Here is a 57,671-nt window from a genome sequence, read left to right on the forward strand (position 1 = left end):
ATCCTAAAAAAATATTCAATTACAAAACGCCTAGAGAATTATTTTTATGTGGCTAATTTATTCTTGCAATTTAGTAACCAAAATTTAAAAAATTTCAGTTCTTTATATCTACATTAAATCAAATAAACTAACTTGATTAGTTTGTTGTAATTTATTTAATACTCCATGTTCTTTTAATGATTCTAATGCATTTTTATTTATCTTTGTTCTCTCTTGAAAATCTTCAATAGAAATAAAAGGTAACTTTCTAACTTCTTCATAAATAGAGTTAGAGTTTACATCACTTACAAAGTCTAAAGCTCTAAATGGTGGTAAAATTTTTCCTTTACCATCGATTAAAAATTTTGAATAATGTGATTTTTCTAAGTCAACTTTACTTGCAACTATTCCGCGAAGATACATTTCTTCGGCAACTTCAAGAATATCATAAACGTCCTGCTCCTTTTTAGATGCAGACTTCCCAAGTTCAGAAATTTCTTTCATCTTTGCTTGTATAGCAGAAAGTCCTTTGTAAATTAAATTACCCGGATAATTTTCTATCTTAGTTGTAAAGTATGTTGCATAAAAAGCCTCAGGATAATGAACTTTAAAATATGCAATTCTATAACTCATCATTACATAAGCAACAGCATGTGCTTTAGGGAAAAGATACTTTATTTTTTTACAAGATTCGATATACCACTCAGGTATTCCATTTTCTCTCATATAACTTTCAGTTTCTTCGTCAAGATTTTTTCCCTTTCTTACTGTTTCCATTATCTTAAATGAACGTTTATTTTCAAGTCCTTTAAAAATCAAAAATGTCATTATATCATCTCTTGTACATATTGTTTCATTTAAAGGTATTCCTTGTTTTATAAGCTCTTGTGCGTTTCCAAGCCATACATCCGTTCCATGTGATAAACCGGAAATTCTTATAAGCTCTGTCAAAGTTTTCGGTCTTGTATCAAGTAACATCTGTCTTACAAAATTTGTACCATATTCAGGTATCCCAAGTGTTCCTACTCCGTCCTTATATTTATCATCAATAAATTTCAAACTTTCTGTAGAATAGAAAATATTTAAAGTTTCTTTATCGTCCATTGGAATATTTAAAGGGTCAACTCCCGTTAAATCTCCTAAATGTTTTATGATTGTTGGAACATCGTGTCCAAGTAAGTCAAGTTTTAAAATTCTACCACTTATAGATTTATAACTGAAGTGAGTTGTCTTTGTTTCAGAAGTTGGATCATCGGCCGGATATTGTATTGGAGTAAAATCATAGATTTCCTTATTATGTGGAACAATCATTACCCCACCGGGGTGTTGTCCACTCGTTCTTTTAACCCCTACTAATTTTCTTACATATCTTTTCATATTTCCTGAAGTCAAAGATAATTCTTTTTCTTCTACAAATTTTTTAACATATCCAAAAGCAGTTTTATCAGAAATTGTACCAATAGTTCCTGCTCTATAAACTTTATCTGAACCGAATAATTCTTCTGTATATTTATGGCAAGTCGGTTGATATTCTCCGGCAAAGTTTAAGTCTATATCAGGTTCTTTATCTCCGTCGAAACCTAAGAAAACTTCAAAAGGAATATCATGTCCTTCTTTAATCATATTTGTTTTACAATGTGGACATTCTTTATCCGGCATATCAACTCCGGATTGTCCACTATATTCATCATGAAATTCTGAATGTTTACAATTAGGACAAATATAATGTGGTATAAGAGGATTTACTTCTGTTATACCGGACATAGTAGCTGCAAAAGAAGAACCAACAGAACCTCTTGACCCTACCAAATATCCATCATCATTTGAACGCCAAACAAGTTTTTGCGCAATGATATATAAAACGGCATAGCCATTCTTTATGATAGAGCCTAGCTCTCTTTCAAGTCTATCCTCAACAATTTTAGGTAAATTTTCTCCATAAATTGATTTAGCTTTGTCATAACAAATTTTTCTAAGTTCTTCATCAGCTCCTTCAATGAATGGAGGGAATGTTCCATTTGGTATTGGTAAAATATCCTCTAACATATCTTTAAAAAGATTTGTATTTTTTACTACAACTTCATAAGCTGTTTCTTTACCGAGATAGGAAAATTCTTCAAGCATTTCATTCGTAGTTCTAAAATAAAAAGCTCCTTCTCTTTCAAGATTTCTATTTCCTTGACCATATAAAATTACATTTCTAAAAAGATAATCCTCTTTATCTAAATATTTTACATTTCCTGTTGCAACAACTAATTTATCTAATTTTTTACCGAGTTCAAAAATCTTTTTATTTATTTCTTTTAAATCATTTAGTTCTAAAACTTTTCCTCTGTTGTATAAATGTTTTAGATTTGATATTGGCTGAATTTCAAAAAAATCATAAAATTTTGCAATTTCTAAAATTTCTTCTTCACTTTTTCCTTCAATAAAAGCATTAAAAAGTTCTCCATTCCAATTTCCTGAACCAATTAAAAGACCATCTCTATATTCTTTTAATCTTGATTTTGGAAAACCTGCAACCTTTCTAAAATATTTCATCAAACCTTCAGAAACCATTTTATAAAAACCACTTAAAGCTTTCATCTCTTTTACATAAATTATTGAATTATATGAAATATTTTTTGCAACAGGCCATTTGGTTTCAATATTATTTATATTTTCATCAAAAACTTTTCCTTGTTTTTCAATTATTTTTATAAGCTCTAAAAGAATACCTGCACAAGCCTCAGCATCGAAACTTGCCCTATGGTGATTCAATAATTTTACTCCAAGCTCTTTACATAATGTATTAAGTTTATGATTCTTTAATTGTGGTAAAACAGCTCTTGCAAAGCCCATTGTATCAATAAAAGTCGGGTCAAAATCAAGAGAAAGTCTTTTACAATTAGTTTTTATAAATGAAATATCAAACTCTGCGTTATGTGCGACAAAAACAGCATCTTTAGAAAATTCTAAAAACTTAGGCATAATTTCATTTATTAAAGGTTTGTCTGCTACCATTTCATTTGTAATGCCAGTAATATCTGTAATTTCTTGAGATATTTCTTGCTGTGGATTTACAAGTTCATTAAAAACTTCAACAATTTTCCCGTTCTCAACACGAACTGCCCCGATTTCTGTAATATTATTTTTCAGATGTGAAAGTCCTGTTGTTTCAATGTCAAAAACTACAAACGTATCAAAACTTATTCCATCTTTATAATTATATAAAATTCTAGGATTATCTTCTAATAAGTTTAATTCAAGACCATAAAGAGCCTTTATATCATCTTTTCCAAATAAATCCATCATTTGCGGATAGGCTTGAACAACTCCTATATCTGTAACACCAATAGCAGTATGTCCCATTTGTGATAATCTTGATTTTAAAACTTGTAAATCAACACAACCGTCAAGACCACTCATCTGTGAATTTAAATGAAGTTCAACCCTTTTTTCAGGAGCCTCATCTACATAAACCTTATTAGGAGCAATTTCCATACTATTAATCATCATAGAAATTCCTCTAGCATATTGGTCGTATTCAACTCTACCAGTAGCAAGTACACAAATTCCCTTTTCAATAGACTTAGAATTTATTTTATCATTAAACATAGAAAATATTTTATCATCTAAAAATAATTTACAATTCATAGCAGAAGTATCATCTTCAATATCAAATAAAGCTAATTTTTTACCACTTTTAAGCTCTCTAATCTCTAAATCATATACTCTACCTTGAATTTTACAAAAACCACTATTTTGGTCTAAATCTATAATTTGTAAAATTGGGTCTTTATCAGAAATTTTTCTACCAATTTTAAATTCTTTGTTTTCTTCAATAAATTCTTTATTAGCTTTTGCCTTTTCAACTTTTACTTCATTTTCTTTTTGAATTTCTTTTAACTTATTTTCCAATTTATCTTCAAATTTTACCACAGATTTTTCTTCATGAATATCCAAAGAATTAAGCATAAAAATTTCTACATTTTCAGTAAATTTTTTTGAAATAAAGTCTTTTAAGTCATTTACAAAAGAATTAGAAACAAGTTTAAATCTATAAATTGAATTTGAAATAAAAATTTCAATATAATCTTCTAAAAAATTTATTCTATCATTATTAGTAAGAGAAAAACCATGATTTTTTAATAATCTTTGAGTTTCATTTACGAACTCATCGTAATTTATATAGTAAAAATATTCATAAGGATATTCAGCATTAGAAAAAGTCTGAACTGAAAATTCAACTTCTTTACCATTGAATAATTCATGAAGTTCTTCATCTAAAACCATAAGTTCTTCTATACCAATATCATCAGAGTTTGTAAGTAATTTAAAACTTATTTTTTCATCACCAAAAACAAACTCATCAATTATAAAATCTTCTGATAAGCTGTAATTTTTTCGACGTGAAAAATAAAAACTTTTTAAACTCCTATACATATTATTCCTCCGTATAATTATTTATTTCATTAATAAGCTCAGATAATAAATCTTTTTCTTCAACTTTTTTAATAATCTGACCTTTTTTGAAAATAAGTCCTTTACCATTTCCTCCTGCTATTCCTAAATCAGCCTCCCTAGCCTCTCCAGGTCCATTTACAGGACAACCCATTATGGCAATTTTCAAATTTTTCTTTACATGTTTTAATTCTTTTTCTGCCTGTTCAACAATATTTATTAAATCTATTTTAGTTCTTGAACAAGTAGGACAAGAAATTAAATCTATTCCATCTCTTAAAAGTCCAAGTGAACGCAAAATTTCTTTACCTACTTTAACTTCTTCAACAGGATTTCCAGTTAAAGACACTCTAATTGTATCTCCTATCCCTTTTGCTAAAATTATTCCAAGACCAACAGAGGATTTTATACTGCCTCTAAAACTTGGCCCTGCCTCAGTAATTCCTAAATGTAATGGATAATCACATAAACTACTTAGTAATTCATAAGACTCTACACAAATAGGTACATTACTTGATTTTATAGAAATTTTTATTTGGTCAAAATTTAATGACTCTAAAAATTCAACTTGGTCCAATGCACTATAAACGATAGATTCTTTATTAACTCCACCAAATTTATCTATAAATTTTTGATTTACAGAGCCGGAATTAACTCCAACTCTTATTGGAATGTTGTGATATTTACAACACTCAACTACTTCTTTGACTTTTTTTCTTCCTCCGATATTTCCCGGATTAATTCTTAAACAGTCAGCACCGTTTTCAGCAGCCATTATTGCAAGTTTATAATCATATTGAATATCTGCAATAAATGGTATTGTAGTCAAAGACTTTATCTTTTTAATAGCTAAAGCATCATCTAAATCATTAACAGCAGAACGGCTAATATTACAGCCCTCTTTTGTAAATTCATTAATTTGTCTAGCTGTAGCAAATACATCTTTAGTGATTGTATTTGTCATTGATTGTATAGAAATAGGAGAACCGCCTCCAATAGGCACGTTCCCCACAAAAATTTTCTTTGTTATTTTTCTTTCCATTAATTTGCTCCAAATAAAACTCCAAGTCTTAATACATCCTTAAAAGAAACGAATAATATAAGACCCATTAAAAATATAAAACCTATTGTATGAACAAGACCTTCTTTTGATCTTGAAATAGGTCTGCCTAAAATTAGCTCTATAAATAAGAAAACTAATCTACCACCATCTAAAGCAGGTATAGGTAATAAGTTTATAAATCCTAAGTTTACACTTAAAAATGCTGTAATGTATAGTAATGAATACCAACCATTACTTGCAGCGCTACTTATTGCTCCTACAACTCCAATAGGACCTGAAAGCTGTCCAACTCCTACTTTTCCTGTAAATAATTGTCTTAAAATATCAAACATAGAATTTATAAAATAAAAGAATGTATTAAAACTTTCTTTTACAGAAACTAATAAATTTCTTTCAAGTTTTGAACTAACTCCTAAAACTTTTTCATTTTTATTCTCAAACTTTAAAGAAATTTCTTTTTCTTCATTATTTCTAAGCACTTTAACCGTAGTTTCTTCTTTATCTAATTTTGATAAGCTTGTTTGAATATCTTTCCAAGAATTTATTTTATTTTCACCGATACTTAAAATCTTATCTCCTGCTTGTATTCCATATTTTTGTGCTACAGAATTATTCATAATACTTTCTATTGTAGTTGTTTGATGCCCTCTAATAGCAAACAAAGTAAAAAGTATTACAAAAGCTAAAATAAAATTAAATAAAGGTCCTGCAAAAATAGTTAAAATTCTCCCTCCAAGAGTCGCTCCGTTGAAATGCCCTCTTTCTGAAAAATCTAATTCTGTATCTTCTTCTCCTTCATCTTCACCCTCCATAGCACAAAAACCACCAAGTGGTAAAGCTCTAAGAGAATATAGAGTATCACCTTTTTGTTTTCCAAAAATTTTAGGACCCATTCCGACTGCAAACTCATTAACCTTTATCTTTGCTCTTTTAGCAAAAATGAAATGCCCAAATTCATGAACAACAACTACGACCATAAACACCAACAGTGCTACTATTATCTTTATAATCATTAAATATTACCTCCAAATATATAAAACACAATGTAAACTAAAGGAGTTACAAAAATAATACTGTCGAATCTATCTAAAAATCCACCATGTCCTTTAATAATATTGCTAAAATCTTTTATACCCATTTCTCGCTTTATTTTTGATGCAAATAAATCTCCGATTTGTGCAACTATTGAAAGAATTATTCCTGATAGAGTTACAAAAACAATATTATTTTTTAACACAAAGTAATTAAATAAATTTAACAATATTAGTGAACCGAAAATTCCACCTAAAGCACCTTCAATAGTTTTTTTAGGACTTATACTTGGACATAATTTGTGTTTGCCAAAAATCATTCCAAATAAATATGCGAATGTATCAGTTCCCCAAGAAATTAAAAATACTATCCATAAAAGATTAGTATAACCTAATTTCAAAAAAACTCCCATAGGTACTGAAATATAGATAAAAGAAAATAATAATCTACCTAAGCTCTCAATACTCATTTTATTAAAGAATAAGTAATATATGGAAATAATAAGAAAATATGATGCAAAAAAAGTTAAAACTAAATTTTCATTTGAAATACTTATAGAATACAACATTCCCATAGAAAATATTAAGCTAAAACCAATCATAAACACATCGTTTAACTTAAAAGTCCTAAATAATTCAATTAAGCAAAAAATAGTAATAGCCATAGAGTATCCAACTAATGCATACCCTTTAAGATAAATACAAATAAAAGATATTATTAACATCAAAGCACCACTTATAGTTCTATTAATAAAACTATTCATTAAATTCCCCCAAATCTTCTATTCCTATTTTGAAAATCATATATAGCATCATACAAATCTTCAGCATAAAACTCCGGCCATAAAATATCTGTAAAATAAAATTCAGAATAAGCCAGTTGATAAATCAAAAAATTACTTATTCTTTTTTCATTTCCAGTTCTTATAATTAAGTCAACATCAGAATTTTCTTTAGTATATAAATAATTTTTAAAAGTTTCTTCATTTAAATCATCAACAGAAAATTTACCATCGGAAATATCTTCGTATAATTTCTTTATAGAAGAAATTATTTCGGCTCTTCCACCATAATTAAGAGCAATATTTAACACCATTCCTGTATTATCCTTTGATTTTTCTATGCTATCATCTAACAATTTGACAATAGAGCTTGGTAATTTACTGTAATCTCCAACTACTCTAAAAATTATATTATTTTCTAAAATTCTTTTTAACTGAGAGTTTATATAGATAACTAAAATATTCATAAGACCCTTTACTTCTTCTTCAGGTCTTTTCCAATTTTCAGTTGAAAAAGCATATAAAGTTAAAGTCTTTATCCCTATCTTACAACATTCTTCAACTATATCTACAACTCTATTCATTCCTTCTTTATGTCCGGCAATTCTGGGCAAAAATCTGTTTTTTGCCCAACGTCCGTTCCCATCCATAATTATACCAATATGTCTTGGTATATTTTCAAAATCTATATCTTTCATTAAATTTCCATTAATTCTTTTTCTTTTGATTTTGTAATATCATCTACTTCTTTAGTAAACTTATCTGTAACTTTTTGAACTTGTTCTTCAGCTTGTCTTAATTCGTCTTCACTGATTTCTTTATCTTTTTCCATTTTCTTTAATTTATCAATTCCATCACGTCTTAAATTTCTAATAGCAATTTTTGCATTTTCACTATATCCCTTAACAACCTTAACTAATTCTTTTCTTCTATCTTCAGTTAATGCAGGGAAAGGTAATCTTATAACTTTTCCGTCATTAGAAGGAGTAATTCCTAAATTTGATGCTAAAATAACTTTTTCTATCGGAGTTATTAAAGATGCGTCCCAAGGCTGAATTACTAATAATCTAGCCTCCGGAACTGAAAGTGATGCAACTTGTTTAATTGGTGTTTCTGTTCCATAATAATCAACAGTAAATTGGTCTAAAATAGCAGGATTAGCTCTTCCAGCTCTAACAGTTGTCAATTCTGTTTCATAAGCCTCTATTGATTTTGACATTTTTCTTTCTAATTCATTAATTACTTCTTTATACATATTTATTTCCCCCTTACAATTGTTCCTACTTTTTCTCCCTTTGCAACCCTAACCAAGTTTTCAGGGTCATCAATTCCAAATACAACAAGTGGAATATTATTATCCATACAAAGAGAAGTTGCAGTAGCATCCATTATACCTAAACCTCTATTTAAAATTTCTATATATGTTAGTTCATCAAATTTCTTTGCATTATCAAATTTATTTGGGTCACAATCATAAACACCATCTGTTCCTGTTTTACCAAGTAAAATAACATCTGCATTCATTTCAGCAGCTCTTAAAGCTGCAGTTGTATCTGTTGAAAAATATGGCATACCTGTACCAGCACCAAAAATAACTATTCTGCCTTTTTCAAGATGTCTTTCTGCCTTTCTTTTTATAAAAGGCTCAGCAACTTCGTGAACATTAATTGCTGTTTGAACTCTTGTCGGTATTCCTAAATTCTCCAATGTAGCTTGTAATCTTAAAGAATTTATTATTGTTGCAAGCATACCCATGTGGTCTGAAGTTGAACGTTCTATATTTTCACTTGAACGACCTCTCCAAAAATTACCACCACCAACCACAATACAAATTTGAATTCCTAAATCATATACATCTTTTACTGATTTACAAATTTTTTCGATTGTTTCATCATGAAGTCCATGTCCTACTCCACCGGACAAAGCCTCTCCACTAAGTTTAATAACTACTCTTTTAAAATCTAAATCCATAAAGTTTATCTCCTTTAAATTCTTACTTTAAGTTTACCATTTTTTCAAAATTTTTTCAATATTTAAAGCAAGTTTTTAAATGCAACAAAAAAGATTGAAATATTATTCCAATCTTTTTATAAAATATTTTAATCTCTATCTATTTCCATTTCACGTTCTATTTCAGCTTTAATTTTTGAAGGTAATTCATTCTTACTATCTTCTATGTCTTTAACTATTTCTTTATAATTTTTAGCTAATTGTTTTGCTTCTTTGTATTCAGTTAAATACTCATTGTTATCGTATTCTATTCCATATTTATTTACAATATCAACATATTCTATTCCTAAAAGAGTATCTAAAATTGTAAATTCATCTTTCAGTTCAAATCTATCATTAGGATAAAACTCACTATCTGCATTTATATATTTTTTACCATTTTTAACTTCTATCTTTGGATTAAAAGCTTCAAAAAAAGCCTCATCTTTACTTGGTTTTTTAAAAACCTTTCCATTTTTATCAACTATAACTCCGGAATATTTGTTCCAACAATAATCCGGATACTTTATATTAACTTTATCCATGGGAAATACAATACTTCCATTATCGTTTGCTGAAAACACTTTATTTTTTAATTTTTCAACTCCAACATTAGAAGAACTTTTACAAGATGAAAAAATAAACAAAGTACACAAACAAAAACTTAAAATTTTAAAAAATTTTTTCATTATTATCTAACCTCCATAAATTTTTTTCTAAAAGGTCTAGTGGCATTTCTATAGAGTTTTCCTGAATACAAAGCATACTTTCTCCCATTTATTTCTTTTGTTCTTACATAATATAAATAACCACCATAAGGAGTTCTATTCCTGTATTCAGTTTTCCAAAACTTCTTTTCTTCAAGTTTTAAATGATCACTATATTTAATAATAGTACTAGAAGATATAGCATCTACACTGGACGATTCTAACATTTCACCATTAAAATTCGCCTCAATTTCCAATGCGTTAGTATTAGCAGAAAACATACTACCCACTAATAATGAAAACGTTATTAATAAAATTTTAAATTTTTTAGTCATAATGACCACCTCCACATATAATTTTCTTTATTATATCACCTAGTAAAAATGAAATCAATAATAAATATTATAAAAAAGTGTTAAAAAAAAGACAAATAAAACATTTGCCTAATTCATAATAATATTGTTATTTAAGTTTTCGATAAATTCATTTACATTTTCTCTTAAAATTTGATTTTCTTCCTTTTCAAATTCAAAGTCATCTTTTAAAATTTCATCAACATACTTTATAGCGGATTTTAAAAGTTCATAATCTTTTTGAATATCAATCATTTTAAATCTTGCTTCACCCGATTGCCTATAACCGAGAATATCTCCATAACCTCTAAGCAAAAAATCCTGCTCGGAAATATAAAATCCGTCTGTTGATGAACACATAATTTCCATTCGTTTTTTCAAATTTTCACTTCTCTTATTACTAACTAAGATACAAAAACTTTCATAACTTCCACGTCCGATTCTTCCTCTAAGTTGGTGTAATTGACTAAGTCCAAATCTTTCTGCATTATAAATTACCATTATATTTGCATTTGGAACATTTATACCAACCTCAATTACAGTTGTGGCTACCAAAACTTTTATCTTTCCAATTTCAAAATTTTTCATAATCTCATCTTTATCCACAGGTTTCATTTTTCCATGAATAAACTCAATTTCTATATTTTGAAAGTATTTTTGTTTCAGCCTTTCATACAAATTTATAACCGACTGCAATTCCATTGTATCACTTTCATCAACAAGCGGACAAACTATATATGCTTGACGACCTTCTTCGATATGTTTTTTTATAAAATTAATATATCTTTGTTCATAGCTTTCATTTACAAAGTAAGTGTTAATCTTTCCACGTCCACTTGGTAATTCATCTATTGTCGAAATATCCAAATCACAAAACATAACAAGTCCAACAGTTCTTGGAATAGGCGTTGCACTCATTACTAAAATATCAGGGTTTTGAGATTTTTTAGAAAGTAAAAGTCTTTGTTTAACTCCAAATCTATGTTGCTCATCTGTAATTACAAGTCCTAAATTATTGTAAATAACTTTTTCTTGAAATACTGCATGAGTTCCTATTACAATATCAACTTCCCCACTTTCAACTTTTTCATAAATTTTCTTTTTTTCACTTTCTTTCAAACTTCCGACAAGTAATTCAACTTTTATATTATATTTTTCAAAAAGTTCCTTAGCATTTTCAAAATGTTGCCTTGCTAAAATTTCAGTTGGAGCCATTAAAACCGATTGAAATCCGTTTTTTACAACATTAAACATAGCAATGAATGATACTATTGTCTTCCCACAACCAACATCTCCTTGAATTAATCTATTCATCTGTTTATCACTTGACATATCTCTAAAAATATCATCTAAAACTTTATTTTGTGATTTTGTAAGTTTAAATTTTAATGAATTGATAAATTCAAAAGTTTCTTTTTTTATTTCAAAATTAATTGCATTGACTTTATTTCTTTTTAGTTTTTTCATAGCTAATTGAAAATAAAAAATTTCATCAAAAGAAAGTCTTTTTTTAGCTTTTAAAAAACTTTGATTATCTTTTGGAAAATGTATATTCCTAATTGCATTATCATAACTTTCCAAATTTAATTCTTTTAAAATATTTTCAGGTAATTTTTCTTTAAAATACGATTTACTTTTTAATAAATTTTTTATAATTTTTACAATATCTAAATTGGAAATACCCTTACAAAGATGATATTGTGGAATTACACTTCCAACAATATTAGCTTTATTTTGCATTGTCGGAGCTTGAATTTCTACATTTTTACCAAGTAATTTTGCTCTACCGTACATTTCATATACATTATTTATTTTTAAATTTTTCGAAATAAAATTATTATTAAAATAAACTATCGTACAATAATTCATTTCTTCATCCATCGCTAAAAACTTTGTAACTTTAATATTTCTCTTTTTTCTATTTTCCATTAAAGAAATAATTTTAAGTCGATATGAATAGTTTCCCTCTTCTGTAATCTCAGAAATCTTTTTAAATCTAGTCATATCAATATACGAATACGGATAATATTCCAACAAATTATTTACATTAAAAATTCCAAGTTTATTTAAAAGAGCTAATTTTTTCTCTCCTATTCCCTTTATATCTTTTAATTGCATAACTTTCCTTACAAAAAAAGTCCTTACGGACTTTTTAAATTTTTATTTTTTATTCAACTGAAATTAAATAATAGTACAATGGTTGTCCACCATAAACTAATTCAACTTCTATATCTTCATATTTTTCTTCAACAAGTTTTGCCAACTTTTCAGCATCTTTTTCTTTAACATCTTCTCCATAATAAATACTGATTATAGATGAATCTTCATCGATAAGCTCATCAACAAGTTTTTTGAAAGTATCTTCTATTTTCTTTTCAGAAATAGTAATCTTACCTTCATTTAATCCCATTAAATCATCTTTTTTAATCTTAACTCCATCAATTTCAGTATCTCTAAGAGCATAAGTTATTTGTCCAACTTTAACATTTGAAATTGCCTCAGTCATAACTTCTATATTTTCTTCAACAGATAAAGACTCATCAAAATTAAATAATGAACTAAATGCTTGTGGAATTTGTTTTGTCTTTATAACATGAAGTCTTTTTTCTGAAATTTTTGCAGCTTGCTCTGAAACAAGAATAATATTACTATTATTTGGGAAAACAAAAATATCATCTGCATTAATCTTTTCAACTGCTTTTAAAATATCTTCAGTTGACGGATTCATTGTTTGTCCACCTGTGATTATTTCATCAACTCCCATACTCTTGAAGATTTCATCAATACCTTCTCCTGTTGAAATTGAAATAAAACCATATTTTTTATTTTCTTTAACTTTTTCAGAACGTTTTGCCTCTGCAACTTCCTTGTCTGTATGGTGTAAATGATTATGTTGTCTTCTCATATTGTCAATTTTTAAATCATGTAATGGTCCAAACTCTAATGCCCATTCAATAGCTTGTCCAGGGTGATTTGTATGAACATGAACTTTTATAATATTGTCGCCCTTAACGACAATTAAAGAATCTCCAATACCTGAAAGCTTATCTCTTAAAATTCCATATTCTTCTGAATCACTTGTAACCATAAATTCAGTACAATATCCAAATTTAATGTCCTCATCTTGTTGCGCAGCTAAATGTTCAATTCTTGCAGGTTTATTAAATTCATAATTATTTTTTATTTCAACAATTTCATCTCCTAATGCACCTTCTAAAAGATACATTAAACCACGTCCACCTGCGTCCACTACTTCCGCTTCCTTTAAAATAGGTAAAATTTCTGGAGTTTTTTCCAAACTTCTAAAACCTTCTTTTAAAATTTCTTTACAGAATTCAATTTCATCATCAAAATTTGCATAATTAGCCTCAGCAAACTCTCCCATTTCTCTAATAACAGTAAGAATTGTTCCTTCAGTTGGTTTTATAACTGATTTATATGCAACTTTATAAGCATTTACAAAACAATTTTTTAATGTTTCAACATCAAGAGTAACACTTTCTTTACTTCCCAAGTGAAAACCTCTTAAAATTTGAGATAAAATTACACCTGAATTTCCTCTTGCCCCCATTAATGCACCGTCACTAATAGCCTTAGTAACATCTGCACAAGTATTAACTTTTGAATTTTCTAAATTTTTAATTGCTGATTTAATAGTCAAAGACATATTTGTACCTGTATCTCCATCTGGAACCGGAAATACATTTAGGCTATTAACTATCTCTTTATTTGTTTCAAGATAATTACGAGCTCTTACAAATGCCATTTGTAACTGTTCACTATTTATCATAAAAACTTCCTCCTAATTACCTTCTACTTTTATTCCTTGCACATTAACATTAACTGATTTAACTTTTAAACCAGTTAAGTTTTCAACATTGTATTTTACATTTTCTATTACATTCTCACAAACTGTTGAAATTTTAATTCCATATTGAACGACAATATGTAAATCTATAAAAATATTATTATCTTTAAGTGCAACATGAACACCTTTGCTAGAATTATCCCAACCTAAAAGTTGATAAATTCCATCTTTAGGAGAAACATTAGCCAATCCGCTAACACCATAACTTTCTCTTAATACATTAGCTACGATTGTTTTAACCACAACTGGATTAATAGAAACTTTACCTAATTCATTATTAAATTCCATAAAATACCTCCTAATTATATATAAATATATAAATTACTATATCAAATTTTAACAAAAAAATCAACTTTTTTTACAAATCTTTAATTGCAGACTTCCATTTCACTTTTAAAACAAAGAAAAAGAATATGAACGCTGCCATGCAATTTGAAAATAAATTTCCCCAAAAAATTGAATAAACTCCTAAATATTTTTCTGTAAAAATTATAAAAATATATCTAAGTAACCACACTCTCATTATTCCGGTTAATAATGGCATTTTTGTTCTTCCAAGTCCAATAAAAACTCCCTGTTCAACTGTAAATATACCAAAGCCTATTACCGAATACATATAAATTGTAAGCGCTTTATTTGTTATCTTAGTAATTTCAGAATTTTTTTGGAACATTTCAACAATATATGGATTTAAAGGTGTAAAAATAATTATAATTGAAAAAACTATAAGTAAAGATAGTAAAATTCCATAATAAAAAACTTTTTTAGCATTTTTTGTATTTCCATTACCAATATTCATACTAACCATAGTCGTAACAGTTGTTCCTATACTTGTTGGCAAAACAAAATAAATTGAATTTATATTTGACGCAATTGTTGAGGCGTTAAGGGCAATAGAGCCATACTTAACAACTTCTTTATTTATTAAAAAGAATCCGATATAAACTAAAATATAGGATAAAATACTAGGAATTGCCAAAGCCATAGTCTTTTTAACAAATTCAAAATCAAACCTAAATCCTTTTAAAGAAAGCATAAAATCCGATTTTTTTACAAATAAATCATAGTACATCCAAATACCTATTAAAAAGTAAGACACAAATGATGCAGATACTGCTCCAATAACTCCTAAATTCAAAATTGATAAAAATAATGTATTAAATATAATTTTTAAAATTAATAAAATTATCATTCTTAAAAAAGGTGCCTCAGGATGTCCCGTTCCGTTTTTTATTGAATTAAAAATTGATGCCATAAATAAAAATGGTAAAACAAAAGAATATAACCCAAGATATTGAAAAACATGAACTGAAAGCTCACTACTTACACCTCTTGAAATTATATAAGATAAAATAACACATAAAGGAGATAACAATAATCCAATTACAAAAGATAAAACTAAAATTTGTACTGCACTATGTTTAGTTTTCTCTATATCTCCCTTTCCATAAAGTTGTCCTATAAGTGCTGAGGCTGCAACACTAAGTCCTTGTGAAAAAGCATTTAAAATACCAATTACCGATTGAGAAAATCCTATCGCTCCTGCAATTATATAACCGGAGTTATTATTTAAAAACAATCCGTCTGTGATTGGAATTAAAGCCTGAACAATTCCCATCATAAACATAGGTATTGTTAAAATAATCATTGTTTTTAAAACTTTTTCACTTAAAATCATATTACGTCGCTCTTGTGAGCTTTTATTTAAAAATTTTATATTCATATAATCACTCCGTTTTAATTATATACCCTTATAAAGAGTATTGCAACGAAAATATAAAAAAGCTGTTGAAAATTTTCAACAGCTTTAAAATTTTTAATTAGAATTATAATTCTATATCAAGTAAAGCACCGATTGAATTATCTAACTCTTGATTTTCAAATTTTGTTTCTTCTTCTTTTTCTTCTTCAACTTCTTCTTTTTCTTCTTCAACAGTTTCTACAACTGGTTTTTCAAGAAGTTCTTTGATTGATAAAGAAATTTTTTGGTTTTCTTCATCAATATTGATGATTTTAACTTCTACTTCTTCCCCAATATTTAAAACATCAGATGCTTTTTCAATATGATCATGAGAAATTTGAGAAATGTGAACTAAACCTTCAACATTTTCTTTTAATTTTACAAATGCACCAAAATCAACAAGATTGATTACAGTACCAGTAACAACATCACCAACTTTATTATTTTCTAAGAATAATTCGAATGGTTTCTTTGTTAATTGTTTTAAACCTAAAGAGATTCTATTTCTTTCTCTGTTAAGTTTTAAAATAGTAACTTCTACTTCATCACCTACTGATAAAATATCAGAAGGTTTTTTAATTCTATTCCAAGAAATATCTGAAACATGGATTAAGCCATCAACATCACCTAAGTTTACAAATGCACCAAAGTCAGTTAATTTTCTTACAGTTCCTTTTAATACATCGCCAACTTCTAATTTACTCCAAGCTAAATCTAATTTTTCATTTAATTCTTTTTCTTCAATTTCTCTTCTTGAAAGAACAACTTTTTTCTTTCTTTCATCAAGATTAATTATAGCACATTCCATTTTTGTACCAATATATGGTGTAAAATCTTTTACGAAGTTAGTTGTAATATGACTTGCCGGGATAAAAGCATTAATACCATCAACAGTAGCTAATAGGCCTCCTTTAACTTCTTTTACAACTTCAGCTTCTACTAACTCTTTATTGTTGAATTTTTCAACAAGATTTTGCCAATCTTTTAATGATTCTACTCTCTTAGCTGATAAAACAACATTACCTTCTCCATCATCAAGTTTAATTACATAAACATCAATTTCTTGCCCTTCATGGAATAAATCCTTAGGTCTTTTAGTAATGTCAGTAGATAACTCATCAAGTTTAATAATACCATCACTTCTATAACCAATATTTACCATAACTTCTGTTTCAGTAACATAGATTATAGTTCCTTTAACTACTTCTCTTGGATAAATTCTCTTAATACTCCCTTCTATTTGTTCCATAAATTCATCCTTGCTTAAAATTTCCATACCTTCAACTACCTCCTCTATTAACCAATCCGGAGTTGAAGCGCCGGCGGTTAATCCTATTTTCTTATATTTTACCATATCTTTCAATGGTAAATCTAAAAATGTTTCAATCCTATATACGTTTTTACAATGCTTTTTAGCTACATCATAAAGTTTATTTGTATTTGAGCTACTGTATCCCCCAATAACTATCATACAATCAACTCTTTTAGAAATCTCTTCACAAGAATTTTGTCTTTTAGAAGTTGCATCACAAATTGTATTTTCAATTATAACATTTTCATTTCTATCTTTTATTATACCAGAAAATTGAAAAAATTTCTCTACTAAATTGGTTGTTTGTGAAATAATATATAAATTTTTTTTATTTTTTATCATTTCTGCCTCTTCTTTTGTATTTATTACACAAAATTTATCACCACAATATCCAACCATAGCTTTAATCTCAGGATGATTTTTATCCCCTATAATTATAATTTCATAACCTTCTTTTACTTTTTTTTCAATTTTTCGATATATATTCAACAAAACCGGACAAGTACAATCAATATGTTTATGTCCAAACTCCGTCATTTTTTTCTTTATACTTGGATGTATTCCATGAGAACGTAAAACAATCGTTCCTTGCTTTTCTTTTTCAAAATTGTCTATTACTTTAAGTCCTTTTCGATTAAATTTTTCGACAACTTGAGGATTGTGAATTAACTCTCCATAAGAATACACCGTTTCTTTTTGATTTTCATTCAAAGTCTTTTCGGCTAATTTAACAGCTCTTTTTACTCCGAAACAAAAACCTGCATTATCTGCTACATATATTTCCATCTCTTCCTTGATAAATTTTATAGAATAACTCTTCTGTTAATTTATCAATAGCCTCCGAATCTTCCATATTGTCAAAATTATTAGTTTCAATCATAGGATAAACATCAACAGTTATTTTAGAAAAAATCTTATAACTAGCCTCAATATGAATAGGCAGAATATTTACTTTATTTTTTAAAGCAATAAGTGCCACACCTTTTTTCATATTATTTATATCAATAGTCTTAACTCTGGTTCCTTCTGGAAAAATTCCAAGCAAATCTCCATTTCTAATAACCCTAAAACAAGATTTTATAGCCTTTAAATCTGTATTTTCTCTATCTATAGGAATAACTCCTAATTTTGTAAAAAACTTTGCAGATAATTTTTTTTCAAAAATTTCTTTCTTTGATAGAAAAAATATTTGTCTTTTAGTCAACATTGCTAAAATAACAGGGTCAAAAATATGAGTGTGATTTGCGCTGATAATTATAGGTTTATCATCTTTGAAATTTTCAATTCCATTGACTTTGACTCTATAAATTATTTTTACAAGAACAGAAACTATTGCAACTAAAAATCTATACATTATCTTTCGCCTCTTATATGAGATAAAAATTCTAAAATTGTTTCTTTAAGAGATTTATCTGTTGAATCAATTTCAATAGCATCTTTTGCTTTTCTTAATGGAGATGCCTCTCTATTCATATCGTCATAATCTCTTTTTTCAATACTTTCTCTAACTTGTTCTAAAGAAAGTCCTTTTTTTCTTTCACTTTGCAAAAATCTTCTCTTTGCACGTTCTCTTGAAGATGCTGTTAAATAAAATTTAAAATCTGCCTTTGGAAAAATAACAGTCCCAACATCTCTACCATCAAGTACACAACTTTCTTCCATTCCTATCTGTCTTTGTATAGAAACTAAAATTTCTCTAACATAATCATAACTGGAAACTAAAGAGGCCCCTTTTGAAATTTCATCAGTTCTTATTTCTTTTCCAAGCTTTTTACCGTCCATATATAGACAATTAGCCTTATAAGTAAATTCTGTACTTTTAAGAATTTCCTTTATCTTTTCGTGATTATCCAAAGGAATATCATTAGAAATAAGTTTAAATGCTATTGCTCTATACATTGCACCTGTATCTATATAATTTATCTTTAAAATTTTAGAAAGTTTTTTAGCAATCGTACTCTTTCCAACTCCAGAAGGTCCATCTATCGCTATAATATAATCCATAATTACTCTCCTTTTTCTATACAAGAAACTCCGGCTAAATGTCCGGTTGAAAATGCAATGGTTAAATTATAACCACCAGTATTTGCATCAACATCAAGAAGTTCCCCTACAATATATAAATTTTTTATTAGCTTGCTTTCCATTGTCGAAGAATTGACTTCTTTAACTGAAACTCCCCCAATAGTAATAATCGCCTCACTTAATGGTCGCAAACTTTTAAAGTTAAATTCTAAATTTTTCATTGTTTCTACAAGTTTTTTTCTATCTTCTTTTTTTAGTTGATTTACAGAAAGCTCTCCATCAACTTCGGACTTTTCTAAAACTAACTCAACCATAGAATTTATTAAAACATTTGAAAGAACATTTTTTAAATTTTTATTTTTATTTTCGTCAAATTCTCTAAGCAATCTAAGGTCCAAAGTATGCACATCAAGTTTTGGCTTTAAATCAATAGAAACAATGAAATCCTTTGAATTATCAAAATATTTACTGGATTTTAAAACTATTGGTCCACTAAAACCTGTATGAGTAAAAAGCATTTCTCCGAATTCAGAATTAATAAGTTTTCTATTTGAGTTATATATTTTAAAATCGACAAATTTTAAACTAACACCTGAATATTTTCTTATTTTTTCTTTTACATCAATCCCAACAAGACCTGCCTTTAAATCTGTAATAGTATGCCCTAAATTTTTTAGAATTTCATGTCCCCTACCTCTTGAGCCTGTAAAAGGATATGACTTTCCACCTGTTGCAAAAATAACTTTATCAAAAAGTCCGTAATCTTTATTACATACCAATTCAAACTTATCTTCAACTAATTTAACATCTTTAATTTCAGTATTTAAAATAGTTTTTACACCCTTAATATTTAAAACATTTTCTAAAGTTTTTATAACATCACTAGACTTATCAGAAAGTGGAAATACACGACCACCTCTTTCAACTTTAGTTTTCAATCCATTTTCATTAAAAAACTTTAAAATATCTTCATTAGTATATGAATATAAACTGCTATACAAAAAATTTTTATTTCTATTTATCTCATCAAAAAATTCATAAATTCCCTTTGAATTTGTAATATTGCATCTACCTTTACCGGAAATATAAATTTTTTTACCAATCTTTTCATTACCATCAAACAAAAACACTTCAGTATTTTCATTTTTAGAAAAAATTGCACTCATAATACCTGATGCACCTGCACCAATAACTGCTATTTTTATAAAATCACTACCTCGAATCTAATAATTTAACTCTTATTAGTATAAAATATTTTTTTAATTTAGTCAAATTTTTTTAATAAATAATATGTAAGAATATTTTTCGTATTATTGTGTGAAATTTTTGTATAAAAAAATAGGAAGACAAATCTTCCTATAAAATTCAAAATATTATTATTCAGCTGAAGTAAATGAAGGTCTTTCAACAAAACCACTCTTTAAACAAGTAGTACAAACATTAATTCTTTTAACAGAACCGTCAACAACAACTCTAACTTTTCTAATGTTAGCGCCCCATGATCTACTACTTTTTCTATTTGAGAAAGTTACTTTATTTCCAAATAATTTTGATTTATCGCAAATTGCACATCTTTTTGACATTTCCTTACCTCCTTTTACATACTCATATTTAACAGTAGTATTATACCATACAGCTTGCACTTTTGCAAGTCTTTAAGTTATTTTTTTATCTTATCTTTTCTAAAAAACTTTCAAGAACATCTTCTGTTATTATTTCAATACCAAGTTCTTGAGCCTTTTTTAATTTTGAACCTGCTTTTTCTCCAACGACTAAAAAATCAGTAGATTTTGCTACTGCTGATTGTACTACAAGTCCATTTTGTGAAAAAATATCTTCTAAATCTTTTCTTTTATATTTTTCAAAAGTTCCTGTAATTACAATTTTTTTATCTGTAAATTCACTTTGCGCTACTTCTTCATAAGGACTCACTTCTATTCCTTTAGAAAGTAATTTATCTAAAGCATCTTTACTATATTCATCATTAAAAAATTCAAAAATAGAATTAGCTACAATATCTCCAACATCATTAATCTGTAAAAGTTCCTCAACGGTAGCTTTTCTTAGATTATCCAATTTTTTATATTTTTTAGCTAAATCTTTTGCAGTTTTAATCCCTACATTTGCAATTCCAAGTGCATAAATAAAATTTTCCAAATTTACTTTTTTACTTTTTGCTATGGAATCCAATAAATTATTTGCTTTTTTATCTTTAAATTTATCCAAAGTCATAAGTTCATCAAATTTCAAATCATAAATTTTATAAACTGTATCTACTCCCAACTTTTCAAAAAGAGCATCAATAGTTTTTTCACTTAAACCTTCAATATTCATTGCATTTTTACTTGCAAAATGAACAAGTGCAGAGGTTAATTGTGGAGTACAAGCAAGAGTGTTTGTACAGAAAAAATGTACTCCATCTCTAATTAATTCACTATTACAAAATGGACAATGTGTAGGCATTTCAATTTCTTTTTCATTCTTCTCATCACTATCCATTGTTCCTAAAATTTCTGGAATAACATCATTTGAACGTCTTATCAAAACTCTTGAATTTATTTTTACTTTTTTTCTTAAAATATCATCATAATTATTAAGTGTTGCTCTTTGAACTGTAACATCTCCTATTTCAACAGGTTCCAAAATAGCAGTTGGAGTAACTTTTCCAGTTCTTCCAACATTCCAAACAACTTCTTTTAAAATTGTGCTATATTCTTCTGCCTCAAATTTATATGCTATTGCAAATCTTGGAAATTTGTTTGTATATCCAAAGTATTCCCTAAGTTCAAAGTCGTTTACCTTAATTACAACTCCGTCTGTTAGGTAGTCAACTTTTTTTCTTAAAATCTCAATTTCATTTATTTTATCTTTAATTTCATTTATATTTAGACATTTTTTTTCGTATCCATTTACTTTGAATTTATTTTCTTTTAAAAAGGCTATCATATCTTCTTGAGTTTTAAACTGTTCATCTGATTTAAAACCAACATTATAAATAAAAGCATCTAAATTTCTCTTTGCAGTTTTTCTAGGGTCAAGATTTCTTATAGCTCCAGCTGCAGCATTTCTTGCATTTTTTAATGGAACTTCAGCAGTTTCGTTATATTTTTCAAGAGCAGAAAGTGGCATAATAGCCTCTCCTTGAATTTCAACCAATCCCTTATATTCGATTTCAAGAGGAATACTTTTTATTGTTTTAACTTGTTCAAAAACTTCTTCTCCATAAACACCATTTCCTCTAGTTGATGCAGAAATTAATATTCCATTATCATAAGTCAAGTTTATAGTTAACCCATCAAACTTAAATTCAACATAGTATTCTAAAGTTTTATTTGTGTTGTTTATTGAATTATATTCATTTAAAAGTTTCACACACCTATTATGAAAATCTTCAAGTTCTCCAAAACTTTGTGCTTTTTGTAAACTGTAAAGCTCTTTTAAATGTGTATGTTTTTCAAACTTTTCTAAAACTTCTCCCCCAACTCTTTGTGTTGGAGAGTTAGGCAAAATTATTCCCGTTTCTTTTTCTAATTTCAAAAGTTCATCATAAAGTTTATCATACTCGGCATCACTAACAATCGGCTCATCTAATGTATAATATTGATAAGCCCAGAGATTTAATTTTTCTACAATTTCTTTCATATTATCCATATTAAACCCTCTTTATACGTTTATCCTTTTTCAAGTCAAATAATTTAATTCCTTCTCCGTCAAAAGCAACCATAAGCATAACCTTTGCGCCTGCTTTTTCACATTTTATAACTGTTCCAACACCATATTTTTCATGCTTAATCTTTTCGCCAACTTTGTAAATATCTTTAGCTACATTTTCTTTATTTTTAGCATATTGATTAAGTGGTTTATCAAGTTTTGTTCTTCCAATATCGGCATTTGAAACATAAGTTCTTGAATAATCACCATAAGCATCATTTCTAATTTTAGAAGTAGAAACTCTTTCATCATCGAAACTAAATTCAACATTAATACTCTTATCATCAACAAAATTAATTATCTCATCTACAAAACCAGAAGTTCTATAAAGATTTAATTTACCATACATAGTCATACTCTTTGTTGAAGAAATATAAAGTTTTTCTTTTGCTCTGGTAATAGCAACATAGAAAAGTCGTCTTTCTTCTTCAAGTCCGTCATCTCTTTCTTTAATAGACCTTTCGCTTGGAAAAATTCCTTCATTCATTCCAATTATAAATACAACTTTATATTCAAGACCCTTTGCAGAGTGAATTGTCGTGAGTGTAACCACTCCGTAATCTTCTTCTGTCTTGTCAATATCTGATAAAAGACTATTTGTTTCAAGATATTCCAACAATTTCACATTTTTATAATTATTAGAAATTTCTTCTAAAAATAAATTTATATTTTCACTTTTCTTTTCAAACTCTTTCTTTTCGTTTTCTCTTAAATAATTTACAAACTCAATAGAATTTAAAAGTTCTTTAGTTAAAATTTCAACATCTGTATCTTCAACACAAGTTATGAATCCAAAAATCATATCTCTAAAACTTTCAAAACTATCTCTTAATTTTTTACTGATAGAGTCTAAAAATTCATTCCTAAAAAGTCCGTCAAAAAGACTAATTCTCTCTGCATAACAAAATTCTTCCAATTTTTGTAAACTAACATTTCCAATAGCCCTTTTAGGATAATTTATAATTCTTCTAAAAGCATTATCGTCCTTTGGATTTGCGATAAGTTTTAAATAAGCTAAAATATCTTTTATTTCTTTTCTATCATAGAACTTAAGTCCTCCAACCATTCTATATGGTATTGAATTTTTCCTTAAAGCATTTTCAATAGCAAAGGATTGGAAATTTGCACGATACAAAACTGCTATTTCAGAAAAATCATATCCGTCCATAATTAGCTTTGAAATATTTTGCGCAACTTCTATCGCCTCATAATTTTCATTTTGATAACTCTTGTAAATTATCTCATCTCCACCCTCTTTTTTAGTCCAAAGATTTTTCTCTTTTCTATTCACATTATTTTTTATAAGCTCATTTGCACAGTCCAAAATCTTTTGAGTTGAACGATAATTTTCTTCTAATAAAATAATTTTTGAGTTTTCAAAGTCATTTTCAAAATTTAAAATATTTGAAATATTAGCTCCTCTCCAGCCATAGATTGATTGGTCAATATCTCCAACAGCACAAACATTTTTATATTTTGATGCTAAAAGTTTTATTATTTCATATTGTGCATCATTTGTATCTTGATACTCATCAACATAGATATATTTAAACTTCTCTGAATAATATTCTAAAACTTCAGGACAACTTTTAAATAGTTCAATCGTTTTAAAAATCAAATCGTCAAAGTCTAAAGCATTATTCTTAACTAAAATTTCTTCGTATTTTTTATAAATCTTTTCTATTACATCAGTATTATTTCCAAAAGAAAAATATTTTGAAAACTCATTAGGTTTAACATTCTTTCCCTTAGCATCACTTATAAGGCCAATAACCGCTCCTTTAAATTCTCCAAGCACATTTTCCCAAGTAGGATTTTGTTTAAAAATTTCCTTTAAAACTAACTTTTGGTCATCTCTATCGTAAATTGTAAAATTGTTTGAATATCCAATCTTTTCTATATTAAATCTTAAAATTTTAGAACAAATTGAGTGGAAAGTTCCAATCCACATATTTGAAATATCTCTTTTAAAGATATTTTCTATTCTCTCTTTCATTTCTTTTCCGGCTTTATTCGTAAAAGTAATTGCTAAAATTTCATATTCACTTACATTTTTTTCTAAAACCGCATAAGCAATCTTTGTAGTCAAAACTTTTGTCTTTCCACTACCTGCACCAGCAAGAACTAATAGTGGAGAGCCAAAATGTTCCACTGCCTCTAATTGTCTATTATTTAAACCTTTTAACAAATTCATATACACTCCTAATTTACAATTCATAAAAAAGCAATGGATTCACCATTGCTTAATTAATAATTTATTTTTCAACAGCTTGAACAATATCATTAGAAATTTTAACAATTTCTATACCTTCAATATGCTTAGCTTTTATTTGGACATTTTTGCCTACATCATCTTTTTTTACAGAAACGTAAAGTTTTATATCTTCTGCTTTAAGTTTTGCTAAATCTGATTCATATCCACTTACAGTAACTTGAACTTTACTTCTTAAGCTCTTTAAAAGAACTTCTTTTCCTGAATCATTTTCTATTGAAATATTTGAAGTTTCTACCTCTAGTATTTTTTCAATTTTTTTATCGACATCAACATTAACTACAATCTTTACATCATTATTAACCAAAGCAATATCTGTTGGTAATTCTAAATTCAAACTAAATGAACCTGACTCTTTAATTTGTGATAAGTCAAAAGGCTTTGTACTTATTTGTGAAATTTGCTCTAAACTTGTTAAATTACCTACAACATAAATTGAATTAGGTACTATGTTTTTCTTTAAAATTCTAATATCACTAGACGGAGTATTTATTTCAACTAATTTTATAGGAACTTCTTTGAAGTTTTTAAAACCAATCGAAACATTAGTATCTGTTTTACTTAGCTTAACTTTTTTAACTTCTTGATTAAACTCATCAACAGGAACAATTTTTGATTGAACAACTTCATCATTATCCTTATCCGTAACATCAACCGTACAAAGAACTCTCTTTATTTTATTAACATAACTAACAGGACCACTAACTAAAATTTCAGAATCTGTCGGCTCTTTTTTTACAACAACTTGATTCTTATTTTTTATTTCTCCTGAAGTTTCAACTTCAACCTTATATGTCTTAGTAATTTCTTCATCTAAGGTTACAAGTAAATCTTTTTCTGAGGCTGACTTAAACCTAACATTATAAGGAACTTTAAAATTAATTGAGAGTCTATGAGAACCCGACGTTACTACCTTTTGCAAATCAACTTCTGCAACAATATCATTTGCATTTACAGCAGACACATCACTTCTATTTCCTGTTATCACAACATCAACAGTCGAATTTTCTGGACTAACTCTTACCAATTTTTCAGATTCCAAAACTGATTGATTTTTAAATGTTATAGGAATATTGTTAAATTGTCTTGTAACAATTGGATTTTTGCCACCAATTACTAGAACCCACATAACAAGTCCCACAGCTAAAGAAATCAATTTCAACTTAAAATCTTTTTTTATTAAATTTATAATACTTTTTACATTAATCTTTTTTAACAATCTTATCACCTTGATTTTCAACAATTTCGTTAACTTCTTCTTTTATATCTTCAATTATTTCTTTCTTTACTTCTTCCTTTATTTCTTCTTTAGTAATATTATCATTTGAAATTTCTTTATTTTCAAATAAATTTTGGAAAATTTCTTTTAAAGAGTTAGTATTTTTTTCTTCAACAACAAAATTTTCAACTAAATAATTTAATAGATATTGTTTTGTAACATTTCTATTTATCTTAGATTTTTCACAAATAGAAACATATCCTGTTTCTTCACTAACCACAATAACAATCGCATCGGATTTTTCAGAAATTCCAATACCAGCTCTATGTCTTGTGCCAAGTTCCATTGAAATTTCTTTATTGTCTGTTAAAGGTAAAAAACAAGATGCTGCAACAATATGCTCATTACTTATTACAACTGCTCCATCATGTAAAGGAGTATTTGGAATAAAAATATTCATAAGTAATTCATAAGAAATTTCAGAATTTAAAGTAATTCCGGTTTCAATAATATCTCTAAGTCCGGTTTTTCTTTCTAAAACCATCAATGCCCCAATTTTTTTATCCGCTAAAGAAAAAGTTGCCTTAGTAATTTCATCTAAAACTCTAATATTACTTCTAGAAGTTTCAAAATTAACCGGTTTTAAAAGTTTATTATTTCCAATATGCTCTAAAACTCTTCTAAGCTCTGGTTGAAATACAATCAAAATTGCAATAAATCCAACAGTAACAGCATTATTTAAAATCCAACTTATAGTATAAAGTTTTAAATATTCACTAAGTTTTGCTCCAATAAAAATAAATAAAATACCTTTTATAAGTTGTGTTGCTCTTGTTCCCTTTATAAGAGAAAACAATTTATAAAAAACAAAACTAACTATAAATATATCCAAAATATCTGTTATCCTTATAGTTGATAACAAAAAAAGAAATTTATCCAAATTCATAAAATCACATCTTTCTAATTTTTTTATAAAAACCTTACGTTAATTATAATATAATACAGAGTAAATTTCAACTTTGTAAAAGTATAAAAAAAGAAAAGTTAAAAAACTTTTCTTTTAAAATTATTCTTCTTCACTTCTTACTGCATTCATCATTATTGCACATTCCATTCTCTTTCTAAATAGCTTACAACCATATTCATATATTTTTGTAATATCTTTATGTGTATGGTAAGCATTAGCAGGACAACCTCCTGCACAATAAAGTTTAGCCCAACAATCTTGACAATCATCTCTCGAATAAATATTGCAAGAACCGAATGTATCTCTTATATCCTCTCTTGTAATTCCGTCAAAGACATTTCCTAAACACATTTCTTTGTCATTTACAAATTGATGACAAGGATACAACTCTCCGGTCGGCGTTACAGACATATATTCCGTCCCAGAACCACAGCCGGTAATTCTTTTATGAATACAAGGACTTGTTTCAAGATTTATTGTGTAATTATAAAATGAAAATGGCTTACCTTCTTTTTCACGTTTTAACATTTCTTTTGCTAAAATTTCGTATTGTTCAAAAAGAATTGGTAAATCTTCTTCAGTTAATGCAGACGGAGAACTTGCATCAGCAACAACAGGCTCCATACTTAATTCTGTAAAACCTAAATCAGCCATATGAAACAGGTCATTAGTAAAGTCTGTATTGTGATGAGTAAATGTTCCCCTTATGTAATAGTCTTTATCTCCTCTTTGTGCAACAAGTTTTTGAAATTTAGGAACTATTGTATTATAACTTCCTTCTCCTTTTATATTCACTCTAAACCTATCGTTTGTTTCTTTTCTTCCGTCAAGAGAAAGAACTACATTATGCATTTCTTTATTTGCAAAGTCAATAACTTCATCATTTATAAGAACTCCATTTGTAGTAAGAGTAAATCTAAAATTCTTATTATGTTCTTTTTCTATACTTCTTGCATATTTTACAACTTCTTTTACAACTCTCCAATTAACAAGCGGTTCCCCACCAAAAAAATCTACTTCTAAATTTTTTCTTGCTCCACTATGCTCAATCAAAAAGTCTATTGCCTTTTTACCGACTTCAAGAGTCATCATCGCATCTTTGCCATGATATGTTCCTTGCTTTGCAAAACAATATTCACAAGCCAAGTTACAAGTATGAGCAATATGTAAACAAAGTGCCTTTACAACAGAATTAGACTTTAATTTCGGTTTCAACCCTTTGTAAATATCTTCAGTATATAATTGTTTGTTTTCCTTTAAATATTCAACATCTTCTAAACATTCTTCGACATCTTTAGCTGTAATATTATTATATCTATCACAGATAATTTTCGTAATTTCTTCTTTAGAATTTTTTTCATAAAGCTCAATAATATCATAAGCAACTTCATCTACAACATGAATAGAACCACTATATACATCAAGAACTATATTATAACCATTTAGTTTGTACTGATGTATCATCTTATCTACATTTTTCGCAAGGTTGATTTGCTACTCCTGATGACGTTTTTGAGGCACTTTGACAAGAAGTTTGACATTCTCCGCATCCACCTTCTACTATTGATGCATATAAATTTCTTGTCTTTAATGTTTTTATTCTGCTAACAGATTCACAAGGTTGGTTTGCTACTCCTGATGAAGTCTTTGAGGCACTTTGACAAGAAGTTTGGCATTCTCCACAGCCACCTTCTACTATTGATTCATGTAAATTTCTTGTTTTTAATGTTTTTATTCTTGACATTTTCTTCTCTCCTTTATTTTTTATATATGATATTAATTTTATCATTATCATTTGATTTTGAAAATCTTAAATCTATATTTTCATCTCTATACTTTTGAAATAAATTTAAAATTTCCTCTGTTATAACTTCTCCCGGTGTCAAAATTGGAATTCCCGGTGGATATGCCCATACATATTCTGCTGAAATTTTTGAAACGGAATTTTCTATATCAAATTCTTCACTATCAAATATAGTTGACTCTTTAATGCTGAATTTTCTAATTAAATTTAAATTATTTAAAGCAATCTTTTTACAATTTTCATAATATAAACTTTTATCTATATCAAAAAGTGCAAAAGCTAATTTATCCAAAGATTTCTTTGAAACTCCTATCCCTGTATAAGCTATCGCATAATTAAAAGATGCCATTTCAAGTTCAATATCATATTCAGTTCTCAAAGTTTTCATCAATTCATATCCGGAAATATTTGTATTATTTGTCAAAATAGTTATTTTAGAATTGTCCAATTCAAAAATATTTTTTAGATTAATATTTGATAAAAGTTTAATATTTTTTAAATCTCTACATTTTTCATAAAAACATTCTAAATTTTCTCTCCAATTTTTAAATAGAGTTTCTCTATCATTCTCCAACATTCTAACACAATAATCAATCGATGACATTAAAATATATGACGGACTTGAAGTTTGAAAAATTTCAAGTGATTTTCTTAATTTAGGATATAAAGACTCATCTGCGATATGTAAAATTGCTGTTTGAGTAAATGATGCCAAAGTCTTATGTAAACTTTGAACAGTAATATCAGCTCCAAGCCCTATTGAAGATTTTGGAAAGTTATCACTAAGTCCAAAACCTGCACCATGTGCTTCATCAACAATTAATTTTGCTCCATATCTATGAACTACTTTAGAAATTTTTTCAATATCCGATACAACTCCTTCATAAGTCGGACTTGTTATTACTACTAATTTAATATCAGAATTTCTTTCTAATATTTTTTCAATATCATCTGAATCAATACTCAAAAAAATCCCCAAATTTTCATCATATTTAGGATAAATATATTCAAAGCTTAAATCAAAAACCTCAATCGCATGGTAAATTGATTTATGACAATTTTTTGCAATTAAAATTTTATCTTTAGGTTTTGTTAAACTGTAAATTGCAGATAAATTACCTGATGTTGAACCATTTACGAGATAAAAAGAGCCTTTAGTATTCCAAAGATTCTTTGCAATATCCATAGATTCTTTCAAAATTTCTTCTGGATGATGTAAATCATCAAAACCGTCAATTTCGGTAATATCCATTTTAATAAATTCACTTAAATCATTAAAAACTTCTTTATTTCTCATATGTCCTGGCATATGAAAAGCAGTTTTTGTTTCATCATATTCTTTTAATTTTTTTAGTAAAGAATTGTTCAATAATTTCACATTCCTTTTATATAGGCTAAAGTAATCTAATATTCTTTGATATTAAATTAACATATGCTAAATTATATCATTTTTTATAATTTTTATCAACAAAAAAACTTCCAGTTAATCTGAAAGTTTTTGTAAATTATATTCAATAAAAACATTATCGCCAATATTTTTTTCTTTTCCTGTATTTAATTCTATCACTTTTAAAGTTTTTTCATCTTTTAACTTTAATTCATATTCAATAAAAGAACCTCTAAATTGTTTTTTTACAATTTTTGCAGAAGTTTTTGTTTCGTCCTCAACAAATTTTATTTTTTCAGGTCTTATAAAATTTTCTTTATCTAATTTATTTGAATTTCCAATAAAAGAAAGAGAAAATTCACTATTAGGAGAATTGTAAAGTTCTGTAACCGTCGAATTTTGAATTATTTTTCCTTCATTCATAAGAATTACCCTATCAGCCATAGTAAATGCATCTTCTTGATCATGAGTTACAAGTATTGTCGTCATCTTAAAATATTTTACAAGTTTCTTTATTTCATTTCTCATAGTAATTCTTAAATTTTTATCAAGATTTGAAAAAGGCTCGTCAAGTAAAATAAGTCTTGGATTTATAACTAAACTTCTTGCAAGTGCAACTCTTTGCCTTTGTCCACCTGAAAGCTCATAAACTTTTCTATTTTCATATCCATTAAGTCCGACAATCTCTAAAATTTCCATAGCTTTTTTAATTCTATCTTGTTTTTTTACATTTCTAAACTTTAAACCATAAGCTACATTTTCTAAAACATTTTTATTATTAAAAAGTCCATAAGATTGAAAAACTGTCGATACATTTCTATCTTCCGGATTTAAAAGACTTATATTTTCTCCATTTAAAATAATTTGTCCAAAATCATTTTTTATAAAACCACCGATTGAATTTAAAATTGTAGTTTTTCCACAACCTGAAGGTCCCAATATACAAAGAATATTTCCTTCTTCAAGTGAAAAGTTAATATCCTTTAAAACCTCTTTATCTCCATAAGTCTTACATAAATTTTTTACTTCTAAGAACATATCTATCTCCTAATTTACCTAAAATATAATTGATTAACATAAACAACAAACTAAAGCTCAAACAAATTAAAATTATCAAAAGTGCTAAAACAGATGCTGTATTATATTTTCCACTATTTATAACATCAAACATAACAAGAGTTAAAACTTTTTGTGCAGGATAAACTATAAAAATTATAGAGCCAACAGTTGTCATCGTGCTATTAAAACCATTTATCATACTTATCACAAAATCATTTCTGGTATGTGATAATACGACATCTTTAAAAATAAAAAATTCATTTGCCCCCAAATCTTTTGCGCTTAAAATTTGATTTTTGTCTATTGTTTCCAAACTTGAATTAAATATTTTTGTCGAAAAAGGTAATTGTTTAAAAGTAACATTTAGTATTACAATCAAAGCAGTTCCTGTAATATAAATTGGATAATTATTAAAAGCTAATATGTATCCGATACCAAAGAATGTACCGGGTAACATATATGGCATAGTGGCTATAAATTCAAATATTTTTAAAAATTTTACATTTCTTATATGAATATAGTATTGTAACAAAAGTCCAATTAAACTACCAAAAAATGCCGAAATTAAAGAGTAATAAATACTTCTAAAAACCGTTTTATCTATATGGTCTTTTATATCTACAAAATGTTCAAATGTAAAATACAACTTTCCCTTTGAATAATCAGTAAAAGCAGATAAAATTACTGAACTGTATTGTAAAAATAATAAAATCAAAAAGACAATTGCCGTTAAAGTTATAAAAGAAAAAACGAAACCTCTCTTTTCAATATTAACCTCTGATGTATTAGCTCCAAAATTTGTATTTGAAATTATTTTTGAATTTTTTACATAAAATATAAAAGTAAGTACAACAGGAACACAAAGCATTATATTCATAGCTCCGGCTTGAACAATATTCCCGTCAGAAATAAATACATTATACGACCTTGAGGCTAAAGTTTCAAAAGCACCACCTATGATTAATGGAGTTGAAAAGTCGGCAATACTTCTAATAAAACTTAAAATAGCAACAACCTTAATACTAGGTAATAACTGAGGCAAAATAATATCCAAAATTAAATTATTTGTCTTTGCTCCAAGCGACCTTGCGCTATTTATCTGTTCCTTATCAATGCTATTAAGTGCAGATATAATCATAAGACCACTTAATGAAATTAAGCCTATACTCTGCATTAAAATAATTCCAAAAGAACCATAAGCATCAATGGAAAGTTTAAAAATATCATGAGTTATAAATCCCCTACGTCCAAATAATCTTATATATGCAAGTGAAGAAACAAATGGAGGAGAAATCATTGTAATCATTAATATAAATGATATAATTTTCTTAAAACTTTTTCTAATACTAAAGCAAAAAATTCCAATAGAAACAGAAACTATCGTCGTTATTATAGTAGTAAAAAAAGCAACAAATATTGAATTGTATAAAAGTTTACTCTGTGTCTTTAAAAATGTAAATCCCTCTAAAGTAAATTTTCCCCCACTATAAAAAGTAGATGAAAAAACTCTTAAAAAAGGAAATAAAATAAAAGTAAATAGACAAAAAACTAGAGTAAAAATAATAAATGCGTCTATAAATTTAAAATATCTCTTCATAATTAATCAAAAAGGGAGATTACTCTCCCTTTGTTTCTATTTCCCTTGTGTTAATTCTGCCCATTTTTTAAGGATTGATTCTCTTTGAGAACCAAAGCTTGTAATATCTTCTTTAATAAATTTATCTTTTGGTAAGCCAAGTTCAAAACCTTTAGTTCCGTCAATTACCATTTGAGCACCATCTTTACCGTCAAGTTCAGCAATCATTTGTTGATTTTCAGGTCTTAAAATGAAATCTTCAAATGCTTTTGCCACTTCAAGATTTGGACTGTTTTTGAAAATTGCAACACCTTCAGGAACCCAACATAAACCGTCTTCAGGATAAATTGCAGTTAAATTATTTTTTTCTGCAACATCGAAAGCTGATTTGTCAATAGGAATAATTCCAAGTCCAAATTCTCCGGCAACAGTTTTTTCTTGAGGGTCTTTTCCTCTTTTACCATAGAATTTAACATTTGCATTTAATTTTTTGAAATAATCCCAAGCCTTTTCTTCTCCATACATATCGATAAGACCTTTTACATTTGCAAAACTTGTTCCTGAAACAGCAGGATTTGCCATAATGATTTCATCTTTATATTTTGCATCTACAATTTCAGCCCAAGTTTTTGGAATTGGAAGCCCTTTTTCTTGTAAAATTTTATTATTTGCTAAAAATCCTACAACAGTAACCCCTTTTGAAATCCAATAGCCTTCACTATCTTTAAAACCTTCTTTGATTTTGTCAAAACCTTGTGGTTTATACATTTCTAAAAGTCCGTCAGTCTTAGCTTTCATAAAAGCGTCAATACCACCACCGAACCAAACGTCAGCCATTGGCTTTCCACCTTCAGCTTTAATCTTTGCAATAACTTCTCCACTAGACATTGAAAGGAATTCAACCTTAGCTTTAGTTTCTGCTGAGAACTTATCAAAAAGTTTTTTGTACTTTTCTGATGTTGCTACAACGTTCAAAGTTTTACCTTCAAAATTTGTAGTAGTTTCTACTTTCTTTTCTACTTTCTTATCTTCTGCTTTTTTAGGTTGACAACCAACTAACATTAAGCCTGCAAGCATAAGAGATAAAATTCTTGATTTTTTCATTTTTTCCTCCTAAATTTTAAATAATACCATATTACACTTTAGATAAATTTTAAAATGTAAATATAGTAAATTTATAATATCTTTCATATCACATAAAGACAATATAATTATACCATAAAATTATAAAATAATAACAATTTTATATAAAAATATAAAAAAAATATATACAATTAATAAATCAGGTAGTGTCAAGTTTTTTGTGTAAACTCTTTTAAATTTCTTGTAAAAACAAGTGGCAAATAAATTTAAATTAAATAATAAACTAACTGATTAAGGCAAACAAAACGGATGATTCATCCCATATAGGGGATGAAAATTTCTCCTCAAATTTTCCTTGAATTTCGTATAACATTTGCGTCAACTCATACTGTGCTATTTTAAAGCCTTTATGAATCCTCGTGATGAATGTCGAACTATACTTGCTTGCATATATAAATACATGTTTTTACATTAAGTTCACTAAATTCAGTTTTTAGATTTCTGTGATAGTAACCATTTCTTGAGTTGCCATTGTTGTACACTGATACATCGTAAGGCTCATATCCAAGAAAGGCGGTTCTTTCTGTTTCTAAAAACAAATTCATTGCTTCTTCAAGCGTTTACGAAAAATTTCATCAATATTTATTCCTTGTGATAGCGCAGTTATTAATTCTGTGTTAAAATTAGTCATGAGGACATCCATCTTCTTTAAAAATTTTGTGTGGTAACTTAATTTTACAAGAAACGCTCCTCTTTTTCTATATCAAGGAAGAAATTTTTAGTTTACACATAATATTTTACACTATGTTAGATTTTTGTTGGATTTTTTGCAATTATAAAATATATTTATCAAGTTATATATAAAAAAATCTATATTTCAAATATATTAATCTTATTTTTAGAAATTATACTTTTATTTTTAGGAGCAATTAATATCAGAAAAAACAAATAAAAAAGGAATTTATAAAAATAAATTCCTTTTTGTTTTATAATATTTGTTTAAATTTAACATCAATATTTACACAATCTTTTATTGAATTATAGATAAAACAATTATCTAATACATTTTTTAAAAAATCATCTAATTTTTTATCAAAAAGTTCTAGATAAAAATATATCGTTAGACTAATCTTATCTATTTTTGCTTTTTCGTTATATCCTTTTACAGCTAAAATAGTTAATGGATTTTTTAAATTTACATTTATTCTTCCTTCAACATCTTGTAAGTCTAAATTTTCTTTTTTAGCTTCTAAAAGTAGTCCATACATTATATCTGATAGGATAGATACAGAAAAATAACTAAAAGATGTTTTGTAATTTTTTTCTATATCAAAGCTAATTGAGTTAGAAACTTCAATTATATCTTTATCTGTAAAAACTTTAATACTATCATCTAAATTTAGAACAGCTCTATAAGAAACTTCATAATTATATGATTCGTACAAATCACTCATAAGTTTTCCTTAAAATATTTTTTGCAATTTCTAATTGTTCTAATTTTTTTTCAATTATATCAAAAGTATTTACAGGCCTATTTGCAAATGTAGCGAATCCACAATCTGGATTTAACCATAATCTTTCTTTATCAATAAATTTAAGTGCTTCTTTTGCTCTTTCAACGATAGATTGCGCTGTTTCAATTGTATCTGTTCTTGGATTTATAACACCAAGAGCAAGTATTATATTATTTTTAATTTTTTCACTTTCAAAAAGAGAGGCTATTTCTCCTGCCCGAGGAGTTGAAAATTCTAAAGCTAAAACATCTGGCAAAACTTCTTCAAAAAGTTTAATAAGAGGCGTATATGGACCTGTAAGTAGAATACTTTCATCTTTGCTCCAATTTCCCCTACAAACATGAACAGATGATAAAATATTTTTTTCTTTAACATAATCTATAATCGACTTTATTAAATTGCTTGCAAAATTTAACTCTTCAGTTGGATCTTTTTTTTCAGAAAGTGCAGCACACATAAACGAACGTGTTTGCCCTGTAGAAAAAACTACTTCTGTCAAAACGGGTTCATCAAATTGAATTATATCAACACCCTCTTTAGCTAAATTATCAACTTCTTTTTGTAAAATCTTTATTACATCTTTTCCTAAATCTTCTTTACTATTGTAAAAATTTTTACTTAAAGAAGCTAGCCACATAGACCTTGTCATAAGATAAGGCCCTGGTAATGTTGCTTTAACTTTACTAGATGTAAGTGTTTTTAATTCTTTTATTTCATCTGCAACTAACTTTTTGTCATACTCTAATTTACCATTACAAATAGCGTTTTTTATGCTAACTGATGGAACATCTAAAGTTTGTAAAATTTTTTCAAAAGCTTTTTTATCTTCTATATAATCTAGCATATCTGACATATTCATCATAATAACGCCTTTAAGTCTATCTGAGATAAAAGATACATAATTGTCTCTTGTAAGTTCTCCATTTGTAATTATATCAATAGAATATTTTTCTTGAAGTTTTACAACTTTTTTTGTTTCTTCTTCTATAAGATTATCATATTCTTTTTTAAATTTTTTATCTAATTTTAGTTTTCTTTTTAAACTTAAAATCTCTTTGCTTCTTGGAAAGCTTCCTATTAATGAGGTAGTAAATGGTTTAAATTTATCTTTCATAAACATTACCCTTATTTATATTCACTTTTAAAAAAGTCTATATATTCATTAGCTTTAGTAATTTGTTCAAATCCAGAGATTCTACCTTTTACCCATTTTTTTAATCCTTCCATATCCATCATTTCTTTATGTTTAGGATTATTATAGTCCATTTTGTGTAAAACTTCTATAAATTTTTCAAAAACTTCCTTTTCAATTCCAACTCTTGAAGAAAAAATACAATGATCAAAATTAGGTGTTTTATATAAAATCTTAACTACATTTTCATCAATACTGCCATCTTCAACCCAAGCTTTATAATTTAAATCAAGCATAAAAGTTGCATCAACTTCGCCATTTAACATAGCTTTTGCACTATCAAGTTCTCCTCCTATATGATCTCCATGAAGCCCTACTCCTACATCGAATCTTTTTTCAATATAATCTTTTTTATATTCAAGTCCATTTTGATATAAATTAAAAATAGGTATAAGTCTTGCTTGTGGTGAATCTATTGCACCAAACCCAATTGTCTTTGATTTTAAATCGGAAATTGAATTTATATTTTTATCTTTTCTTACAACTAAATATGTTTGTCTATCTCTATCTGTATCTCTCATTGAACCGTTTAAAGATTTACCTTGTGTTCGTATATTAGCATCTAACCATGCAAGAGGTGAATTCCATGCAACATCAATTTCTCCATTAACAAGTGCATCAACTTGTGATCTATAATCCTTAAAATAAACTGGTTCTATAGAAAAATTTTCATCTTCAAAAAAATCTTTTATAATTTTCCATATAACTGTAACTCTTGGAGCATAAATTACTGCTCCTACTTTTAATTTGTCCATATAATTTTCCTCCTTATGTCTACTTGTGTATAAAAATTGGGGGATATTTTCCCCCAATTAATAACTAAATTAATGGAAGTCCTGTTAAAGCTCTTCCTAACCAAAGAATTAAAACATCTACGCTTGGTGCCATAATTTGTCCGGCATAAGCATCTCTTAAAAGTCTTTCCATTATACCCATTTTATTGTAAGCTTTTCCTCCGCCTATTCTCATGCCATGTCTTGCAGTTTCAATAGCAGCTTCTGATGCAAAAATTCTTGCAGAAATTACCTTAGCGATTGCATCTGCTTCGTTGGCATCGACAGCTCTTGCAGCTTCATTAGTTCCAAGAATAGCAGCATTAGTTAAAGAATAAATTCTTGAAATATGAGTTTGTACTGTTTCATATTCTGCAAGCATTGGACCAAATGTATGTTTTCTACTAGTTGCATGATGTAATGCTTCTTCTAAAACAGCTTCACAAACTCCTGTATAAACAGAAGCTAAACCTGTAATAAAAAATGGTGCAATAACTTCAAAAATATGTGTCATAGCATCTCCAGCTTTACCAATTCTGTATTCTTTAGGTAAATGAACATTTGTAAATTCCATAGGACATGAAACATTTCCTCTCATACCTAATCCGTTCCAATTACCTGTTTTAAATTCTACTCCTTTAGTTTCAATTGGTACAATCCAGTTATCAATTCCCTCTCCTGTTTCAGAAGAAGATAATAAAAGATAGTATGAAGCATAAGTAGCTGATGTAACCATGCTTTTACTTCCGTTTAAAATTACTTCATCTTTAGTAAATTCTGCTTTAATATCTGGAAGATAAAAATTTGTACCAGAACCAAATTCTGAATAAGCAAAACCTAAAAATTTATTATTTTCTACAACATCTGTAACAATTTTTTTCTTTAATTCTTCACTACCATATTTTAAAACAATACTTAAACATACATTATGCATCATATAACAAAGTCCACAACTTGCACTTGCTTTAGCAAAAGCTCTACAAGCATAAGAATGTTCAGCCATTCCTTTTCCAAGACCACCAAGTTCTTTAGGAACCATTAACTTAAAATAGCCTTTTTCACCCATTTTTTTAAAAGATTCTTCTGGAAATCTCATTTTTTCGTCAATATCTTTTGCATAAGGTAAGATATATTCTTTAGCAAAATCTGTTGCTTGATCAAAAAATTCACTCATTTTAATACCTCCATAAATATTTCTATTTTCTTTAAAATTATTACATAACATATTATTATAATAAAAGTAAAGTTGATATAATTATATCATAAAAATATGTAATGTCAAGTTTTTTGCGTAAACTTTTTTTAATTTTCTTGTAAAAATAAGTGGTAAATAAATTTAAATTAAATAGTAAACTAACTGATTAAGGCAAGCAAAACGGATGATTCATCCCATATAGCGGATGGAAATTTCTCCTCAAATTTTCCTTGAATTTCGTCTAGCATTTGCGTCAACTCATACTGTGCTATTTTAAAGCCTTTATGAATCCGCGTGCTGAATGTCGAACTATACTTGCTTGCATATATAAATACATGTTTTTCCATTAAGTTCACCAAATTCAGTTTTTAGATTTCTGTGATAGTAACCATTTCTTGAGTTGCCATTGTTGTACACTGATACATCGTAAGGCTCATATCCAAGAAAGACGGTTCTTTCTGTTTCTAAAAGCAAATTCATTGCTTCTTCAAGCTGTTTTCGAAAAATTTTATCAATATTTATTCCTTGTGATAGCGCAGTTATTAATTCTGCGTTAAAATTAGTCATGAGAATCTCCATCTTCTTGAAAATTTTTGTGTGGTAACTTAATTTTACAAGAAATGCTCCTCTTTTTCTATATCAAGGAACAAATTTTTAGTTTACACATAATATTTTACACTATGAAAAAATCCTATACAATTAATAAATCATATTAAAATTATATTTATTTTGATATATATTATCTTTTATTTTTATTTAATTTATGTTACAATATATTTATAGGTTATACCTAATATATTTATGGGTTGTACCTAAATTATTTTTAAGGAGAGTGGTAAAAATGGCATTAACAAAAGAAGTGTTAAAATCATTTAAAGAAAGATTTGATTCTTGTAAAACAAATAAGATTGTAGCTGCATCTGTTTCAAAAGTTGGAATTAGTGAGGCCTCTACAAATCACGAGGTTATGAAAAGACATAATTTTAAATTTTCTGATGTAACTAAAAAAGGTGAAATAACAAACCAAAAAGCAAGTGGTAGATGTTGGATGTTCTCCGCTCTAAATGTTGCAAGAGTTACAACAATGGAAAATCTAAATTTAAAAACTATGGAATATTCTCAAACTTATACTCTATTTTGGGATAAACTTGAAAAATCAAATTTCTTTTTAGAAAATATTATAGAAACTTTAGATGAATCAACAGATTCAAGATTAGTTTCTCATCTTTTAACTGCCCCTATTCAAGATGGTGGACAATGGGATATGTTTAAAGGACTTTTGGAAAAATATGGTGTCGTTCCAAAAGGAATTATGCCTGAAACTTTCCATTCATCAAATACAAGAATGATGGAAACAATAATAACTAAACATCTTAGAAAATCTGCCTGTGAAATGAGAAAACTTCACAAAGAAGGAAAAGATTTAAAAGAAATCGAAAAGATAAAAGATGAAACTCTTTACACAGTTTACAACATTTTAACAAAATGTTTAGGAGAAATTCCTGAAACATTCACTTATGAATATACTGATAAAGACGAAAAATTCCATAGAATTTCTAATATAACTCCATTAGAATTTTTTAACAAATATGTTGGTTGGAATTTAAAAGATAGAATAAGTTTAATAAATGCACCAACAGAAGATAAGCCTTATGGAAAAGCATACACTGTAAAATTCTTAGGTTCTGTTAAAGAAAGTGATAGAATAAAATATATTAATGTTCCTATCGAAGTTTTAAAAGAAAGTGCTATTAAATCTATCAAAGCAGGAGAACCTGTTTGGTTTGGTTGTGATGTTGCACAAATGTTAGAAAAAAACAAAGGAATTATGGACTTGGATATGTTCTTATATGATGATATATTCCCTGCTTGTCAAAACTTTACAAAAGCCGAAAGACTTGATTATCACGAAAGCATTTTAACTCATGCAATGGTATTTACAGGAGTAAATCTTGATGAAAATGGTAAACCGTTAGAATGGCAAGTTGAAAATTCTTGGGGAGATACTTTAGGAGATAAAGGAATTTTCTCAATGACTGATGAATGGTTTGAAGAATATAATTATGAAATAATGGTTGATAAAAAATATATTGATGAAAAATGGTTAAAGGCATTAGATGAAGAAGTTATCGAACTTGAACCTTGGGATCCATTCGGTGCATTGGCAAGATTAAAATAATTTTACAAAATCTCTCTAGTAATTAGAGAGATTTTTTCTTGCAATTTTATAAATATTTTGTTATAATCTTGTTTTAACTTACTAAATTTGTGGAATAACATATTAGACAAATATTTTTATAGGAGGTGTTATATGAAAAAAGAACGAAGTGAAATGATTTTACATGGAAATATTTATAAAATCATAGCAATTATTTCAATCCCAATTATTTTAAATAATTTCATTCAACAATTATATTCACTTGCAGATGCTTTTTGGCTTGGGAAATTAGGAACTGCAGAATTTGCATCAACAAGTTTTACTTGGCCGGTTGTATTTTTATTTAACTCAATTGGAATCGGACTGTCGATTGCATCAATATCATTAATTTCTCAGTTACTCGGAAAAAAAGATTTTCCTCTGGCTCAAAAATATGCAGATACTTTAATAAATATTTCATTATTATTCTCAATCATATTTATGTTATTAGGATATTTTAGTGCAGATTCAATAGTAAATTTAATGGGTGCAACAGGAGACCTTGCAAAATATAGCATAATTTATTTAAAATACAGTTACCTTGGAATCCCATTTATATTTTTATACTACATATATTCATCTATTTTATCAGCACAAGGGAAAAATGCAATTCCAACAATGATAAGTACAACTTGCGTAGTTTTGAATATGATTTTAAATCCGATTTTTATATTCGACACAATTCCATTTACTTCAATTTCAGGATTAGGACTTGGAGTTAAGGGAGCTGCCCTCGCAACTGTTTTAACACAAGGAATTATGTGCATAGTTGGTTTTATTCATTTACGTTTCAATCATGACAAAATTAAATTAAATTTACAAAGTTTAATATTTATAAAATGGAAAAAATGTATTTTGAAAAAAATATACTACATTGCTCTACCTTCAGTTATCGGACAAATAGGAACTGCAATAGGTTTTATAATAATGAACTCATTCATACAAAGCTATGGAACAGAAACCGTTGCAGCTTATGGAATGGTAAATAGAATAAGTGGACTTTTAAATATTCCACCTGGAGGTATAGGCTCTGCTATAACTTCAATAATAGGACAAAACATTGGAAATAATAATATAAAAAGAGTTAAAGAAACATTTAAAAAAGCATCTATTATAGTAATTATAATGTCTATTATAATTGCATTTATAAGTTTTATATTTAGATATGAGATATTATCTTTCTTCATAAATGCTCCAAAAAATTCAGAACTAATGATACAAGCAAACAGTTATATGTTCTACACATTAATAACTCTTGTAATGTTAAATATGTTTTTTGTATATCAAGGACTTTTCCAAGGCTCAGGAAATAGCAAATATTCAATGGCAATAGATATGATAAGACTTTGGATAATAAGATTGCCTCTAATACTTTTCTTTAAGTATTACACAGGTTATGGAGCAACAGGAATTTGGCTTGCAATGTCAATCTCGAATGTACTTGTAACAATAATTGCACATTTAATATATCTAAATGGTGGTTGGCAACAAGGCTCATTTACCCGATAAAAGCAAAAGGTTCAATAAATCAATATTGAACCTTTTTAATTACAAAAAATTATAAAAAAACAGAGCCTAAGCTCTGTTTAAATTTAATATTAAAGTCCCATTTGTTTTGCAACTTCTTCGGCAAAATTTTCTTCTTTCTTTTCTACGCCTTCACCAACTTCAAATCTTGTGTATTCTACGATTTCGATACTTCCACCTAATTCTTTAGCTTTATCGTTAACAGCATCTAAAACTGTTTTGCTATCGTCTAATACATATTGTTGGCTGAATAAAGCGTATTGTTGGTCAATTAAAGTATTGTCTTTAATAAATCTTTCGATTTGTCCAGGTAAAATTTTATCCCAAATTTTTTCTGGTTTACCTTGTTTCTTTAATTCTTCTTTTAATAATTCTTCTTCAGCTTTTAATACTTCGTCAGTGATTTGTGACATTGATGCGTATTTTGGAATTCTTTTTAATTGTTTTCCAAGTCTTACTAATTCTTCGTTTTCTTTTTCGATAGAACCTTTAAGAGCTAAGTATTCTCTTTCAACGAATTCTGCATCTAAATCTTTATAACTTAAGTATTGTGGTTTCATTGCTGAAATGTGCATACAAATATTTTGTAATAAATCTTTTGCACCAGCTTTTGTAGTTTCACTATCGCATTTAGCTTTAAGAATAACCCCAACTTTTTTATTGAAGTGAACATATCCACAAACAATTCCACTTTCGCAACAAGCTTTAGCAAATGCTAATCTTCTAACTACAAGATTTTCTCCGATTGAAGAAATTTGTAATTTCATAAATTCTTCAAAATTAACATCATCAATAGTTGATTCATTTAAAGATTCAACTTCTTTGATTTCATTGTTAAATATATGTTCAGTAACTTTTTTAGTTAATGCTACGAAATTTTCATTTTTAGCAACGAAGTCAGTTTGTGAGTTTACTTCTGTAATAGCTGCTTTAGTATTATTTTCATCTATAACTAAAGTAATTAAACCTTCAGCTGCAACTTTGCTTGCTTTTTTAGCAGCTTTAGCTAATCCTTTTTCTCTTAAAAATTCAATAGCTTTTTCCATATCTCCATCAACTTCTTGTAATGCCTTTTTACATTCCATCATACCGGCACCAGTAGTTTCTCTTAAATCTTTTACTAATTTTGCAGTAATTTCCATAAAAACCTCCTATAATTTCTAAAAAATAAGGTAAGGATAAATATTAAAAATTTGAATCCTTACCCTTTAAAATTCTATATCCTAATTATTCAGCTACTTCTTCAGAAACTTCTTCTGCTACTTCAACAGTTTCTACTTCTTCAGTTTCAGCTTGTTCACCTTGTTTAGCTTCAACGATAGCATTTGCAATAGTACCAGTTAATAATTTTACAGCTCTGATAGCATCATCATTTCCTGGAATAGCAATATCAACTTCATCAGGGTCACAGTTAGTATCAACAACACCAATAACTGGAATTCCTAATATTTTTGCCTCATTTACAGCAATTTTTTCATTCTTTGGATCTATTACAAAAAGAACATCTGGAAGTTTATCCATTTCTTTAATTCCACCTAAGAATTTTTCTAATTTTTCGATTTCTCTTCTTAATTTAATTACTTCTTTTTTAGGTAATCTTTGGAAAGTTCCATCTTCTTCCATAAGTTCTAATTTTTTAAGTCTGTCAATTCTCTTTCTGATAGTTTTATAGTTAGTTAACATACCACCTAACCATCTATGACTAACATAGAATTGTCCACTTCTCTTTGCCTCAGTTTCAACAGCCTCTTGAGCTTGTTTTTTAGTTCCTACAAAAAGAACTCTACCACCGTCAGCAACAATTTCTCTTACGAAATCATACGCTTGTTCAATTTGTTTTACAGTTTTTTGTAAATCTATAATATAGATTCCATTTCTTTCTGTAAAAATAAATTTTGACATTTTTGGATTCCATCTTCTAGTTTGATGTCCAAAATGTACTCCTGCTTCTAATAAATTTTTCATTAAAATTACTTGTGACATTTCTTTACCTCCTGTTTTTTAGCCACCCATATTCATCATCTTGACAAGAACCATCTAGGCAACACTTGTTCAATCAGAATATGTGATTATTCACCAAAATATTATAACACAATAGATTTTATTTTTCAATACTTAAAGTGAAATTTTTACAAAAAAATCAGGCAAAGCCTGATTTTTAATTCATTATCAAAAATTATTTATTTACAACTTCTTTAAGAGACTTACCAGCTTTGAATACTGGAGCTTTTGATGCTGGAATTTCGATAACTTCTTTAGGGTTTCTTGGGTTTCTTCCACTTCTTGCTTTTCTTTCTCTAGCTTCGAAAGTTCCAAATCCAACTAATTGAACTTTTTCCCCTTTAACTAATGTTTCTTCAACTGTTTGAATGAAAGCATTTAATGCTCTTTCAGCGTCAACTTTTGTAATTTTTCCTTTTTCAGCCATACTAGCTAATAATTCAGATTTGTTCATTAAAATTTCCTCCTAAATACACTATTATATTAATAATTGCCTATATTAATGGCTCCATAACCATTTGCAATATTATTATATATTAATTTTCAAAAAATATCAAGTAATTTAGCCAATTTATTTAAAATTTTTAATTGGTAAGTATCCAACTTCCTTTTGAATGTTAGCAAATTCTGTTTTGAATTTTTCTGACAATATAGTTTGTTTTAATTTTTTCTTTATACTTTCTTTGTTTTTTTCGTCAAATTTTTCGTAATCTTCAACAATTTCGTTTAATTTGATTATATGAAAACCGAATTGACTCTTTACAGGTTCACTAATTTCTCCAACTTTCATCTTACTTGCAGCATCATAAAATTCTTGAACCATAACTCCCTTTGTAAAAGTTCCTAATGCACCATTATTTTGTTTTACTGAAGGGTCTTTTGATACTTCTTTAGCTACATCTTCAAACTTTTCTCCAGCAGTTAAACGTGCTTTAACTTTCTTAGCCTCTTCTTCAGTTTTAACTAAAATATGGCTTGCATTAATTTGAGGGCCTTCAAATTTACTTCCTTTATATTTTTGAGCAATTTCTTCATCTTTTGGTGCATAATTTTCATTAAACCAAGTTTGGAATTTTGTAGAATACATATTATCTTCAATCTTATATTTTAATTCATCTTCAGTAAGTTTAGCCTTCTCAAGTTCTTCATTAAACTTGTCACCTAATTGCTCTTTAACTTTATTAAAATTATCTTCAATTTCTTCTTTTGTTACAGTTACTTTAGCAATTTCTTCTTCAGATTTTCCCTCATCTTTATATTCTTTTTCTAATTTAGCAAATTTTTGTTTAACAACTTCAATATTAGAGAACATTTCTAAAATATTTTGTTTTAAATTTAAAGAAGCTTTTTTCCCTTCATCAGTTGATTCATCATATTTTGCTTTTTGGTCATCTGTATAAGATGCAATTACTCTGTCATATTCTTTTTGAATTTGTTCCTCAGTAATATACTTTTCTCCAATTTTTACCATAGCTCCTTTTGGGGCTTTAGCACAAGCTGTTAAAACCATTGCAGATAACGCCATTATACTTACAAATTTTATTAATTTATTTTTCATATTTCTCTCCTTTTCGATTAATATTTTAATCTTTTGATATTATACATTATTTTTCTATGAATGTCAAAGTTTTTTAGGAATTTTCTCTTTTTAAAGCATATAAACTATCTACTAATTCAATACTTTCTAACAATTTATTCTTATCATAATTAAATATTAATTCTGCCGTTTCATTAATATTAAATTCTATCTTTCTAAATAAATTATCAGGCAATTTACCTATTATAGATAAAATATCTCTATTTGACTTATTAAACTTGAATACAACTGATTTTTCTCTTTCAATCACTTTTATAAAATCTAAATCAGTTGAAATAATTTTTAAATATGAAACATTCATAACATTTAGAACTGACTTTGGAACATCTCCAAATCTATCGGTCAATTCATCATAAATTTCATCAAAATCATCTCTTGAAGTTATGCTGGCGATTTTTTTATACATATCAATCTTTTGTCCACTATCACTTATATAACTTGAAGGAATATATGCATCAACTGACAATTCAATAGTAGTTTGACTTTTAATTTGTAGAGTTTCCCCTTTAACCGTCTTGATGCTTTCTTCTAACATTCTTACATACATTTCATAACCGATAGTTTCAATATGTCCTGATTGACATTCTCCTAAAATATTCCCGGCACCACGAAGTTCTAAATCTCTCATAGCTATTTTAAAACCTGAACCGAATTCTGAAAAATCTCTTATCGCCATTAATCTCTTTTCAGAAATTTCAGTTAGAACTTTATCTTTATCATAAGTAAAATATGCATAAGCTCTTCTCTTTGAACGACCTATTCTTCCCTTCAACTGATAAAGCTGTGATAATCCCATTTTATCTGCATCGTATATAATCATAGTATTACAATTTTTTATATCCATTCCGGTTTCGATGATAGTCGTGCATAACAAAATATCGTATTCTCCTTCTTGGAAATCATACATAATATCTTCTAATTCCTTATTCGATAATTTGCTATGAGCCATAGCAATTCTAGCATCAGGAACTAACTTTGACAGCTCAACATACATCTTATCCATATCTTTTATTCGATTATATACAAAATAAACTTGTCCACCTCTATTTATTTCCTTATAAATAGCCTCTCTAATTACAGAATCATTATATTCTAAAACAAATGTGGCAATAGTTACTCTCTCTTCAGGGGCATCATCTAAAATACTCATATCCCTAATTCCTACCAAACTCATTTGCATAGTTCTAGGTATTGGTGTAGCAGATAAAGATAGAACATCAATATTTTCCTTTATTTTTTTTAATGCCTCTTTATGTTTAACTCCAAACCTTTGTTCTTCATCTATTATTAAAAGTCCTAAATCTTTAAATTCTAAATTTTTAGATAATAATTTATGTGTACCTATAAGTAAATTTATTTTGCCGGACTTTAAATCTTTCAAAATTTCTTTTTGTCTTGCAGGAGTTCTAAATCTACTAAGCATTTCAACTTCTACCGGAAAATTTCCAATTCTTTCGACAGCAGTATTATAATGTTGTTGAGCAAGTATTGTGGTAGGTACTAAAAAAGCAACCTGTTTATCGTCCATCATAGCTTTAAAAGCAGACCTTAATGCTACTTCCGTTTTCCCATATCCAACATCACCACAAAGCAATCTATCCATCGGCTTAAAACTTTCCATATCTTTCTTTATTTCATCAATAGCTCTAAGCTGTGAATATGTTTCTTCATAAATAAAACTATCTTCAAATTCTTTTTGCCAAGTTGTATCCTCAGAAAAAGAAAACCCTCTAAGCTTATCTCTCTTTGCATAAAGTTGAACTAAATCCAATGCAATCTCATCTAAAACTTTTTTAGCACGAGTTTTAGTCTTGACCCAATCATTTGAACCTAATTTATTCAACTTCGGTTTATATCCATCCTTCCCAATATATTTTTGAATCAAATTCATTTGGTCAGTTGGAATATATAATTTATCATTTGCCTTATACAAAATCAAAATATGGTCTTTGACTATTCCGTCAACTTCAATCTGTTCAATACCTCTATATTCACCGATTCCATGATTTTCATGAACGACAAAATCTCCAACATTTAAATCTGTATAAGAAAGCAAATTTTCTTTTTTCTTTTTATTTGATTTTTTATAAGTTTTTTTAACAGTTCCATAAATTTCTTTATGTGTTAAAAATAAAATCTTTTGATCCGGATATTCAAAGCCGGACTCTAAATTTATTGTAGAAATTCCAAGAATAGAAGATTTTAATTCAAAATCCAGTCCATCAAAAACTGTCGAGTTTATATTTTCAGAAAATAACATTTCTTTTAAATTATTTGCCTTTTCAACAGAACCTGCAAAAATTACAATTTTATATCCTCTTTGCAATTTATATTTTAAACTTTGAAATAATACATCAAATCTTCTATTGAACATTTCTATTTCAATAGTTTTTAAATTTATAATGCTTTTAGCATTTATTATTTTTGTTCTCTTTAAAAGCTGTGTAAAATTAACAACACTAAATTCTTTAATCCTTCTTAGAATACTATCAAAAGGAATTAAAATATCTTTATGTGAATCTAAAATTTCAGCATTTTCAATAGAAAACATTACATTTTCGTGAAATAAATTTTCTATTTCTAAATTTCTATCATAAATTTTTAAAATATCTTCTGTACAAATTATAGAATCTTTTTCTAAATAATCTAAAATAGTCGAAAAACTTCCCTTTTTTATATATGGTGAAATCAAGTCCATATTAGAAATATGATAATTTGTTTTTAAATCATCATAAATTCTATAAAATTTTTCTGTTGATTTTTCGACATCTTTCCCAAATAATTTTAATTTTTGTAGTTTTTCAATGTCTTTCTTTAAACCATTTAAAATATTTTCAACATCAGCTTTTGACAAGACCATTTCTTTGGCAGGTATTATCTCTATTTTATTAAGTTTTTCAATAGACCTTTGACTATTTATATCAAAAGAACGTATTGAATCTACTTCATCTCCAAAAAGCTCAATTCTAATAGGATTTTTAAAGTTTACAGGATAAATATCAAGTATTGACCCTCTTATAGAAAACTGTCCCTTTGCCTCAACAAAATCAACCCTATCATAATGCATTTTTATCAATTTTTCAGTTAATTCTTCAAAATCTATTTCAGAATCTTCATCGATATTAATATAATGTGATTTAAAAAATTTCGGTGTACTAATTTTTTTTGATAATGCACTTGAAGTTGTAATCATTATGAATTTTTCTTTGGAAATCAGTCTATTCATTATTTCTATTCTATTGTTTTCAAGATTTGTTTCCAAACTATTTATATTGTGAAATCTTATATCAAAATTCGGATAAACAACAACCTTATCTCCTATCAAATTTTTTAACTCATCACAAAGTTCATTTGCTCTATTTTCAGTTTCGACAAGTAACACTAAATTTTTATCAGAAAAATCACTAAAAATAGAATATATCACATGAGATAAACTTTCTTTTATGAGTCCATTACAATAGATTGGAACATTATTTGATTTTAAATTTGAAACCATTTCTAAATATGATTCATTATTCTTTAAAAAATCAATTAAAAAATTCATAAACTCTCCTTGCTCTATAAAAAATATAGAGGAATATTATTCCTCTATACACATTCCGTTAAATTTACACATTGTTTTGTCAACATCGCTTTTTATTATTTCTTCAACTGCCTCTGCAGAAATTTCCAATTCTTTTTCTAAAATTTTCTTTTCAGAAGTTGAAAAACTACTTAAAACAAAATCTTTTAAATCCATATAACTAGGACATTTTCCAACACTTACCTTAACCCTTGGAAAACAATCCGTTTCTAAATGGTAAATTATTGATTTTAAGCCATTATGCGTTCCGGCACTTCCTTTTTTCTTTACTCTAATAGTTCCAAAAGGAATATCTATATCATCTACTATAACAATAATATTTTCAGGTTTTATTTTAAAATAATTTACCGCATCTATAACAGCCTCTCCGGATAAATTCATATAAGTAAGTGGTTTAAGGAAAATACATTTTTTACCAAACATATTTATCTGTCCGTAAAAAGATTTAAATTTTTCTTTTTTCATGTTGATATTATATTTTTCAGCTAAAATATCAATAACCCCATATCCAACATTATGTCTTGTTCCAACATAATTTTTTCCGGGATTTCCAAGACCTACAATTAAATATATATTATCTTCCATCAAATAACATACTCACCGGTCTGTTGTTATTTATTCTATCAATAGCTTTTGCAAAATATTGAGCAACTGATACAACTTCAACTTTTCCACCTAAGTTATTTTCTTGAGGAATAGTATCTGTTACAACACATTTTTCAACTTTTGAATTGGCAATATTTTCTAAGGCTTTACCTGAAAATACTCCATGACTTGCAGTTATATAAACTTTTTTTGCCCCCTTTGCTATCAAAGCATTGGCTGCATTTGTAATAGTTCCTGCTGTATCTATAATGTCATCAACGATTATACAAGTTTTTCCTTCAATATCTCCTATGATATTCATAACTTCTGAAACATTTGGACGCGGTCTTCTCTTTTCAATAATTGCAATTGGTAAATCTAAATAATTAGAGAATTTTCTTGCTCTTGTAACTCCACCTAAATCAGGAGAAACTACAACCATATTTTCTCTATTTTCATCTTTTAATTCATCTTTAAAGAAATCAGCAAGTGGTTTAATCGCTGAAAGATGGTCAACAGGAATATCAAAATATCCTTGAATTTGTCCTGCGTGTAAATCCATTGTTATAACTCTATCAGCACCTGATTTTTCGATTAGATTTGCAACTAATTTTGCAGTTATCGGTTCTCTAGCTTTTGTTTTTCTGTCTTGTCTTGCATATCCATAATAAGGCACAACAACATTAATTCTTCCTGCTGATGCTCTCTTGAATGCATCAACCATAATTAAAACTTCCATAAGGTTGTCGTTTGTTGGACTACAAGTTGGTTGAATGATATAAACATCATAACCTCTTACAGTTTCTTCAACAGAAAGATTAATTTCTCCATCACTAAATTTTCCGATATTTATTTCTCCTAATGGCATATCAAGGCATTTACAAATATCTTCTGCAAATTTTCTATTTGCAGTTCCTGAAAAAATTTTCATAGGTCCAGTATAAGCTAACATAATTCCTCCTAAAATATTACTTTTTTATTTTTAAATTCTTTTTATAAACCCAATTTTCTTTTTCAAAAGTTTCACTACGTCCAATTATAAGTGAACCTTCTTTTTCTACATCTGAAACGACAGTTGTTCCGGCTGCTATAAAAGTATCATTTGCAATTTCTACCGGAGAAACTATATTTGAGTTACTACCAACAAAACAGCCATCTCCAATTTTAGAAATATGTTTATTCTTTCCATCATAATTTACTAAAATAGAACCACAACCCATATTTACATCTTTACCAATAATAGCATCACCAATATAAGCTAAATGTCCAGCCTTAGTATTTTCTCCAATCGTAGAATTTTTAACTTCAACAAAGTTTCCGATATGAACACTACCCTTTAATATACTATTTGGTCTAAGATGAGCAAAAGGTCCCATAGTAACATCATTTTCTACTATACTATCTTCTATGTATGAACTCTTAATAATTACATTATCACCGATTGTTGAGTTTTCTATAAGAGTATCACCTGTTATATATACATTTTCTCCAATTGTAGTATTTCCTAAAATTCTGGCACCACTTCCGATAAATGTATCTATTCCTATATTTATTCCTTTTTCTATAACGGTATTTTCCGGATTTTCCATTACAACACCATTTTTCATATACTCAGCATTTATTCTGTAACGCATAATTTTTTCTGCTTCAAAAAGCTGAAGTTTTGAATTTATTCCATAAATTTCTTCAATGTCGTCAAGTTTATATGTAGAAACAAGTTCTCCGTCTTGAACTAAAACCTTAATCGCATCTGTAAGATATAATTCATTTTGTGCATTATTTCTATCTATCTTAGTTATAGAATTTTTTAAAGCTCTCCCGTTAAAAACATAAATTCCTGAATTTATTTCTTTAACTCTTTTTTCTTCTATATTTGCATCTTTATCTTCAACAATTTTTAAGAATCTTCCTTCAGAATCCTTAATTATATGCCCATATCCTGTTGTATCATTAATAAAAGCAGTTAGAACAGTAGCTTTTGATTTCATATCAATATGTTCATCTAATAATTTTTGTAAAGTTTCTCCTTTTATCAAAGGAGTATCCCCACTCAAAATTAAAACATTATCTTCATCTTCAATCTCATCTATTGTAAGTTGAACTGCGTAACCTGTACCATAAGGAAATTCTTTACCAATTTTTTGCTCTTTATAAAGCACCTTATTTTCAAATTTTTCTTCAACTTCATTTTTATTTTTTCCAACAATAATTATAGTCTTATCACTACCGGCATCGCAACTTGCATCATAAACATAATCAATCAAAGGTCTATTTACAATCTTATGTAAAACTTTTGATTTTTTACTTTTCATTCTGGTACCTTCTCCGGCAGCTAATATGATTGTAATATTCATAACTCAACTCCTAACTATAAAAAAATATACTTTATTCATTATAAAAAACATATTTATTATATCATATCGAAAATCTAAAAGTTAATTAAACAACTACAATAAAATAAATGCAGTTTTTTATAAGAAAACAAAACTACATTTATTAGATCATATTTTCACTTTAGATAATCTTTAAATGGTAAATATGATGAAATAAATACACTTTTATACAATAACCATAAAACTGTATTTATTATAACATAATTCTTACAAAAAAAAAACAAAAAAGAGAGATATTCTAAACATATCTCTCTTTGAAGGAATTAAAAAATTATTTTATTTTTTTGAAATGTTTTTCTAAAATTTTATTTCCGATTATAACACCAATACCAGCTAGGACAAATACTATTGTCAAAGTAATTAATGCATAAGTTCCTGATGAATATTTTATCATTTCATTTAAAGCGCTCTCTGTCATTCCATTTTTACCAATCCAAGTATCTTTGAATGATTGTAAAAAGAAATTTACAGGGATAACTTGCCCGCATTCACTACCCACTTGTAACAATCCAAAAGCGACAAATTGTGCAATTTTATTTTTATACCCTGCACTGCTAAGAATAACTTCTCCAATAATTGCTGAAACTGTATAAGAAATAATCCATGGAAGATAGAAACCCGCTCCTGCCATAACTATTAAGAAAATTGCTGAGAACAAAAAGAAGCTTCCTTTTTTACCAATTTTATTACACATAAATACAAAAACGGTTCCTGAAAACAAACCTGCAACTCCCGGACTAACACAATGAGTAAATGCTCCTAATGGGAATAATGCAAATGTTACAATCATTGTAACAACCAAACTTATTGCTCCTAAAATAGCAACTAAAATCAAATCTTTAACTTTCATTCTCTCTTCCTCCTTTTATTTTTTGAAAAATATTAGTTAATTGATTTCTTTCTTTTAAAACAAAATCTTGTGAAATTTTTCCTTCTTCAAGGAATATCACTCTATCTACAACCCTTGACAATAATTCATAATCATGTGAAATTAAAATTATCGCTTTATCTTTTGATAAATTTTTTATAATATCTGAAATTACAAGCATATTATTAAAATCTAATCCACTTGTAGGCTCATCTAAAATCAAAATGTCTGAATTACTTTTAGCACAAATACCCATAAGTAATCTTTGTTTTTCTCCTCCTGAAAGAGAAAAAGGGTGAGAATTTCTCTTTTCATAAAGATTTACAATATTTAAAATATCTAAGATTTCATCTTCTTTTAAATTTTTATTCGACAACAAAAACTCTGAAAATACACTTTCTGAAAATAATTGATAATCCACATCTTGCATCAAAACAAAAGGTAATTTTGAACTAAAAATTTCTCCAGAATTCTTTTTATATATTCCTGAAATTAATTTTGAAATTGTTGATTTTCCTACTCCGTTTTTCCCAACAAGTCCAATAATTTCTCCTCTATACACATCAAAGGAAATATCTTTTATAATATCTTTAAATTTAAGATTTTTAACTTCCAAAACTTTTTCATCTTGCTTATAGTTTTCTTTTTTTACCAATTCTTCATCAAAAGGATTTAGACTTCTAAGGTCATCTGCTCTGTAATTTAAAGCCTCTTTTCTCTCTAAATTCGCTATAAGTTTTCCATTGTTTATATGAATTAATCTGTCAAGCAATTCTTTCAAATAAAAAATTCTATGCTCAACAACAACTATCGTATATCCATTTTCTTTTAATTTTGAAAAAATTTCTTTTAAAAGTTCGATTCCAAGATAATCTAAATTTGCAGACGGCTCATCAAATATCAAAGTCTTGGCATCTAAGATAGAAACACAAGCAATAGATATTTTTTGTTTCTCTCCACCTGAAATTTCTAAAACATTTTTATTTAATATATTTTCAAGTCCAAAAAATTTAGAAATATTATCTATTTTTTCTAAAATTTCTTTTACTTCATATCCCAAATTTTCTAAAGTAAAAGCCAACTCTGAGGTAGTATTATCCGTAAAGAATTGTCCTCTTGGATTTTGAGAAACAGAGCCTATCATCTTACATAATTCATAATTTTTACAATCCTTAGTATTTTTATCATCAATAAAAATTTCTCCTAAAAGTTTTCCATCATGAATATGTGGAATAAGTCCATTTATACACTTATATATCGTAGATTTGCCTGAGCCTGATGCTCCTGTTATAAGTACTAACTCTCCTGTATTTATTTCAAAATTTATATCTTCTAATGCTTTCTTATCCGAATCTTCATAAGTGAAACTTACATTATTAAATTTTATCAATAAATCCACCTCCCCAAGCAACAATAAGTGCAATTAATACTACAATAAGAATAAAATCAACAATATCAAATTTTTTATAATAAATTGAATGCATATTATCTGTGCACATTGCACATCTTGTATATGCTGATTCAGTCATTTCAGATGCAATATTAGATGCTCTAAAAAGAGTTGGAACAATGTAGTATTCAAATCTTTTAAAAAGTTTGCTAAATGAAATATCTATTCCTCTAAGTTTTAATGCATTTCTTATAATTCTCTTTTCAGCAAAATAAATCGGAATAAATTTTAAAGTAATCGTGCAAGCAAATCTAATTTTTTTCCCTAGACCTAATTTTCCTAAAACATAAATCAATTCACTTGTTCTCGTATCTAATACAACTATTGTTGCAATCATAAATATTGAACAAGTTTTTACATTTGAATAAACTACAAAGCCAACAAAAGAAAAAAAGGAAGTATCTGGTAGCTTTACAAAAAAAGTTATATATACACAAACAAGATAAAAAATTAAAAATTTCACAAATCTTTTAATCTTTCCGCTATAAATTAAAATAAAGGAACAAATGCAAAAATAAATTAAATCAATTTTAAAATTACTCCAGAGAGGAATAAGAGAACCGAAAATTAAATTCATAAAAATCAAAATAAATAAATTTATTCTACGCTCTTTTATCAAACTAACTCCTCCTTAAATTTGATATTTAGGTGCTGTAAAACAGCACCCATATCCTAATAACTATAATTTTCTGTTAAATTAGAATTTCTAATCATAGTATTATAAACTTTAGATTTTTCTAAAAGCTCACTATGTGTTCCTTGAGATTCTATCTTTCCATTTTCCATTACAATTATTTTATCTACATTTTCTATTGACTTCATTCTATGAGAAATTACCAATACAGTTTTATCTTTAATTAGTTTATTTAAACTTTCTTGTATTTTCATTTCGTTTTCAACATCAAGACTTGCACTAATTTCATCAAGTAAAACTATTGGAGAGTTTTTCAAAAATGCACGAGCAATAGAAATTCTTTGTCTTTCTCCACCTGATAACTTACTTCCATTTTCTCCAATCAAAGTATCATACTTATCAGGTAGTTTTTCAATAAACTCTTCACAATTTGCAAGCCTACTTGCCTCTTTTACCTGTTCATCAGTAGCATCTTTATTTCCAAATCTAATATTTTCTAAAATTGAAGTATTAAAAAGTGTAACATCTTGAAAAACTATTGAAATATTTTCAAAAAGACTTTCTGTTTCCACTTCCTTAATATCATTTCCATCTATAATTATCTTTCCCTTATCATAATCATAAAGTCTTGACATCAATCTTAAAACAGTTGTCTTACCACAACCCGATGGTCCAACCAGAGCAGTAACCTCTCCTTGCTTTGCTACAAATGAAATATCATCAATAACTTTATTTTCATTGTATCCAAATTCAACATTTTTAAATTCTATATCAAAATTATTTAATTTTTTAGGCTCTCCTTGTTGAACTTCAGCAGTTCTTAATTCTTTAATTCTTTGTAGATTTGCATCTAAATACATAAGCTCTGCAAGATTTGAAAACATACCGTTTACAGCATCAATTATCTTTGATGCACACATTATATAACCTATTAGATAAAGAATAGACGCCTCACCCTTTAAATATAAAGCCGTTCCAAATAAAATCGTAGCTCCTAAAGTTAAATTTTGTATATTTGTTGAAATACTCAATGGAAGCACCATTTTCCATTCAGCCTTTATATGAATTTTTTCTGAATAGTCAATATCATCATATATTTTTTTAGTAATTTTATCTACTTGTCCATAACTTTTTATCTCTTGTTGTAATTCAATTGATTCTTGGAAATCTTCTGAAATACCTCTCATTATATCATAATATCTTTTATTGCCAACTAGTTGAATTTTTTTAGTAATAAAGATAAAACTCGTACTTATAATAATTGGAATTAAGATGCAAAGAGCAAGTTTAAAACTGGCGAACATCAACATTGCAATTATTAGAATCAAATAAAATATTAATCCAATAACCTTTGGAATAGCATGACTCATTGCATGTTCAATAGTTGAAACGTCTTTCATTATAGTTTGAGAAAGGTCTGAAATATCATGTTTTGAAAAGAAAGAAAGTGGTAAATTTTTCAAAATATTTGCAATTTCAATTCTAAGATTTGCACTTTCCTTGTAAGTTTCATTATATAAATTGTCATATTCAATAGACATAATTACATACATCACGACAAGCATAACTAATATTCCAATGATAAAGAAAACTAGACTATTTGATTTCCCTTCAATAATATTTTGAACAAATATCATAAATAAAATCATTGGTATCATTAAGCTACAATATGATAAAAAAGAAGTAATTGATGCTTTTACAACTCCAACCGTACCTTTATCAGTTAATTGAAATATTCTTTTTAACATTTTCATAATTACATCCTCCATTCATTAGATTTAGAGAATAAAT

At 27.5% G+C, this 57,671-nt stretch carries 49 protein-coding genes and 1 pseudogene (1 of these 50 running past the window's edge); 2 read left to right on the top strand and 48 right to left on the bottom strand.

The features are described 5' to 3' along the window. Nucleotides 1-108 precede the first annotated feature (108 nt). The 35 genes and pseudogenes from IBJ83_RS01195 to IBJ83_RS01360 form a co-directional block, all read right to left on the bottom strand. Complete coding sequence (locus IBJ83_RS01195; protein ID WP_201275019.1) at nucleotides 109-4,404, bottom strand: PolC-type DNA polymerase III; 4,296 nt, start codon at nucleotides 4,402-4,404, stop codon at nucleotides 109-111. A gap of 1 nt (nucleotide 4,405) precedes the next feature. After that, a complete protein-coding gene (gene ispG / locus IBJ83_RS01200) occupies nucleotides 4,406-5,464 on the bottom strand; it encodes a flavodoxin-dependent (E)-4-hydroxy-3-methylbut-2-enyl-diphosphate synthase (protein WP_068472510.1) in 1,059 nt (352 codons plus the stop codon). Further along, on the bottom strand, nucleotides 5,464-6,498 hold the full coding sequence (rseP, locus tag IBJ83_RS01205) for an RIP metalloprotease RseP (RefSeq protein ID WP_201275020.1): 1,035 nt from the start codon (nucleotides 6,496-6,498) through the stop codon (nucleotides 5,464-5,466). Before rseP ends, ispG begins: the two co-directional genes overlap by 1 nt. After that, nucleotides 6,498-7,280, bottom strand: coding sequence for a phosphatidate cytidylyltransferase (locus IBJ83_RS01210; protein WP_201275021.1), 783 nt, complete (start codon nucleotides 7,278-7,280; stop codon nucleotides 6,498-6,500). The genes rseP and IBJ83_RS01210 overlap by 1 nt, the downstream gene beginning before the upstream one ends. After that, on the bottom strand, nucleotides 7,280-7,996 hold the full coding sequence (locus IBJ83_RS01215) for an isoprenyl transferase (RefSeq protein WP_201275022.1): 717 nt from the start codon (nucleotides 7,994-7,996) through the stop codon (nucleotides 7,280-7,282). Before IBJ83_RS01215 ends, IBJ83_RS01210 begins: the two co-directional genes overlap by 1 nt. Beyond that, the gene (gene frr / locus IBJ83_RS01220; RefSeq protein WP_201275023.1) at nucleotides 7,996-8,553 is read right to left on the bottom strand and encodes a ribosome recycling factor; all 558 of its coding nucleotides are present in this window, start codon (nucleotides 8,551-8,553) and stop codon (nucleotides 7,996-7,998) included. The genes IBJ83_RS01215 and frr overlap by 1 nt, the downstream gene beginning before the upstream one ends. A gap of 2 nt (nucleotides 8,554-8,555) precedes the next feature. Continuing rightward, nucleotides 8,556-9,269 (bottom strand): UMP kinase, encoded by a 714-nt coding sequence (pyrH, locus tag IBJ83_RS01225; protein WP_201275024.1) that lies wholly within the window; start codon nucleotides 9,267-9,269, stop codon nucleotides 8,556-8,558. 128 nt (nucleotides 9,270-9,397) lie between these two features. Beyond that, nucleotides 9,398-9,976 (bottom strand): hypothetical protein, encoded by a 579-nt coding sequence (locus tag IBJ83_RS01230; RefSeq protein WP_231698832.1) that lies wholly within the window; start codon nucleotides 9,974-9,976, stop codon nucleotides 9,398-9,400. Between the two features lie 2 nt (nucleotides 9,977-9,978). After that, nucleotides 9,979-10,329, bottom strand: coding sequence for a hypothetical protein (locus IBJ83_RS01235; protein ID WP_201275025.1), 351 nt, complete (start codon nucleotides 10,327-10,329; stop codon nucleotides 9,979-9,981). A gap of 108 nt (nucleotides 10,330-10,437) precedes the next feature. Then, nucleotides 10,438-12,465 (bottom strand): ATP-dependent DNA helicase RecG, encoded by a 2,028-nt coding sequence (gene recG, locus IBJ83_RS01240; RefSeq protein ID WP_201275026.1) that lies wholly within the window; start codon nucleotides 12,463-12,465, stop codon nucleotides 10,438-10,440. A 49-nt stretch (nucleotides 12,466-12,514) separates the two neighbouring features. Continuing rightward, entirely contained in the window at nucleotides 12,515-14,137 is a 1,623-nt protein-coding gene (locus IBJ83_RS01245; protein WP_201275027.1) for a DAK2 domain-containing protein, read from the bottom strand. 12 nt (nucleotides 14,138-14,149) lie between these two features. Next, nucleotides 14,150-14,503 carry an Asp23/Gls24 family envelope stress response protein gene (locus IBJ83_RS01250; RefSeq protein WP_068471807.1) on the bottom strand — a complete coding sequence of 118 codons (354 nt, stop codon included), beginning with the start codon at nucleotides 14,501-14,503 and terminating at the stop codon, nucleotides 14,150-14,152. A gap of 70 nt (nucleotides 14,504-14,573) precedes the next feature. Next, nucleotides 14,574-15,938 carry an MATE family efflux transporter gene (locus IBJ83_RS01255; protein WP_201275028.1) on the bottom strand — a complete coding sequence of 455 codons (1,365 nt, stop codon included), beginning with the start codon at nucleotides 15,936-15,938 and terminating at the stop codon, nucleotides 14,574-14,576. A gap of 103 nt (nucleotides 15,939-16,041) precedes the next feature. Then, nucleotides 16,042-18,054, bottom strand: coding sequence for a bifunctional 4-hydroxy-3-methylbut-2-enyl diphosphate reductase/30S ribosomal protein S1 (locus tag IBJ83_RS01260; protein WP_201275029.1), 2,013 nt, complete (start codon nucleotides 18,052-18,054; stop codon nucleotides 16,042-16,044). Next, nucleotides 18,032-18,622, bottom strand: a complete 591-nt coding sequence (locus IBJ83_RS01265; RefSeq protein WP_201275030.1) for a lysophospholipid acyltransferase family protein — start codon at nucleotides 18,620-18,622, stop codon at nucleotides 18,032-18,034. The genes IBJ83_RS01260 and IBJ83_RS01265 overlap by 23 nt, the downstream gene beginning before the upstream one ends. Then, nucleotides 18,622-19,272, bottom strand: coding sequence for a (d)CMP kinase (cmk, locus tag IBJ83_RS01270; protein WP_201275031.1), 651 nt, complete (start codon nucleotides 19,270-19,272; stop codon nucleotides 18,622-18,624). The genes IBJ83_RS01265 and cmk overlap by 1 nt, the downstream gene beginning before the upstream one ends. A gap of 2 nt (nucleotides 19,273-19,274) precedes the next feature. Continuing rightward, entirely contained in the window at nucleotides 19,275-20,516 is a 1,242-nt protein-coding gene (locus tag IBJ83_RS01275; RefSeq protein ID WP_333473012.1) for a BaiN/RdsA family NAD(P)/FAD-dependent oxidoreductase, read from the bottom strand. A 153-nt stretch (nucleotides 20,517-20,669) separates the two neighbouring features. After that, on the bottom strand, nucleotides 20,670-20,876 hold the full coding sequence (gene rpmB / locus IBJ83_RS01280) for a 50S ribosomal protein L28 (protein ID WP_068471819.1): 207 nt from the start codon (nucleotides 20,874-20,876) through the stop codon (nucleotides 20,670-20,672). Nucleotides 20,877-20,961: 85 nt separating this feature from the next. Further along, on the bottom strand, nucleotides 20,962-22,944 hold the full coding sequence (gene ligA / locus IBJ83_RS01285; protein WP_201275032.1) for an NAD-dependent DNA ligase LigA: 1,983 nt from the start codon (nucleotides 22,942-22,944) through the stop codon (nucleotides 20,962-20,964). Between the two features lies 1 nt (nucleotide 22,945). After that, complete coding sequence (locus IBJ83_RS01290) at nucleotides 22,946-25,198, bottom strand: ATP-dependent helicase (protein WP_201275033.1); 2,253 nt, start codon at nucleotides 25,196-25,198, stop codon at nucleotides 22,946-22,948. Between the two features lie 61 nt (nucleotides 25,199-25,259). Beyond that, nucleotides 25,260-26,504, bottom strand: coding sequence for a CdaR family protein (locus IBJ83_RS01295; RefSeq protein WP_333473013.1), 1,245 nt, complete (start codon nucleotides 26,502-26,504; stop codon nucleotides 25,260-25,262). Continuing rightward, the gene (gene cdaA, locus IBJ83_RS01300; RefSeq protein ID WP_201275035.1) at nucleotides 26,479-27,441 is read right to left on the bottom strand and encodes a diadenylate cyclase CdaA; all 963 of its coding nucleotides are present in this window, start codon (nucleotides 27,439-27,441) and stop codon (nucleotides 26,479-26,481) included. Before cdaA ends, IBJ83_RS01295 begins: the two co-directional genes overlap by 26 nt. Before the next feature lie 120 nt (nucleotides 27,442-27,561). Further along, nucleotides 27,562-28,926, bottom strand: a complete 1,365-nt coding sequence (gene scfB / locus IBJ83_RS01305) for a thioether cross-link-forming SCIFF peptide maturase (RefSeq protein ID WP_068471830.1) — start codon at nucleotides 28,924-28,926, stop codon at nucleotides 27,562-27,564. Between the two features lies 1 nt (nucleotide 28,927). Further along, on the bottom strand, nucleotides 28,928-29,062 hold the full coding sequence (gene scfA / locus IBJ83_RS08365) for a six-cysteine ranthipeptide SCIFF (RefSeq protein ID WP_068471962.1): 135 nt from the start codon (nucleotides 29,060-29,062) through the stop codon (nucleotides 28,928-28,930). Between the two features lie 9 nt (nucleotides 29,063-29,071). Beyond that, nucleotides 29,072-29,206 (bottom strand): annotated as a pseudogene (scfA, locus tag IBJ83_RS08370) (six-cysteine ranthipeptide SCIFF); the annotation flags it as partial. Nucleotides 29,207-29,219: 13 nt separating this feature from the next. Continuing rightward, the gene (locus IBJ83_RS01315) at nucleotides 29,220-30,635 is read right to left on the bottom strand and encodes an aminotransferase class I/II-fold pyridoxal phosphate-dependent enzyme (RefSeq protein ID WP_201275036.1); all 1,416 of its coding nucleotides are present in this window, start codon (nucleotides 30,633-30,635) and stop codon (nucleotides 29,220-29,222) included. A gap of 114 nt (nucleotides 30,636-30,749) precedes the next feature. Beyond that, nucleotides 30,750-31,691, bottom strand: coding sequence for an ABC transporter ATP-binding protein (locus tag IBJ83_RS01320; RefSeq protein WP_201275037.1), 942 nt, complete (start codon nucleotides 31,689-31,691; stop codon nucleotides 30,750-30,752). Beyond that, nucleotides 31,663-33,309 (bottom strand): ABC transporter permease, encoded by a 1,647-nt coding sequence (locus IBJ83_RS01325; protein WP_201275038.1) that lies wholly within the window; start codon nucleotides 33,307-33,309, stop codon nucleotides 31,663-31,665. Before IBJ83_RS01325 ends, IBJ83_RS01320 begins: the two co-directional genes overlap by 29 nt. A gap of 36 nt (nucleotides 33,310-33,345) precedes the next feature. Then, nucleotides 33,346-34,392: an ABC transporter substrate-binding protein gene (locus IBJ83_RS01330; RefSeq protein ID WP_201275039.1), complete on the bottom strand. Its 1,047-nt coding sequence runs from the start codon at nucleotides 34,390-34,392 to the stop codon at nucleotides 33,346-33,348. A 413-nt stretch (nucleotides 34,393-34,805) separates the two neighbouring features. Beyond that, nucleotides 34,806-34,976, bottom strand: coding sequence for a transposase (locus tag IBJ83_RS08595; protein WP_201275040.1), 171 nt, complete (start codon nucleotides 34,974-34,976; stop codon nucleotides 34,806-34,808). 381 nt (nucleotides 34,977-35,357) lie between these two features. After that, nucleotides 35,358-35,825: an OsmC family protein gene (locus IBJ83_RS01340; protein ID WP_201275041.1), complete on the bottom strand. Its 468-nt coding sequence runs from the start codon at nucleotides 35,823-35,825 to the stop codon at nucleotides 35,358-35,360. Beyond that, complete coding sequence (locus tag IBJ83_RS01345) at nucleotides 35,818-36,999, bottom strand: cobalamin-independent methionine synthase II family protein (RefSeq protein WP_201275042.1); 1,182 nt, start codon at nucleotides 36,997-36,999, stop codon at nucleotides 35,818-35,820. Before IBJ83_RS01345 ends, IBJ83_RS01340 begins: the two co-directional genes overlap by 8 nt. An 11-nt stretch (nucleotides 37,000-37,010) precedes the next feature. Further along, complete coding sequence (locus IBJ83_RS01350) at nucleotides 37,011-37,832, bottom strand: phosphate/phosphite/phosphonate ABC transporter substrate-binding protein (protein ID WP_201275043.1); 822 nt, start codon at nucleotides 37,830-37,832, stop codon at nucleotides 37,011-37,013. Between the two features lie 64 nt (nucleotides 37,833-37,896). Further along, a complete protein-coding gene (locus IBJ83_RS01355; RefSeq protein WP_201275044.1) occupies nucleotides 37,897-39,024 on the bottom strand; it encodes an acyl-CoA dehydrogenase family protein in 1,128 nt (375 codons plus the stop codon). Nucleotides 39,025-39,354: 330 nt separating this feature from the next. Next, nucleotides 39,355-39,612, bottom strand: a complete 258-nt coding sequence (locus tag IBJ83_RS01360) for a transposase (protein WP_201275045.1) — start codon at nucleotides 39,610-39,612, stop codon at nucleotides 39,355-39,357. Between the two features lie 274 nt (nucleotides 39,613-39,886). Between IBJ83_RS01360 and IBJ83_RS01365 the strand changes: the two genes are divergently transcribed. Together IBJ83_RS01365 and IBJ83_RS01370 are read left to right on the top strand one after the other, a co-directional pair. After that, nucleotides 39,887-41,224, top strand: coding sequence for a C1 family peptidase (locus IBJ83_RS01365; RefSeq protein WP_201275046.1), 1,338 nt, complete (start codon nucleotides 39,887-39,889; stop codon nucleotides 41,222-41,224). A 132-nt stretch (nucleotides 41,225-41,356) separates the two neighbouring features. Then, nucleotides 41,357-42,751 (top strand): MATE family efflux transporter, encoded by a 1,395-nt coding sequence (locus IBJ83_RS01370; RefSeq protein WP_201275047.1) that lies wholly within the window; start codon nucleotides 41,357-41,359, stop codon nucleotides 42,749-42,751. 89 nt (nucleotides 42,752-42,840) lie between these two features. Here IBJ83_RS01370 and tsf read toward each other — a convergent pair whose 3' ends face one another. The 13 genes from tsf to IBJ83_RS01435 all read right to left on the bottom strand — a co-directional run. Beyond that, nucleotides 42,841-43,911, bottom strand: coding sequence for a translation elongation factor Ts (tsf, locus tag IBJ83_RS01375; protein ID WP_201275048.1), 1,071 nt, complete (start codon nucleotides 43,909-43,911; stop codon nucleotides 42,841-42,843). A gap of 85 nt (nucleotides 43,912-43,996) precedes the next feature. Continuing rightward, nucleotides 43,997-44,752: a 30S ribosomal protein S2 gene (gene rpsB / locus IBJ83_RS01380; protein ID WP_201275049.1), complete on the bottom strand. Its 756-nt coding sequence runs from the start codon at nucleotides 44,750-44,752 to the stop codon at nucleotides 43,997-43,999. 193 nt (nucleotides 44,753-44,945) lie between these two features. Then, nucleotides 44,946-45,224 (bottom strand): HU family DNA-binding protein, encoded by a 279-nt coding sequence (locus tag IBJ83_RS01385; protein ID WP_068471849.1) that lies wholly within the window; start codon nucleotides 45,222-45,224, stop codon nucleotides 44,946-44,948. 117 nt (nucleotides 45,225-45,341) lie between these two features. Next, entirely contained in the window at nucleotides 45,342-46,328 is a 987-nt protein-coding gene (locus tag IBJ83_RS01390; RefSeq protein WP_068471851.1) for a peptidylprolyl isomerase, read from the bottom strand. Between the two features lie 73 nt (nucleotides 46,329-46,401). Further along, nucleotides 46,402-49,911, bottom strand: coding sequence for a transcription-repair coupling factor (gene mfd, locus IBJ83_RS01395; protein ID WP_201275050.1), 3,510 nt, complete (start codon nucleotides 49,909-49,911; stop codon nucleotides 46,402-46,404). Nucleotides 49,912-49,947: 36 nt separating this feature from the next. Then, on the bottom strand, nucleotides 49,948-50,535 hold the full coding sequence (pth, locus tag IBJ83_RS01400; RefSeq protein WP_201275051.1) for an aminoacyl-tRNA hydrolase: 588 nt from the start codon (nucleotides 50,533-50,535) through the stop codon (nucleotides 49,948-49,950). Next, a complete protein-coding gene (locus tag IBJ83_RS01405; RefSeq protein ID WP_068471855.1) occupies nucleotides 50,525-51,487 on the bottom strand; it encodes a ribose-phosphate diphosphokinase in 963 nt (320 codons plus the stop codon). Before IBJ83_RS01405 ends, pth begins: the two co-directional genes overlap by 11 nt. Nucleotides 51,488-51,503: 16 nt before the next feature. Next, complete coding sequence (glmU, locus tag IBJ83_RS01410) at nucleotides 51,504-52,889, bottom strand: bifunctional UDP-N-acetylglucosamine diphosphorylase/glucosamine-1-phosphate N-acetyltransferase GlmU (RefSeq protein ID WP_201275052.1); 1,386 nt, start codon at nucleotides 52,887-52,889, stop codon at nucleotides 51,504-51,506. A gap of 310 nt (nucleotides 52,890-53,199) precedes the next feature. Further along, nucleotides 53,200-53,778 (bottom strand): MptD family putative ECF transporter S component, encoded by a 579-nt coding sequence (locus IBJ83_RS01415; RefSeq protein ID WP_201275053.1) that lies wholly within the window; start codon nucleotides 53,776-53,778, stop codon nucleotides 53,200-53,202. Continuing rightward, entirely contained in the window at nucleotides 53,768-55,195 is a 1,428-nt protein-coding gene (locus IBJ83_RS01420; RefSeq protein WP_201275054.1) for an ABC transporter ATP-binding protein, read from the bottom strand. Before IBJ83_RS01420 ends, IBJ83_RS01415 begins: the two co-directional genes overlap by 11 nt. After that, on the bottom strand, nucleotides 55,173-55,865 hold the full coding sequence (locus IBJ83_RS01425; protein ID WP_201275055.1) for an energy-coupling factor transporter transmembrane component T: 693 nt from the start codon (nucleotides 55,863-55,865) through the stop codon (nucleotides 55,173-55,175). Before IBJ83_RS01425 ends, IBJ83_RS01420 begins: the two co-directional genes overlap by 23 nt. A gap of 53 nt (nucleotides 55,866-55,918) precedes the next feature. Further along, a complete protein-coding gene (locus IBJ83_RS01430) occupies nucleotides 55,919-57,637 on the bottom strand; it encodes an ABC transporter ATP-binding protein (RefSeq protein WP_201275097.1) in 1,719 nt (572 codons plus the stop codon). Then, a protein-coding gene (locus IBJ83_RS01435) for an ABC transporter ATP-binding protein (protein WP_201275056.1) crosses the window boundary here: on the bottom strand, nucleotides 57,637-57,671 show its 3' end. Its footprint extends 1,702 nt past the window's final position; only the last 35 of its 1,737 coding nucleotides appear in the window; the start codon falls outside the window, past its right edge; it ends in the stop codon at nucleotides 57,637-57,639. The genes IBJ83_RS01430 and IBJ83_RS01435 overlap by 1 nt, the downstream gene beginning before the upstream one ends.

It is taken from the genome of Parvimonas parva (assembly GCF_016552165.1).
GTDB classification, from domain to species: domain Bacteria; phylum Bacillota; class Clostridia; order Tissierellales; family Peptoniphilaceae; genus Parvimonas; species Parvimonas parva.

Bases quoted from the DNA above. Each gene is read 5' to 3' on its own strand.
- IBJ83_RS01385 (WP_068471849.1), bottom strand. From the start codon at position 45,224: ATGAACAAATCTGAATTATTAGCTAGTATGGCTGAAAAAGGAAAAATT.
- rpmB (WP_068471819.1), bottom strand. From the start codon at position 20,876: ATGTCAAAAAGATGTGCAATTTGCGATAAATCAAAATTATTTGGAAAT.
- cmk (WP_201275031.1), bottom strand. From the start codon at position 19,272: ATGGATTATATTATAGCGATAGATGGACCTTCTGGAGTTGGAAAGAGT.
- IBJ83_RS01265 (WP_201275030.1), bottom strand. From the start codon at position 18,622: ATGTATAGATTTTTAGTTGCAATAGTTTCTGTTCTTGTAAAAATAATT.
- IBJ83_RS01250 (WP_068471807.1), bottom strand. From the start codon at position 14,503: ATGGAATTTAATAATGAATTAGGTAAAGTTTCTATTAATCCAGTTGTG.
- IBJ83_RS08595 (WP_201275040.1), bottom strand. From the start codon at position 34,976: ATGAATTTGTTTTTAGAAACAGAAAGAACCGCCTTTCTTGGATATGAG.
- IBJ83_RS01260 (WP_201275029.1), bottom strand. From the start codon at position 18,054: ATGGAAATATATGTAGCAGATAATGCAGGTTTTTGTTTCGGAGTAAAA.
- rseP (WP_201275020.1), bottom strand. From the start codon at position 6,498: ATGATTATAAAGATAATAGTAGCACTGTTGGTGTTTATGGTCGTAGTT.
- IBJ83_RS01390 (WP_068471851.1), bottom strand. From the start codon at position 46,328: ATGAAAAATAAATTAATAAAATTTGTAAGTATAATGGCGTTATCTGCA.
- rpsB (WP_201275049.1), bottom strand. From the start codon at position 44,752: ATGTCACAAGTAATTTTAATGAAAAATTTATTAGAAGCAGGAGTACAT.
- IBJ83_RS01290 (WP_201275033.1), bottom strand. From the start codon at position 25,198: ATGAATTTGTTAAAAGGTTTAAATAATAGACAATTAGAGGCAGTGGAA.
- cdaA (WP_201275035.1), bottom strand. From the start codon at position 27,441: ATGAATTTGGATAAATTTCTTTTTTTGTTATCAACTATAAGGATAACA.
- IBJ83_RS01195 (WP_201275019.1), bottom strand. From the start codon at position 4,404: ATGTATAGGAGTTTAAAAAGTTTTTATTTTTCACGTCGAAAAAATTAC.
- IBJ83_RS01345 (WP_201275042.1), bottom strand. From the start codon at position 36,999: ATGAAAGATAAATTTAAACCATTTACTACCTCATTAATAGGAAGCTTT.
- IBJ83_RS01415 (WP_201275053.1), bottom strand. From the start codon at position 53,778: ATGAAAGTTAAAGATTTGATTTTAGTTGCTATTTTAGGAGCAATAAGT.
- pyrH (WP_201275024.1), bottom strand. From the start codon at position 9,269: ATGGATTTAGATTTTAAAAGAGTAGTTATTAAACTTAGTGGAGAGGCT.
- IBJ83_RS01230 (WP_231698832.1), bottom strand. From the start codon at position 9,976: ATGAAAAAATTTTTTAAAATTTTAAGTTTTTGTTTGTGTACTTTGTTT.
- pth (WP_201275051.1), bottom strand. From the start codon at position 50,535: ATGGAAGATAATATATATTTAATTGTAGGTCTTGGAAATCCCGGAAAA.
- IBJ83_RS01350 (WP_201275043.1), bottom strand. From the start codon at position 37,832: ATGGACAAATTAAAAGTAGGAGCAGTAATTTATGCTCCAAGAGTTACA.
- IBJ83_RS01365 (WP_201275046.1), top strand. From the start codon at position 39,887: ATGGCATTAACAAAAGAAGTGTTAAAATCATTTAAAGAAAGATTTGAT.
- IBJ83_RS01320 (WP_201275037.1), bottom strand. From the start codon at position 31,691: ATGTTCTTAGAAGTAAAAAATTTATGTAAGACTTATGGAGATAAAGAG.
- IBJ83_RS01235 (WP_201275025.1), bottom strand. From the start codon at position 10,329: ATGACTAAAAAATTTAAAATTTTATTAATAACGTTTTCATTATTAGTG.
- IBJ83_RS01370 (WP_201275047.1), top strand. From the start codon at position 41,357: ATGAAAAAAGAACGAAGTGAAATGATTTTACATGGAAATATTTATAAA.
- frr (WP_201275023.1), bottom strand. From the start codon at position 8,553: ATGTATAAAGAAGTAATTAATGAATTAGAAAGAAAAATGTCAAAATCA.
- ligA (WP_201275032.1), bottom strand. From the start codon at position 22,944: ATGGATAATATGAAAGAAATTGTAGAAAAATTAAATCTCTGGGCTTAT.
- IBJ83_RS01355 (WP_201275044.1), bottom strand. From the start codon at position 39,024: ATGAGTGAATTTTTTGATCAAGCAACAGATTTTGCTAAAGAATATATC.
- IBJ83_RS01405 (WP_068471855.1), bottom strand. From the start codon at position 51,487: ATGTTAGCTTATACTGGACCTATGAAAATTTTTTCAGGAACTGCAAAT.
- ispG (WP_068472510.1), bottom strand. From the start codon at position 5,464: ATGGAAAGAAAAATAACAAAGAAAATTTTTGTGGGGAACGTGCCTATT.
- IBJ83_RS01340 (WP_201275041.1), bottom strand. From the start codon at position 35,825: ATGAGTGATTTGTACGAATCATATAATTATGAAGTTTCTTATAGAGCT.
- IBJ83_RS01245 (WP_201275027.1), bottom strand. From the start codon at position 14,137: ATGATAAATAGTGAACAGTTACAAATGGCATTTGTAAGAGCTCGTAAT.
- recG (WP_201275026.1), bottom strand. From the start codon at position 12,465: ATGCAATTAAAAGATATAAAGGGAATAGGAGAGAAAAAATTAGCTCTT.
- IBJ83_RS01210 (WP_201275021.1), bottom strand. From the start codon at position 7,280: ATGAATAGTTTTATTAATAGAACTATAAGTGGTGCTTTGATGTTAATA.
- scfB (WP_068471830.1), bottom strand. From the start codon at position 28,926: ATGATACATCAGTACAAACTAAATGGTTATAATATAGTTCTTGATGTA.
- mfd (WP_201275050.1), bottom strand. From the start codon at position 49,911: ATGAATTTTTTAATTGATTTTTTAAAGAATAATGAATCATATTTAGAA.
- IBJ83_RS01360 (WP_201275045.1), bottom strand. From the start codon at position 39,612: ATGACTAATTTTAACGCAGAATTAATAACTGCGCTATCACAAGGAATA.
- IBJ83_RS01330 (WP_201275039.1), bottom strand. From the start codon at position 34,392: ATGAAAAAATCAAGAATTTTATCTCTTATGCTTGCAGGCTTAATGTTA.
- tsf (WP_201275048.1), bottom strand. From the start codon at position 43,911: ATGGAAATTACTGCAAAATTAGTAAAAGATTTAAGAGAAACTACTGGT.
- glmU (WP_201275052.1), bottom strand. From the start codon at position 52,889: ATGAATATTACAATCATATTAGCTGCCGGAGAAGGTACCAGAATGAAA.
- IBJ83_RS01325 (WP_201275038.1), bottom strand. From the start codon at position 33,309: ATGAAGAGATATTTTAAATTTATAGACGCATTTATTATTTTTACTCTA.
- IBJ83_RS01215 (WP_201275022.1), bottom strand. From the start codon at position 7,996: ATGAAAGATATAGATTTTGAAAATATACCAAGACATATTGGTATAATT.
- IBJ83_RS01255 (WP_201275028.1), bottom strand. From the start codon at position 15,938: ATGAATATAAAATTTTTAAATAAAAGCTCACAAGAGCGACGTAATATG.